At 66.4% G+C, this 56,975-nt stretch carries 53 protein-coding genes and 3 tRNA genes (1 of these 56 cut by a window edge); 33 read left to right on the forward strand and 23 right to left on the reverse strand.

Annotated features, from left to right (window positions below; genetic code table 11):
* Positions 1-591 carry the 3' portion of a class I SAM-dependent rRNA methyltransferase gene (locus VF168_08385; protein ID HEX7004192.1) on the forward strand. It extends 552 nt beyond the left edge of the window, so 591 of the gene's 1,143 nt are visible here — the last part of the coding sequence; the start codon falls outside the window, past its left edge; the stop codon is at positions 589-591.
* Positions 592-639: 48 nt separating this feature from the next.
* On the opposite strand, the gene VF168_08390 is transcribed toward VF168_08385, so the two are convergent.
* From VF168_08390 to purB, 4 genes are all read right to left on the reverse strand, one after another.
* Positions 640-1,482, reverse strand: coding sequence for an alpha/beta hydrolase (locus VF168_08390; GenBank protein HEX7004193.1), 843 nt, complete (start codon positions 1,480-1,482; stop codon positions 640-642).
* A complete protein-coding gene (purS, locus tag VF168_08395; protein ID HEX7004194.1) occupies positions 1,479-1,739 on the reverse strand; it encodes a phosphoribosylformylglycinamidine synthase subunit PurS in 261 nt (86 codons plus the stop codon). The genes VF168_08390 and purS overlap by 4 nt, the downstream gene beginning before the upstream one ends.
* Entirely contained in the window at positions 1,732-2,478 is a 747-nt protein-coding gene (gene purC, locus VF168_08400; protein ID HEX7004195.1) for a phosphoribosylaminoimidazolesuccinocarboxamide synthase, read from the reverse strand. Before purC ends, purS begins: the two co-directional genes overlap by 8 nt.
* 71 nt (positions 2,479-2,549) lie before the next feature.
* Positions 2,550-3,854, reverse strand: coding sequence for an adenylosuccinate lyase (purB, locus tag VF168_08405; GenBank protein ID HEX7004196.1), 1,305 nt, complete (start codon positions 3,852-3,854; stop codon positions 2,550-2,552).
* Between the two features lie 79 nt (positions 3,855-3,933).
* Between purB and VF168_08410 the strand changes: the two genes are divergently transcribed.
* On the forward strand, positions 3,934-5,112 hold the full coding sequence (locus VF168_08410; protein HEX7004197.1) for a hypothetical protein: 1,179 nt from the start codon (positions 3,934-3,936) through the stop codon (positions 5,110-5,112).
* Between the two features lie 76 nt (positions 5,113-5,188).
* On the opposite strand, the gene VF168_08415 is transcribed toward VF168_08410, so the two are convergent.
* Positions 5,189-5,665, reverse strand: coding sequence for a YbaK/EbsC family protein (locus VF168_08415; GenBank protein HEX7004198.1), 477 nt, complete (start codon positions 5,663-5,665; stop codon positions 5,189-5,191).
* A 319-nt stretch (positions 5,666-5,984) separates the two neighbouring features.
* Here VF168_08415 and gyrA point away from each other — a divergent pair, with 319 nt between their 5' ends.
* The 6 genes from gyrA (at position 5,985) to VF168_08445 (ending at position 12,789) form a co-directional block, all read left to right on the forward strand.
* Positions 5,985-8,465: a DNA gyrase subunit A gene (gene gyrA / locus VF168_08420; GenBank protein ID HEX7004199.1), complete on the forward strand. Its 2,481-nt coding sequence runs from the start codon at positions 5,985-5,987 to the stop codon at positions 8,463-8,465.
* Positions 8,466-8,584: 119 nt separating this feature from the next.
* Positions 8,585-9,505, forward strand: a complete 921-nt coding sequence (locus VF168_08425) for a nucleoside hydrolase (protein HEX7004200.1) — start codon at positions 8,585-8,587, stop codon at positions 9,503-9,505.
* Positions 9,506-9,557: 52 nt separating this feature from the next.
* On the forward strand, positions 9,558-10,238 hold the full coding sequence (gene ftsE / locus VF168_08430; GenBank protein HEX7004201.1) for a cell division ATP-binding protein FtsE: 681 nt from the start codon (positions 9,558-9,560) through the stop codon (positions 10,236-10,238).
* Positions 10,207-10,341, forward strand: a complete 135-nt coding sequence (locus VF168_08435; GenBank protein HEX7004202.1) for a hypothetical protein — start codon at positions 10,207-10,209, stop codon at positions 10,339-10,341. Before ftsE ends, VF168_08435 begins: the two co-directional genes overlap by 32 nt.
* A 121-nt stretch (positions 10,342-10,462) precedes the next feature.
* Positions 10,463-11,242: an ABC transporter ATP-binding protein gene (locus VF168_08440; protein HEX7004203.1), complete on the forward strand. Its 780-nt coding sequence runs from the start codon at positions 10,463-10,465 to the stop codon at positions 11,240-11,242.
* Positions 11,239-12,789, forward strand: a complete 1,551-nt coding sequence (locus VF168_08445; GenBank protein HEX7004204.1) for a hypothetical protein — start codon at positions 11,239-11,241, stop codon at positions 12,787-12,789. The genes VF168_08440 and VF168_08445 overlap by 4 nt, the downstream gene beginning before the upstream one ends.
* A 72-nt stretch (positions 12,790-12,861) precedes the next feature.
* Here VF168_08445 and VF168_08450 read toward each other — a convergent pair whose 3' ends face one another.
* Positions 12,862-13,611, reverse strand: a complete 750-nt coding sequence (locus tag VF168_08450; protein ID HEX7004205.1) for a metallophosphoesterase — start codon at positions 13,609-13,611, stop codon at positions 12,862-12,864.
* Positions 13,612-13,639: 28 nt separating this feature from the next.
* Positions 13,640-14,290 (reverse strand): hypothetical protein, encoded by a 651-nt coding sequence (locus VF168_08455; protein ID HEX7004206.1) that lies wholly within the window; start codon positions 14,288-14,290, stop codon positions 13,640-13,642.
* Positions 14,291-14,398: 108 nt separating this feature from the next.
* On the opposite strand from VF168_08455, the gene VF168_08460 reads away from it, so the two are divergent.
* The 11 genes from VF168_08460 to VF168_08510 all read left to right on the forward strand — a co-directional run bounded on the left by VF168_08460 (position 14,399) and on the right by VF168_08510 (position 25,269).
* Positions 14,399-16,993 carry a hypothetical protein gene (locus VF168_08460; GenBank protein ID HEX7004207.1) on the forward strand — a complete coding sequence of 865 codons (2,595 nt, stop codon included), beginning with the start codon at positions 14,399-14,401 and terminating at the stop codon, positions 16,991-16,993.
* Between the two features lie 10 nt (positions 16,994-17,003).
* Positions 17,004-17,954 (forward strand): EamA family transporter, encoded by a 951-nt coding sequence (locus VF168_08465; protein HEX7004208.1) that lies wholly within the window; start codon positions 17,004-17,006, stop codon positions 17,952-17,954.
* A 178-nt stretch (positions 17,955-18,132) separates the two neighbouring features.
* On the forward strand, positions 18,133-19,365 hold the full coding sequence (locus tag VF168_08470; GenBank protein ID HEX7004209.1) for an argininosuccinate synthase: 1,233 nt from the start codon (positions 18,133-18,135) through the stop codon (positions 19,363-19,365).
* Entirely contained in the window at positions 19,362-19,847 is a 486-nt protein-coding gene (locus VF168_08475; protein HEX7004210.1) for a GNAT family N-acetyltransferase, read from the forward strand. The genes VF168_08470 and VF168_08475 overlap by 4 nt, the downstream gene beginning before the upstream one ends.
* On the forward strand, positions 19,844-21,262 hold the full coding sequence (argH, locus tag VF168_08480; protein ID HEX7004211.1) for an argininosuccinate lyase: 1,419 nt from the start codon (positions 19,844-19,846) through the stop codon (positions 21,260-21,262). Before VF168_08475 ends, argH begins: the two co-directional genes overlap by 4 nt.
* On the forward strand, positions 21,259-21,840 hold the full coding sequence (locus VF168_08485) for an N-acetyltransferase (protein HEX7004212.1): 582 nt from the start codon (positions 21,259-21,261) through the stop codon (positions 21,838-21,840). Before argH ends, VF168_08485 begins: the two co-directional genes overlap by 4 nt.
* Before the next feature lie 63 nt (positions 21,841-21,903).
* Positions 21,904-22,953 (forward strand): asparaginase, encoded by a 1,050-nt coding sequence (ansA, locus tag VF168_08490; GenBank protein ID HEX7004213.1) that lies wholly within the window; start codon positions 21,904-21,906, stop codon positions 22,951-22,953.
* A 119-nt stretch (positions 22,954-23,072) separates the two neighbouring features.
* Positions 23,073-23,495 carry a methylmalonyl-CoA epimerase gene (gene mce / locus VF168_08495; GenBank protein HEX7004214.1) on the forward strand — a complete coding sequence of 141 codons (423 nt, stop codon included), beginning with the start codon at positions 23,073-23,075 and terminating at the stop codon, positions 23,493-23,495.
* Complete coding sequence (locus tag VF168_08500) at positions 23,488-23,853, forward strand: VanZ family protein (GenBank protein HEX7004215.1); 366 nt, start codon at positions 23,488-23,490, stop codon at positions 23,851-23,853. Before mce ends, VF168_08500 begins: the two co-directional genes overlap by 8 nt.
* A gap of 58 nt (positions 23,854-23,911) precedes the next feature.
* Positions 23,912-24,697: a pyrroline-5-carboxylate reductase gene (proC, locus tag VF168_08505; GenBank protein HEX7004216.1), complete on the forward strand. Its 786-nt coding sequence runs from the start codon at positions 23,912-23,914 to the stop codon at positions 24,695-24,697.
* The gene (locus VF168_08510; protein ID HEX7004217.1) at positions 24,694-25,269 is read left to right on the forward strand and encodes a hypothetical protein; all 576 of its coding nucleotides are present in this window, start codon (positions 24,694-24,696) and stop codon (positions 25,267-25,269) included. The genes proC and VF168_08510 overlap by 4 nt, the downstream gene beginning before the upstream one ends.
* Before the next feature lie 22 nt (positions 25,270-25,291).
* On the opposite strand, the gene VF168_08515 is transcribed toward VF168_08510, so the two are convergent.
* On the reverse strand, positions 25,292-25,510 hold the full coding sequence (locus VF168_08515; protein ID HEX7004218.1) for a hypothetical protein: 219 nt from the start codon (positions 25,508-25,510) through the stop codon (positions 25,292-25,294).
* Positions 25,507-26,811, reverse strand: coding sequence for a tRNA guanosine(34) transglycosylase Tgt (gene tgt / locus VF168_08520; GenBank protein ID HEX7004219.1), 1,305 nt, complete (start codon positions 26,809-26,811; stop codon positions 25,507-25,509). Before tgt ends, VF168_08515 begins: the two co-directional genes overlap by 4 nt.
* Before the next feature lie 159 nt (positions 26,812-26,970).
* Between tgt and VF168_08525 the strand changes: the two genes are divergently transcribed.
* From VF168_08525 to VF168_08550, 6 genes are all read left to right on the forward strand, one after another.
* Positions 26,971-27,585, forward strand: coding sequence for a hypothetical protein (locus VF168_08525; protein ID HEX7004220.1), 615 nt, complete (start codon positions 26,971-26,973; stop codon positions 27,583-27,585).
* Positions 27,586-27,615: 30 nt separating this feature from the next.
* Positions 27,616-28,797, forward strand: a complete 1,182-nt coding sequence (locus tag VF168_08530) for an FtsX-like permease family protein (GenBank protein ID HEX7004221.1) — start codon at positions 27,616-27,618, stop codon at positions 28,795-28,797.
* Positions 28,794-29,417 carry a regulatory protein RecX gene (locus VF168_08535; protein HEX7004222.1) on the forward strand — a complete coding sequence of 208 codons (624 nt, stop codon included), beginning with the start codon at positions 28,794-28,796 and terminating at the stop codon, positions 29,415-29,417. Before VF168_08530 ends, VF168_08535 begins: the two co-directional genes overlap by 4 nt.
* A gap of 50 nt (positions 29,418-29,467) precedes the next feature.
* A tRNA-Pro gene (locus VF168_08540) sits at positions 29,468-29,544 on the forward strand.
* Positions 29,545-29,675: 131 nt separating this feature from the next.
* Entirely contained in the window at positions 29,676-30,581 is a 906-nt protein-coding gene (locus tag VF168_08545; protein ID HEX7004223.1) for a VUT family protein, read from the forward strand.
* Positions 30,582-30,594: 13 nt separating this feature from the next.
* Positions 30,595-31,050 (forward strand): DinB family protein, encoded by a 456-nt coding sequence (locus tag VF168_08550; protein ID HEX7004224.1) that lies wholly within the window; start codon positions 30,595-30,597, stop codon positions 31,048-31,050.
* 86 nt (positions 31,051-31,136) lie between these two features.
* Here the strand turns inward: VF168_08550 and VF168_08555 are convergent, their stop codons facing one another.
* Positions 31,137-32,468: an amidase family protein gene (locus tag VF168_08555; protein ID HEX7004225.1), complete on the reverse strand. Its 1,332-nt coding sequence runs from the start codon at positions 32,466-32,468 to the stop codon at positions 31,137-31,139.
* Between the two features lie 72 nt (positions 32,469-32,540).
* Between VF168_08555 and VF168_08560 the strand changes: the two genes are divergently transcribed.
* Positions 32,541-32,819 (forward strand): hypothetical protein, encoded by a 279-nt coding sequence (locus tag VF168_08560; protein ID HEX7004226.1) that lies wholly within the window; start codon positions 32,541-32,543, stop codon positions 32,817-32,819.
* Positions 32,820-32,859: 40 nt separating this feature from the next.
* Here VF168_08560 and VF168_08565 read toward each other — a convergent pair.
* Both VF168_08565 and VF168_08570 read right to left on the reverse strand, forming a co-directional pair.
* Positions 32,860-32,934 (reverse strand) — tRNA-Asn (locus VF168_08565).
* 86 nt (positions 32,935-33,020) lie between these two features.
* Entirely contained in the window at positions 33,021-35,333 is a 2,313-nt protein-coding gene (locus tag VF168_08570; protein ID HEX7004227.1) for an ATP-binding protein, read from the reverse strand.
* 218 nt (positions 35,334-35,551) lie between these two features.
* On the opposite strand from VF168_08570, the gene VF168_08575 reads away from it, so the two are divergent.
* Positions 35,552-36,220 (forward strand): DsbA family oxidoreductase, encoded by a 669-nt coding sequence (locus tag VF168_08575; protein ID HEX7004228.1) that lies wholly within the window; start codon positions 35,552-35,554, stop codon positions 36,218-36,220.
* On the opposite strand, the gene VF168_08580 is transcribed toward VF168_08575, so the two are convergent.
* The 5 genes from VF168_08580 to VF168_08600 all read right to left on the reverse strand — a co-directional run bounded on the left by VF168_08580 (position 36,217) and on the right by VF168_08600 (position 47,042).
* Entirely contained in the window at positions 36,217-37,227 is a 1,011-nt protein-coding gene (locus tag VF168_08580; protein ID HEX7004229.1) for a hypothetical protein, read from the reverse strand. The genes VF168_08575 and VF168_08580 overlap by 4 nt on opposite strands.
* Positions 37,228-37,409: 182 nt before the next feature.
* Positions 37,410-37,760: a DUF2200 domain-containing protein gene (locus VF168_08585; GenBank protein ID HEX7004230.1), complete on the reverse strand. Its 351-nt coding sequence runs from the start codon at positions 37,758-37,760 to the stop codon at positions 37,410-37,412.
* Positions 37,761-37,940: 180 nt separating this feature from the next.
* Positions 37,941-43,157, reverse strand: a complete 5,217-nt coding sequence (locus VF168_08590) for an LAGLIDADG family homing endonuclease (GenBank protein HEX7004231.1) — start codon at positions 43,155-43,157, stop codon at positions 37,941-37,943.
* A gap of 298 nt (positions 43,158-43,455) precedes the next feature.
* The gene (purH, locus tag VF168_08595; GenBank protein HEX7004232.1) at positions 43,456-44,976 is read right to left on the reverse strand and encodes a bifunctional phosphoribosylaminoimidazolecarboxamide formyltransferase/IMP cyclohydrolase; all 1,521 of its coding nucleotides are present in this window, start codon (positions 44,974-44,976) and stop codon (positions 43,456-43,458) included.
* Positions 44,977-45,041: 65 nt separating this feature from the next.
* The gene (locus tag VF168_08600) at positions 45,042-47,042 is read right to left on the reverse strand and encodes a peptidyl-prolyl cis-trans isomerase (GenBank protein HEX7004233.1); all 2,001 of its coding nucleotides are present in this window, start codon (positions 47,040-47,042) and stop codon (positions 45,042-45,044) included.
* Between the two features lie 347 nt (positions 47,043-47,389).
* On the opposite strand from VF168_08600, the gene VF168_08605 reads away from it, so the two are divergent.
* Positions 47,390-47,466: transfer RNA gene (locus VF168_08605), tRNA-Arg, on the forward strand.
* Between the two features lie 44 nt (positions 47,467-47,510).
* On the opposite strand, the gene VF168_08610 is transcribed toward VF168_08605, so the two are convergent.
* From VF168_08610 to VF168_08630, 5 genes are all read right to left on the reverse strand, one after another.
* A complete protein-coding gene (locus VF168_08610) occupies positions 47,511-48,650 on the reverse strand; it encodes an alanine racemase (protein ID HEX7004234.1) in 1,140 nt (379 codons plus the stop codon).
* A gap of 78 nt (positions 48,651-48,728) precedes the next feature.
* Positions 48,729-50,051 (reverse strand): S41 family peptidase, encoded by a 1,323-nt coding sequence (locus tag VF168_08615; GenBank protein HEX7004235.1) that lies wholly within the window; start codon positions 50,049-50,051, stop codon positions 48,729-48,731.
* A 61-nt stretch (positions 50,052-50,112) separates the two neighbouring features.
* A complete protein-coding gene (locus VF168_08620) occupies positions 50,113-50,640 on the reverse strand; it encodes a GerMN domain-containing protein (GenBank protein ID HEX7004236.1) in 528 nt (175 codons plus the stop codon).
* 19 nt (positions 50,641-50,659) lie between these two features.
* Positions 50,660-52,072, reverse strand: a complete 1,413-nt coding sequence (locus VF168_08625) for a tetratricopeptide repeat protein (GenBank protein ID HEX7004237.1) — start codon at positions 52,070-52,072, stop codon at positions 50,660-50,662.
* 94 nt (positions 52,073-52,166) lie between these two features.
* Positions 52,167-52,826 (reverse strand): hypothetical protein, encoded by a 660-nt coding sequence (locus VF168_08630; protein HEX7004238.1) that lies wholly within the window; start codon positions 52,824-52,826, stop codon positions 52,167-52,169.
* A 176-nt stretch (positions 52,827-53,002) separates the two neighbouring features.
* Between VF168_08630 and ffh the strand changes: the two genes are divergently transcribed.
* The 5 genes from ffh (at position 53,003) to trmD (ending at position 56,384) form a co-directional block, all read left to right on the forward strand.
* The gene (gene ffh, locus VF168_08635) at positions 53,003-54,319 is read left to right on the forward strand and encodes a signal recognition particle protein (protein ID HEX7004239.1); all 1,317 of its coding nucleotides are present in this window, start codon (positions 53,003-53,005) and stop codon (positions 54,317-54,319) included.
* Between the two features lie 220 nt (positions 54,320-54,539).
* Positions 54,540-54,842, forward strand: a complete 303-nt coding sequence (gene rpsP / locus VF168_08640; GenBank protein HEX7004240.1) for a 30S ribosomal protein S16 — start codon at positions 54,540-54,542, stop codon at positions 54,840-54,842.
* Positions 54,843-54,851: 9 nt separating this feature from the next.
* Positions 54,852-55,085 carry a KH domain-containing protein gene (locus tag VF168_08645; GenBank protein HEX7004241.1) on the forward strand — a complete coding sequence of 78 codons (234 nt, stop codon included), beginning with the start codon at positions 54,852-54,854 and terminating at the stop codon, positions 55,083-55,085.
* Between the two features lie 22 nt (positions 55,086-55,107).
* The gene (gene rimM / locus VF168_08650) at positions 55,108-55,650 is read left to right on the forward strand and encodes a ribosome maturation factor RimM (GenBank protein HEX7004242.1); all 543 of its coding nucleotides are present in this window, start codon (positions 55,108-55,110) and stop codon (positions 55,648-55,650) included.
* The gene (gene trmD / locus VF168_08655; GenBank protein ID HEX7004243.1) at positions 55,647-56,384 is read left to right on the forward strand and encodes a tRNA (guanosine(37)-N1)-methyltransferase TrmD; all 738 of its coding nucleotides are present in this window, start codon (positions 55,647-55,649) and stop codon (positions 56,382-56,384) included. Before rimM ends, trmD begins: the two co-directional genes overlap by 4 nt.
* A gap of 49 nt (positions 56,385-56,433) precedes the next feature.
* On the opposite strand, the gene VF168_08660 is transcribed toward trmD, so the two are convergent.
* Positions 56,434-56,943, reverse strand: coding sequence for an OmpH family outer membrane protein (locus VF168_08660; GenBank protein ID HEX7004244.1), 510 nt, complete (start codon positions 56,941-56,943; stop codon positions 56,434-56,436).
* Positions 56,944-56,975 lie beyond the last annotated feature (32 nt).

Here is a 56,975-nt window from a genome sequence, read left to right on the forward strand (position 1 = left end):
ACGGGACTCTTCCTCGACCAGCGCGACAACAGGGCTACTGTCCGAGGTTTCGCGGGAGGACGAAGCGTCCTGAACCTCTTCTCCTACAACGGTGGCTTCAGCGTCTCGGCCCTCGCCGGAGGCGCCACCTCCGTCGTCTCGGTCGACATGTCCGAACCGGCGCTCGAGGACGCCAGACGGACGGTGCGACTGAACGGCTTCGACCAAGCCCGCCACGAGACGGTCACGGCCGACGTCTTCGAGTACCTGGCGAGCGGCTCGACCGACCGGTACGGGTTGGTTGTGTGCGACCCTCCTTCTCTGGCGCACGCGAAGCGAAGCCGGCATGCCGCCTTGCGCGCCTACCGCAAGCTGAATCGGGGTGCGTTCTCCAGGGTCGAGCCGGGAGGACTCCTGGCGACCTCGTCGTGCACCGCTCAGGTTTCCCCCGAGGAGTTCCGACGGGTAGTCGCCGAGGCTGCTGCCGAAGCGGGTCTGAGGGCTCAGATCGTCCACGAGGCGGGACAACCTCTCGACCATCCGGTGCCAGCACACTTCCCCGAGGGTCGCTACCTCAAGTTCCTGGTGTTGCGCGTGCTCGAACCTGCCTGAGCCCGGCTACTTCCGGGCGGGCCTCCCGCGATCGGCGCGTCCGCCGGTTCAATCCTCGAGCAGCCGCGCTTCCAACCAGTCCCCGATCCGCTCGCGGATGCGCTCCTGCTCCAGGTCGTTGAGGAGTTCGTGCATGCCGCCGGCGACGAGTTCGAAGGTCACGTCGGTGGAGCCTGCCCGCCTCGCCAGTTCACCGCTCGCCGCAGGGTCCGCGATCCGGTCCTCGCTGCCGTGGAGCAGCAGCAACGGCACCTCCAGCCGGGCAGCATGTTCGATGGCGGCGGAGCCCCGGAAGAGCTCGAGCACGGTGCCTGCCGACGCCTTGCCGTGGAAGACCAGCGGATCGTTGCGGTAAGCCTCGATCTCGGTGGGCAGCCGCGATAGCTTGCTGGCATCTACCCTGTCAACTCCCAGGCGGGGGAAGTACCGCGCGAGCGCACGGACGATCCTCAACCGACCCGGCGAAACGGGTTCGCCGTGACGGAGGTAGGGCGCGCTCAACACGAGTGCGTCTGTCAGCCGTGGTCGACGCTCCAGCAACAGGGCCGACACCGCTCCCCCAACGCTGTGTCCCACCAGCCCACAACGCAACTCCGGCAGCTCCTTCCGAACGCTCTCGACGTACGAGCCCAGATCATCGACCAGCAGGCCCAGATCGCCGACTTCCCCTTTCCTTCCACCGCTCTTGCCGTGGCCGGCGAAATCGAGCGCTCGTACCGCCATCCCGCGGCCGCTCAGCTCGATGGCCAGCTCATCGTAGCGACCCGCGTGCTCGCCGTAGCCGTGAGCTACGACGACGAGCGCTCGAGGCGCGCCTTCCGGGTTCCAGCTGAGGGTATGGAGGGTGGTGCCGCCCGTCCCCTTGAACGAGCCGCTCCTGCGCCGGTTCACTGGCTGTCGAGCTCGATCAGTTCGAAGGTTACGTCCTCGAGCACCGGATTGGCCAGCGTCTTGCGCGCCACCTCGTCGAGCTGCTTCTCGAGTGCCTCACGTTCGCCGCTCAGCTTCATCTCGATGCGCTTCCCCACTCGCAGGTCGCTGATGTTGTCGTGGCCCAGCCGCTTGAGGGTCGTCTCGACGGTACGTCCTTGGGGGTCGAGGATCGACCGCTTGAGCATCACTTCGACGACGGCACGGTACTCAGGCATCGATCTCCTCGTGCGCCCCGCCCCCTTCGACCCGGCGCAGCACTTCCTCGTAGGCTTCTTCGACACGCCCGAGGTCACGTCGGAAGCGGTCCTTGTCCAACTTCTCGCCCGTCCGAGCGTCCCAGAGACGACAGGTGTCGGGGCTTATCTCGTCGGCCAACACCAGCTCTCCGTCGGGTGTGCGGCCGAACTCCATCTTGAAATCGACCAGGTCGAGGTCCCGGTCCATCAAGAAGTGGCCGAGCGCCTCGTTCACTTCGATCGCCAGTTCGAACATGCGCGTAAGGTCGTCCTCACTGGCGAAACCTAGGGCGACGGCGGTTGCGTCGTTCATCGGTGGGTCGCCCAGTTCGTCCGATTTGTAGCACCACTCGATAACCGTCGGATCGAGTTCTAGCCCCTCGTCGACCCCGTAGCGCTTCGCGAACGAGCCGGCGGTGCGGTTCCTGACGATCACTTCGACCGGGACTATCTCGACCGCCCGCACCAGCTGCTCCCGTTCGCTCAGCTTGCCGACGAGGTGAGTCGGCACGCCGTGCTGGGCCAACATCGCGAACAAGCGGCACGAGATGGCGTTGTTGATGATCCCTTTGCGTGCGATCGTGCCACGTTTCTGAGCATTGAAGGCGGTGGCGTCATCCTTGTACTCGACGATGAAGAGTTCCGGGTCGGCCGTCTCCCAGACCTTCTTCGCCTTGCCCTCGTACTTGAGGCGCGTCCGATCGGGTGGCTTCTCCACGAGCGGACTATAGCAAGGCGGGCAGAGGACCTGTCGCGGGCCTCCGGGCGGCGCCGGTCCCGGCTTCTCGGCTAGAGGCCGAACCGACCGTAGATATCGTCTACGTGCCGTAGATACCAGGCCGGATCGAAGGCGGCGGCGAGCTCCTGGGCGCTGAGCGGGTTGTCGGGGTCTCGGGCCAACAGCTCGCGGAGGTGGGTCCCCTCCTCCCAGCTGCGCAGGCTGTTCCTCTGGACGATCTCGTACGCCTGCTCGCGCATCATCCCGTGTTCCACCAGCATGTGAAGCACCCGTTGGGAGTAGACGAGTCCGTTGAGCGCCTCGAGGTTGCGCCGCATCGCCTCGGGGTAGACGACCAGGTCCGTCACGACCCGAGTCGTCCGGCGAGCAGCGTAGCTGGCCAGGGTGGTCGAATCCGGAAGGATCACCCGTTCTACCGAGGAGTGGGAGATGTCCCGCTCGTGCCACAGGACGACGTTCTCGAGGGCCGCCTGCAGGTTGGAGCGCAGAAGTCGGGCGATCCCGCTGATGTTCTCCGTTGCGATCGGGTTCTTCTTGTGCGGCATGCTCGACGAGCCGGTCTGGCCCCGCGCGAACCCCTCCTGAGCCTCACGCACTTCGGTTCGCTGCAGGTGGCGGATCTCCACGGCGATGCGTTCCAGCGTGGTGCCCAGGATGGCGAGTGATGACATCAGCTGCGCGTGCCGGTCCCGGGCCACGGTCTGGTTGGTGATGGCGTCGGATTGTAGGCCGAGGCCCTTCGACACATGCGCTTCGATGCTGGGGGGTACGTGCGCGTAGGTGCCCACCGACCCCGATACCATCGCCACCGAGACCCCGTCGCGTGCCGCTTCCAGCCGTAGCAGGTCGCGACCGAGGGCGGCGTAGAAGTTGAGGAATTTGAGACCGAACGTCATCGGTTCGGCGTGGATGCCGTGGGTCCGGCCGATGACGGGGGTGTGCCTGTGTTCGACGGCTCGCTCGCGCACGACCTCGCGGAGTGCTTCGACATCGGCGATTACCAGGCTCATGGCATCGCGCAGCAGCAAGTTCTGGGCGGTGTCCACGACGTCGGTAGAGGTGAGGCCCAGGTGGATGAAGCGCGCCTCTTCCCCAGCCCTCTCGGTGAGTGCGCGGGTGAAGGCGACGATGTCGTGCCGGGTAGTCTTCTCGATCTCGGCGACGCGCCTGGCGAACTCCTCGTCCAGGGGGTGGTCCTCCAGCCTCTGCCTGATCCGCTCGGCGGTTCCGGCGGGCACCTCCCCCAACTCCTCCCACGCCTCGGTGGCCGCCAGTTCGACCGCCAACCAGGTTCGGTAACGATTCGCCTCGCTCCAGAGGCTGGTCATCTCGGGGGTGGCGTAGCGTTCGATCACGCGTGGACGCTATCACGGCTCGCGGCACTAGAATCGAGGAACGACAGCCGATCGCGCATCCGTTCACCGGGAGACGACCATGGCGCCTGACCGCCTACTGACTTCCCTACTGGCCTTCGCAGCTCTCCTGGCCGCGCTGGCCGTCTATGCCCTCGATCGACCCGAGACGGTGCTGATCGGCGCCTTGACGATGATCGTGCCGACGCTGCCGACGCTGGAGCTGCCTCTATCAGGTGTCCTTCCCTCTGCCCTCCATGCCTTCGGATTGGCGCTCCTGGCCCGGCTGCTACGTCCCGGACTCGCGCCCTATGCCGCGGCACTCTCCGCAACAGTGGTCGCACTCTTGCTGGAGTCGGCTCAGCTGCTCGGCCCTCCAGGACTCGCACCCGGCCGAACTCCGCTCAGCGGCACTTTCGATCCCGCCGACCTGCTGATGTGCCTCGTGGGCGGAAGCGCCGCCTTCGTGGCCCTCTACCTCACGAGCTGGCGATCGCCTTCCGAGCGGCACCGGCGAACGGCGATGGAACCAGTCCGGTGGTTGCCTCTCATCGTCGCAGCGACCGCCAGCAGTGTCGCCACCACTCCGACGGGACTTCCGCCCGGCTGGCTGTCGGCCGATCTCACCCGACTCTGCCCGGGAAGTCCGACCCTCCTCTCCTGGAGCACCTCGGCCCAGCACGAGCTCTTCCTCGTAGCCTCGGACCCGGCGGCGATCACACCTGGTTTCGAACGTCTCCCCGTGGAACCGAGCGGAGAGCTGCAGGTCGCGATCCATGGCGATGTCGAATTCCAGCTCCAGGGGCCGCACGGACTGCCTCCCGGGGGCGAGTCGGAGCATTCGTACGCGTTCACCGCTAGCGTCCGGTCGATACCGACAGGAGGTGAAGACCTTGTTCTCTACGCAGAAGCAGGGTGTGCCGGCGGACGTATCACGTGGGATCCGGTTCTGGTTTCGGCCCTGGAACATGACGACCACACGGTGGTCTCCGGTGTCAGCAGCATGGATCCCGGGTTCGGCGAGCCCGTCCCTGGGGATCTGGTCGTCGGGCACGCACTCATCGAACAGCGACTGGCGCCTTCCTCCTCCACGGCTGTATTCGACGGGACTCCACTGGTCGGGGCATGGAGCATAGTTCCCTCCCAACCGCTGGGCGACGGCTACTGCCCTCTGGAAAGCGCCTCGCAGATGCCGGTCGCAGCGATCCGAGTCCATTACGTTTGCCCTGGTGGCACAGGCGCTCAACAGTTGCGGCAGTAATCCTCTTCCCAACGAGTGCATCCCGACGAGGACGAACCCGTATACCTTCGAGCGCTGTCTACCACCAGTGGAGCCCCTACCTCACGTCGATCACCTGGGCACGGGTCACGCGCAGCAGCTCCTGAGGCGCGACCGCGAATACGGCGTCGGGTCTTCCGGCGGCAGCCCAGATCAGTTCGAATCCGAGCAGGTCGCGGTCGAGGTAGATCTTCAGCGAGTCGTCGTGCCCCAGTGGTGGCACTCCGCCCACGGCGAAGCCGGTCCGTTCGCGTACCGACTTCGCATCAGCCATCTCGAGTCGCTCACCCAGTTGCTCGCCAACCTTTCCGAGGTCGACTCTGTTGGCGCCGCTGACCACGATCAACAGCTGTTCTAGGCTGCCAGCAGAGCGGAACACGAGCGACTTGGCGATCTGCGCCACTTCGCAACCCACCGCTCTGGCGGCGTCCTCGGCCGTCCGCGTGGAGTCGGGGAAGCTCTGCAGCTCGACTTCCAGGCCGTGTTCTTCGAGCGCGTTCTGCACTCGATCCAGGCTCCGGCTCGGCTTGGCCATCCGCACCTCCGAATGGCACACGGTAACACTCGACGCTACAGCTCCGGCAGCAACCACCGCTCTCCCGTACGAGGAGGGTTTCTCTCGTCCTGGACAAGCAAAGTTAGTTCACCATGCGTTGCGGCGGGTGGGCCGCGGATGGTACACTTCCACGTTGGTCGACGGGACGCTGGTGCGGCCCGCCCGCGGCAACACCGGCAGTTGGTGACGGCGTGAACCTCACCCTCACTCTGCCGCCAGGTTGTCTGACGACGACAGCTCGGAGGCCCCCAGAGGCAGACCCGGGTGCGTCGCCGCCAGCCTCCGGGGAGGAACGCTTTTGAACGAGGGTCAAGTCGTCCCGGTCCAGATCACGGACGAGATCAAGACGAGCTTCATCAACTACGCCATGTCGGTCATCGTCGACCGGGCGCTTCCTGATGTTCGCGACGGCCTCAAGCCGGTGCAGCGGCGCATCCTCTACGCCATGCAGCAGGAGGGTCTCGCCTCCAATCGCAAGCACTCGAAGAGCGCCGGCGTCGTGGGTGAGGTCATCAAGAAGTACCACCCGCACGGTGACAGTGCGATCTACGACGCCATGGTGCGCATGGCCCAGAGCTGGAACGTGCGCTACCCGCTCGTGGACGGCCAGGGGAACTTCGGATCGATCGACGGGGACCCAGCCGCTGCCTACAGGTATACGGAAGCCCGCATGACGCCGGTAGCCGAAGCGATGCTGGCCGATATCGAGAAGGAGACCGTCGACTTCAAGGACAACTTCGACGGCACCACCGTCGAACCGGAGATCCTCCCGGCTGCCGTGCCCAACATGCTCGTCAACGGCGCCTCGGGCATCGCCGTGGGCATGGCTACGAACATGCCGCCACACAATCTGAACGAAGTGGTCGACGCGCTCCTGGCGATGATCGACGACCGGGACATAGGCGTCGACGGCTTGATGAAGCACATCAGCGGGCCGGACTTCCCGACCGGCGGCGTGATCAGCCGCGAGGGGATCCGCCAGGCGTACGAAACCGGTCGCGGTTCGATCAGGGTTCGCGGACGAGTACGCATCGAGGAGCGCAACAACCGCACCTCGATCGTCGTGACCGAGATCCCCTATCAGGTCAACAAGACCTCGCTCATCCAGACTACGGCCAGCCTGGTGCGCAGCAAGAAGATCGAGGACATCTCCGCGCTGCGGGACGAGTCGGACCGCCAGGGCATGCGGATCGTCTTCGAACTCAAACGCGGCTCGATCCCGGAACTCGTCCTCAACCAGCTCTACAAGTACACCCAGCTGCAATCGTCGTTCGCGGTCAACAACGTCTGCATCGTGGGACGCTCGCCCCGGCTGCTCTCCCTTCGCGAGACCCTCTCCTACTATCTCGACCACCGTGCCGACGTGGTACGGCGCCGTACCGAGTTCGAACTGCGGAAGGCTCTCGAGCGCGCCCACATCCTCGAGGGTTACCTCATCGCGCTCGACCGGCTCGATGAAGTCATCGCCCTGATCCGCGCCTCGGCCGACGGCCCCACCGCCAGGACCGGTCTCATGAGCGAGTTCGGGTTGAGCGAGGCCCAGGCGCAGGCGGTCCTCGACATGCGCCTCCAGCGCCTCACCGGTCTCGAGCGTGAGAAGCTCCAGCAGGAATACCGCGAACTGCAGGAGGAGATCGCCCGGCTGCGCACCATCCTCGGTGACGAAGCTGAGCTCTGGAAGGTCATCAAGGGTGAGCTGAAGGACGTCAAGAAGCAGTTCGGCGACGAGCGTCGTACCCAGATCGTCGAGCTGACCGACGACATAGGCAAGGAAGACCTGATCGCCGAGGAGCAGATGGTCGTCACCTTGACGCGCGGCGGCTACATCAAGCGAACAGCTCTCTCCGCGTACCGGGCCCAGGCGCGTGGGGGCCGCGGGGCCACCGCACAGAAGGCCAAGGACGACGACATCAACTCGATGCTCCTGGTGGGCAGCACCCACGACTACCTGCTCTTCTTCACCGATCGCGGCCGCGTCTATCGGGAGAAGATCTACGATCTGCCCGAGGCCGACCGCGCGGCGCGGGGATCGCACGTGCGCAACCTGCTGCCGCTCGAGAACGACGAAGCGGTTCAGACGGTGCTCTCTCTGCGTGACATGGACGCCGACGGCTACTTCGTGTTCGCGACTCGTCGTGGCCTGATCAAGCGCACCGCCATCCGCGACTACTCGAACATCAACTCCGCCGGCCTCATCGCCATCAACCTTCTCGACGGGGACGAACTCGTCGCCGTTCGCATCACCGACGGCAACGCCGACATAGTCCTCGCGACCGAGGGTGGCCAGGCGATCCGCTTCGAGGAGTCGCAGGTACGCGACACCGGCCGCGCCACTCAGGGCGTCAACGGTGTGCGCCTCAAGGGCGACGACATCGTCGTCAGCCTCGCCGTTATCGGCGAGGAGCACAAGGAATCGGCGGAGCTTCTCGCGGTGTCAGAGCGGGGCTTCGGCAAGCGCACCCTGCTCTCCGAATACCCGGTACAAGGCCGGGGCGGGCAAGGCGTGATCACCCTCAAGGTGACCCCCCGGACCGGCACGCTGGTTGGCCTAAACTGCGTGCTGGGCGACGAGGATCTCCTGCTCCTCTCCGAACGCGGCGTCCTCATCCGCACCAAGGTCGAGCAGGTGAGCTCCTACGGCCGCTCCTCGCAGGGGGTGACCATCATGCGGTTGGACGATGGCGACAGGGTGGTCTCGGCTATGGTCATGGTCGCTGAAGAGAACCTCGAGAAGGTCGCGGAAGAGAAGGAAGCGGCCGAACGGAAAGACCTGAACTAGACATCAGACATACCGAGTTCCGAGGGCCGCCCTCCCAGCGGGGGCGGCCCTCTCGATTCCGGATCGAGTCGGCCCCTGGAACCGGCGACCGGCGAGGGGGTCCGTGCGATAGTTACGTCGTGAGTCGCCCAGCGGTTATCCTCGACTGCGACCCGGGACACGACGACGCCATCGCCATCATGGCCGCAGCCCGCTACTGCGAACTGCTCGGCATTACGACGGTCAACGGCAACGTCGACCTGGAGCGCACCACCCGCAACGCCCTCATCACCTGCCAGGTTGCCGGGATCGACGTACCGGTGCACGCCGGAGCCGCCAGACCCCTGGTTGCCGAACCGCACCACGCCCAGTTCATACATGGCGACAGCGGGCTCGACGGACCGGTGCTCCCGCAACTGGAGCGCTCGAGCGCCAGCGGCGACGCAGTTCGCTTCATCATCGATACCGTTCGAGCGCGCGACGACGTCTGGCTGGTGGCCGTCGGTCCGCTCACCAACGTCGCGCTGGCGCTGCGGCAGGCACCGGACATCGCCGAACGGCTGGCGGGCATTTCGATCATGGGCGGGGGGATAAGCTTCGGGAACGTCACGCCGACAGCTGAATTCAACATCTTCGCCGATCCGGAAGCCGCGGCCGCACTCTTCGGCGCGCCGCTGCGGCGGATCATGGCGCCACTGGACCTCACCCACCAGCTGCTGGTCGACGAGGCGATCATCGATCGATTCCGCCGGACCGCCACCCCCGCTGGGACCTTCGCCGCCGACATGCTCGACTTCTACACGCACGCCTACGCGAGAGCGTTCACCGGGAGCAAGGAGGGGGCGCTTCACGATCCCTGCGCGCTCCTGGCGGTCAGCCACCCGGAGCTGTTCGAACGCCAGGAGATGTACGTGACCGTCGAGACGCGGGGCGAGCATACCCGGGGGATGACCGTCGCCGACAGGCGCGGAGTGCGAAGCGACCTGCAACCGAATACGGAAGTCCTGACCCGTATCGACCCCGCGGTTGCGCTCGACCTGCTCGTCGAGAGCGTGAGCTGAACGGCCGGGGGCCAAGAGAACTCACGTCGCCGCCTCGCGGTAGAGTCTAGAGGTGGTTCAGTTCCACCATGTAACCAAGACCTATCCGCGGACGCACACCCACGCCCTGCGGGATCTGGACTTCCGCATCAGGAAGGGCGAGTTCGTCTACATCACCGGCCACTCCGGTGCAGGCAAGTCGACGCTCCTGTCGCTGATCCTCAGGCGCATTCTGCCCACCGAGGGCAGCGTCTACCTGCTGGGTCAGGACCTCGCCAAGCTGCGTGAATCGAAGCTTCCGTTCCTCCGCCGCAGGATGGGCATGGTCTTCCAGGACCACCGGCTTTTATCGAACCTGAGCGCCCTCGACAACCTCGTCTTCACGCTCAGGGCGACCGGCGAGCGGGGCAATCTCGAGCAGCGGGCTCTGCTCGCCCTTCGTCAGGTGTCGCTGGCTCACAAACGCAAGGCGTTCCCGATCGAGCTGTCGCTGGGCGAGCAACAGCGCGTGGCCATCGCTCGCGCCCTGGTCACGAATCCGCCCCTGCTCCTGTGCGACGAGCCTACGGGAAACCTCGACCCGGACACCTCCTGGGAGATCCTCGAGCTCTTGAACGACGTCAACATCAAGGGCACCACCGTCGTCGTCGCCACGCACTCACGCGACCTGGTCGAGAGGCTCCGCCGACGCACCATCGTCCTGCGCAACGGCGAGCTGGTTCGTGACGATGAAACCGGCGGTTACTCGCTCTAGACCGAACTACGTCGTCTGCCCCGAGTGGTTCCACCTGCAGGTGGAACGCCGCATCACCCACTCCTACCTCTCGAACGGCGGCGGCTCCGGTGGTGCGGCCTGAATCGCGGCTGGTCGCATGCGATTTCTCATCGAACCGGCGACGCCTCTCCGCTAACATCGACCGACTCCACAGCTTCACGCCCCCCGGCGCCAACGCGCCACCTTCAAGCAGAGGAATCCCGATGATCGAACTCCCCGACTCCGACGTAAAGACCAGCCGGGCAGCCGCACCACCGGCGTTGCGCCTCGAATCTCTGGCGAAGTCGTTCGGCAGTAACCGGGCGGTCCGCGGCCTCGACCTCGAGGTTCGCCAGGGCGAGTTCTACGCCCTGCTCGGACCCAATGGAGCAGGCAAGACGACTACCCTGCGGATGGTGGCGGGCCTGGTCGAGCCCGACGGCGGCGAAGCTTTCGTCCTCGGTCACAGCGTGCAGCGTGAGCCGGCGCGGGCCAAGTCGCTGTTGGCGTTCCTGCCCGATGAACCGCTGCTCTACGGTAAGTTGCGGCCGTTGGAGTATCTGGAGTTCGTTGCTGGCCTCTGGCGTGTGCCTGCCGAGGAGGCGGCTCCCCGAGCGAAGGAACTGCTCGAGTGGCTCGACCTGTGGAAGAACCGCTACGACCTGACGGAGACCTTCTCGCGTGGCATGAAGCAGAAGCTCGGCCTCGCAGGGGGACTGATCCACCGGCCCAGGCTGATGATTCTGGACGAACCGCTCACCGGGCTCGATGCGGCCGCGGCGAGGGACGTGAAAAACCTCCTGAGCGAATACGTTGCCGACGGGAACACTGTCATCCTGACCACTCACATCATGGAGATCGCAGAACGCCTGGCCCAGCGGATAGGGATCATCAGCCGCGGGCAACTGGTCGCAGAGGGTAGCCTCGATGACCTCCGCCGGGCGAGTGGCGACGACGACGGAACGCTGGAGAACGTCTTCCTGGAGCTCGTGGAGAGCAGGTGAAGCCGGGAAGCCTGCCCTGGCTGCTGCGCCATGAACTGAGGCTCACCTGGAGGGAGCTCACCTCCCGCGCCGAACCAGGTCTCCTCGTCTTCCTCTGTCTGGGCCTACTGGCACTCGTTCACGCCGGAATCTGGTACGTGCTCGGTGGATTCCTTGCATCCTTGGGAGGACCGGTGCGAGATGGAGCGGTCCAGGTAGGCGGACTGCTGTTGCTGGCTGCCATTCCCATAGCGCTCGCGGTCGCGATCAACAGGAGCGTAAGCGGGGTCTTCGAACGCGCAGACCTCGATCTGCTCGCCGCTTCCCCACTCTCGTCACGGGTGATCTTCTCGTCACGTGTTCTCGCTGTCGCCCTCCAGGTCTTCCTGCTGTTCGGGGTCGTGCTCATCCCGGTCGCCAACATCGCGGCGCTCGTCGGTGCTCCCAGACTCCTGGGACTCTACCCCACGCTGCTGGGCCTGTCGCTCGCCGGAGCGAGCCTGGGGATGCTCATCACTCTCGCCCTCGTCAGGAGCATCGGCGCCAGGCGCGCCCGAACCGTTTCACAACTGGTGGGAAGCTTCCTGGCGGCCGGTCTGTTCCTGCTCACCCAGGTACCCACGCTATTCGGCAACGACTTCGACTCCGCTCTGGCCGGTTCGGTCCAGAGGTTCGCGGGCCTCATGTCCGAGGGCGGCGCTCTAGGGCCGAACAGTCTGATCTGGTTGCCGGCCCGCGCGATCTTCTTCGACCCGCTGGCGGTGATCGTCGTGGTTTCGACCGGCATCCTCCTCATCGTCGCCAGCAGCTTCCTCCTGCACAGATCGTTCGCACACGGAGCCAGTGAGCCTACGACTTCGAGCCGACGCGTGAGGAATGGGGCCGCGTCGGTCCGTTTCAGTAACCGCACGTTCACCACGCTGCTGTTCAAGGAGTGGCGTCTCATCCTCCGTGATCCCTACCTCATCTCGCAGACCCTCGTGCAGCTCCTCTACCTCGTACCGCTGGTCTTCCTGATGTTCTCTCCCGAGGAGGCCCCTTCGATCTTCGCGAACCTGTGGCCGGCGCTGGCGGCGGGGCTTGTGGTCCTCACCGGCACCCTCGCCAGCAACCTGGTGCGCATCTGCGTTTACGGGGAGGAGGCCGACGACCTCATCGCCGCTTCTCCTACAGGCCGAGCACGGGTCGAGAGGATGAAGGTGCTCGCGGGCCTCCTGCCGGTCTGGTTCCTGGCGCTTCCCGGTGTGCTGGCTATCGCGTTCGAATCGGTGCCGCTGGCCCTGCTCACGGCACCCGTAGTCGGCGTGATGACGCTATCGGTGGCAGTGACCCGGTTGTGGAACCGGGTGGAGATCAAGCGGGCCGATCTGTTCCGGCGGAACCGGAACCAGGGCGATAAGATCGTGGCCTTCCTGGAAGGACTCATGCCGGTCGCTTGGGCGGCCGCGGTTCTCGGTCTGGGCAGCGCACAACTGTGGGGTCTCATCCCTCTCGCCATCGCCGTAGGCCTACTCGGGATCGCCTATCTGAGGGTGCGGCCACGCGCCGGTCGCTCGGCCGTCAGCTAGGCTCCTTCGCTACCGGCGCCCAGGCTGAAGAGGACATCGGTGGTCGCCAGGTAGCCTCTGTCCCGGCGCGGTCTAGAGTTGGAGCAGCGTGTAGTCCAGCCGATCCTCGGAGACGATCATCTCCAGGAACTGCAGGTTCGACAGGGCATCGATCATCGCGAAACCGTTCTCCTTGTCGATGTGGATGCCATCCTTCATCACGGTGTGGCCGTATACGCCGAAGCGGTGGCCCGCCTGACGCACGAGTTCCGGCTTGGCGTACCACCACTGCTTGGTGTCGCTGTCGTGATAGAAGAAGTCGTCGAACTGCTGCATGCCTGGAAGCGGACCCGCGTGAGCGAAGTGAACGCCATGGAAGGTCTTCTCCCGGGCGAAGCCGCGGAACCACTCCTTGAGGTCCTCGGGCAGTTCGACTCCACCCTTGGCCGGGTTGAACTCGTCATGCCGCAGCCCTCCCCTCGTCGAAAGGTCGTAACCGTGATCGAGCGCCACCTCGTCGTGGTTTCCCAGGATCACAGTCACGTTGCCGCACGAGTGGTCGACGTAGTTCTTGAACCGGTACAGCTCGCGGATCTGCGCCTTGGCCGCCCGCCTCAGATGATCTGGGTTGTCGGCGTCGAAAGGCTCCTCGCCCACCGCCTGCGCGTAGGCGCGGTCATCCTTGTAGTGCACCAGGTCGCCGATGCAGACCACCTGATACCGGCCCTCCTTGACCATCGCGGTGGGCTCGAACTGGTTGTCGCAAGCCGACGCCGCCTTCAATACTCGCCAGAGTTCGGGCCACTGCCCATGCACGTCGCCAACGGCGATGATCTTGATCACTTGGTGCTCCTGAACGCCGAAAACGCGCTCATGTGGGGGTCTCGGCCCGCCGGGTCAGCAACCCCCGGAGCCGGCCGTAGAGTTCGCGGGCCGCTTGCGGATCGGAGCCGTAGCCACCATACTCCACGAGCAGGCGGGCGGCCTCCAGGCCCTGTCCTTCGAGCTTGAGACGTTCGACCAGTCGATCGATCGCCTGTTGACCCTCCGGTTTGACCGCTTCGGTCGGGGTCGTGTCGGAGGGCTGTACTGGCTCGGAAGAGTCGGCCGCGGCGGTCCCTTGCTCCGGCAGCAACGCCAGCCCCTCCTCGGGGTCGTAGTCGGTCCAGTGACTCTCCTCGTCGCTAACGGGTGGACGGAGTCCGAAGAGTTCGGCCGCACGAGCGAACGCCGCCATGGCGCACTCCTCTGGCCCCTCGCCATCCCGAACCGGCTCGACTATCGCCGAGCGGGCGACGCCGCCGATCTCCAGCTCACAACCCACTCCTGGACCGAAACTCCGGTAGCGGAACGACCAGCCGGACACACCGACGACCTCGTCGAGTCGCTCCTTGATCGCCTCCTGCAGCAGAAGCGGTTCGAGGCGGGCGCCGCGACGGTCGGGGGCCAGTTCCTGTACCCGCCAGGTCATCTGTTGGGGGAGGAAGGGGGCCGAGAGGCGGTCCCAGGCGGTGCCGTCCATCGCGCAAGTATATCAGTGCGCGTAGATCCTCCAACACGTAAAATCCCTCCTCTACGACGTGAAGCAATCCGCGCAGAGCGCGAGAAGCTATACGGTAAGGTCTTGGGCATGGCGCAGCCCCGATCGGTCAAGCAGCGCGCGGCGGGACTTCTCCTGCTGCCCCTCCTCCTCTTCACTGCCGCGATCTCGCAACCGTTGCCGAGCCTCGAACTGGACTCGACGAGTTATGAGGTCGGCGACGAGGTGACCCTCGAAGCCAGCTCGTTGACCCCGGACGAGGAGTTCCAGCTGACCATCGTCGAGCCGGACGGAGAAGCCGTCGAGGAGACGCTCACAGCCGACTCGGAGGGACGCCTGGCCTACACCTTCCAGGTAAGAGAAGCGGGCGAGTGGAGCTTGCGACTCCAGGGCACCGACCTGAACGCCTCGATCAGCGTTGAAGTGGTTGGTGAGGGGACCGCTGAAGGCGAGGAGCGAGCCGATGCCCAGGAGAACCGGGTGGACGCGCAGGCCGAGGAGCGTCCCGGCGGCGATGAGGCACAGGCCGGAGGGCAGGCCGCCGGCCGCTCCACGGACGAGGCGTTGCGTTCGGACGCCGAAGCCGAAGCGCAAGCCGCTGGACAGGACGCCGGCGACGATGGGCGGTCCCAGCCGGGTGAACAGGTCGAACCCGAAGGGGAGGCGCAGGCCCCCGCAAGCGAACTTCAGGAAGAACTGAAGGTCGCGGTCGACGGCGACGCGGTCGTGGCAACGCGAGGAGACGAGCGAGTCTGGCGCTTCGACTTCCCCGATGGGAGCGGGGGCACCGGAGCCGTTCTCGAGGCGGGCCAAGGCGTCTGGGTCGGCCACGGCAACAGCCTCATACTTCTCGATCGGGAGACGGGAATAGCGCAGCTTCGCTACCCCATGCCCGGTCGCGTGATCCGGATCGAGCCGATCGGAGGCGCGATCTCGGTAGTGAGCGACGTGGGCGGCAGCCTCCGCCAGCGGATCGAGGTGGACGGCCAGGGACCGCGCTCGACCGTTCGCTTCGGCGTCGACCTCGATACCTTCGACTGGCTGAGGAACGAAGCGGACGTGCCCGACCCCGAAGCCCGGTTGCAGGTCGACCCCACCAATCCCTGGCTGCTCCTGCAGGTCGGGATCGAGACGGACGACAGGCAACTCCTGCGCGAGGCCGTCGAGCGCGGCCGCACCTTCTACGACCTCGCCGGCCTGGCCCGCGAACTGTACGAGACCGGCGAGGTCGAACTGGCCAGTGAAGCCATGGACCGCGCACTCGAGGACTTCGCCGACCGAGGTTACGATCCTGAGCTGCTCACCGACGCCGACCTCCACTATGCCTACGACTTCCCGCTGGCGCCCATGGAGGAAGCGCTCGACAGCGGCGATCTCGAGGCCGCCAGGTTCTGGGCGCCCTGGCTCAACCTGGTCAGCAGCGAGAACGCGCCCCGGACGACATCCGCTCTGCAGGCGTACGCTCGGCAACTCGCCGCCGTGGGCCAACGGGACGCGGCCTCGCTCTGGCGCGAGCGGGCCACGCCCGCCGGGAGCGCCTCGCCGGCAGCCAGCCTCGACCGTTTCTTCCTGGGGCTCGCCCGCTCCGGTTGGTACGGAGTGGCAGCCCTCCTCGCCGCGATAGTGGCGCTTCACCTCACCCTCACCGCGAAGTACTGGGCGCCCCAGTCGCTCGCGATCCGACGGTCGCGTGAAACCGCTGGGCGCAAGCGGCCCTGGACACGGCTGTTCGCCATCCGCTACTACTCCTTCACCGAGAAGCTGGTGCTCGTGCTGCTCTTCGCCGCCTGCATCACACTGCTCGGGCTCACCCGCTGGTACGAGTCGGCCGGCGAGCGGCCGGTCGCCCTCGCTTCCGGCACCCTGGCGAGCCCGCTGGCACGCGAAGTGGTCAGCAGCAGTCCACTCGAGGGGCCGCGCGCCGACTTCATCGAGGGCTACGCTGCGCACGTCGTAGGCGAGGAAGCGAGCGCTCGCGAGAAGTACTCCTCGGCAGGCGACTACCCGCCCGCGCTGAACAACCTCGCTGCACTGAGCGGAAACGACGCGCTCTATCAGCGGGCGCTCGAGTTGGCGCCGGGCATGCCCGAGGCGGCTTTCAACCTGGGCCGGGCGCCCGATCCCTCACCGTTCCATGCGAACTACAGAGCCGACGAGCCACTCCTTGCGGTACCCGGTACGGCTGATTTCCGGACCGCGATATCGGGTAGCTGGCAGAGCGCGGTGGCCGCGACCTTCTCGAACCCCTGGCTCGCTCTGAGCGGGATGGAGTTCTTCTCGGTACCGCAACTCGTCTGGCAGTTGATCCTCGCACTCTTCCTCGTCTGGGTGCTCGTCACACTCGTGTGGCTCGTCATCCCGCGGCCGTCGCTGGCCCGCAACGCGCCGCGGACCGGCGTCTACCACCTTCTTGCCCTCCTGATCCCCGGCAGCGGACTGGCGGACGAGGCCTGGGGCGTGCTGCTCATGGTGCCCTGGGCGCTGCTGGGCGTGGACGCGCTCGCTCAGTGGCTGGGTTGGCAGCGCTCGCTGGGGCTGCCGCTGGAGACCGAACTGTGGGCGCTCGCAGCCATCTATGTGGTCAACCTGATCGCCTTCGTAGTGGAGTACCTCTCCTACCGACGAAGGATGAGGGAGTTGCGGCGGCGCCACCCTGAGGCGGTAGAGGCGTACGGCCTCGCCTGAGGAGAAGAGGTTGAGCAGCAACCAGCCGGGCGCAGCAGCGTCCGGCTATCTGTTGGTCATCGTCGCCGCAGTTCTCTGGGGACTCATCGGCCTGATCTCGACGGGCATCCTGGCCGAGGGCGTCTCGGCGATCGAGGTGGCCTTCTGGCGGGCCCTCCTCGGCGGCGCCCTGTTCCTGGTCCATGCGGCCGTTACGGGAGACCTGGCACTGCGGCGGCGGACCGACGCCATGCCGATGGTCGCCTTCGCACTCGTGGGTGTCTCACTCTTCTACGCTTCGCTGGTCCTCGCCATCGATGAAGGCGGCATCAGCCTCGCCTTCATCCTCCTCTACACGGCGCCGCTCTTCGTCATCTTCGGCGCCTGGCTCCTGCTTGGTGAAGCCCTGACGGCCCGCAAGCTCGTCCTCGCCCCGCTGGCGGTCCTCGGCATCGCCCTGGTCTCGTGGGGCGGCGGGACGGGGATAACAATCAGCGCGGCCTCGATCGTATGGGGCCTGGTATCGGGCCTCAGCTACGCCTCCTACTACATCTTCGGCAAGCTCTACCTGAACCGCTACCGCCCCGCCACGATCTACGCCTGGGTGATGCCGCTCGGCGCGGTCTTCCTCCTCCCGCTGGTGGAGTTCGCCCCCAAGAGCGCGAGCGCCTGGCTGCTCCTCGGCCTCCTTGCCCTCCTCTCCACCTACGTCGCCTACCTCGTCTACTACACCGGCCTTGCCCGGGTGGAGGCATCGAAGGCGGTCCTCGTGGCAACGATCGAACCGGTCGTGGCAGTAGTACTGGCCGCGCTGTTCCTCGGCGAACGTTTCGGTCCGTTGGGCTTCGCCGGCGCTTCGATGATCCTCGCGACGGCCGTGCTGGCCGCCCTCCCTTCGCTACGGCGGTCCCGGACAGAGAGGAGCCGGCCGGCGGACGACGGCTCGGACAGCCACGGCCTTGACCCCTCCGGGCGCCCATGATAGATTTGCGTCGTTTTCGCGGTCGATGAAAGAAATTTCAGAAGCCGCCTCCCAATATGCATAATCGGACAGCAACCCAGACCCGCGCCCGACGCCGTTAACCGCTCGCACGAGCGGCAGGTTCCCGTCGTCGCCCTGGCCGGCGAAGTCTGGGTCTTTTTCGTTTCCGGAGGACAAGATGGCCGACAGATTCAACAAAGTGGTACTCGCCTATTCAGGCGGCCTCGACACCTCGGTGATACTCCACTGGATCAGGGAGCGTTACGGCGCCGAGGTGATCGCCTTCACCGCCGACATCGGCCAGGGCGAGGAGGTCGAAGAGGCGCGAGCCAAGGCTCTCAGGACCGGCGCCTCGAAAGCTTACGCCGACGACCTCACGGACGAGTTCGTGAGCGACTTCGTCTTCCCGGTACTCCGTTCCGGCGCCATCTACGAGAGCTACTACCTGCTGGGCACCTCGTTCGCTCGCCCCCTCATCGCCCGCAGGATGATCGAGATCGCTCGTCAGGAAGGAGCGGACGCCGTCGCTCACGGGGCAACCGGCAAGGGAAACGACCAGGTTCGCTTCGAGCTCTCGGCCTACGCCCTCGACCCCGACATCAAGGTGATCGCTCCCTGGCGGGAGTGGGACCTGCGCGGCCGTGAGGACTGCATCGCCTACGCCCGGCAGCACGACATCGCCGTGCCGGTGACCAAGGAGAAGCCCTACTCGACCGACGCCAACCTCTTCCACATCTCCTACGAAGGCGGGGTGCTGGAGGATCCCTGGACGGCGCCGCCCCAAGGGATGTGGAAGCTGACCGTGGACCCGGAGGCGGCTCCCGACGAGGCGCAGACGGTCGAGGTCGAGTTCGAGGCCGGAAACGCGGTCGCGATCGACGGGGAGCGGCTATCACCGGCTCAGCTCCTCCGCAAGGCGAACGAGGTCGCCGGGAGGCACGGGGTAGGACGGGTCGACATCGTCGAGAACCGCTTCGTGGGCATGAAGTCGCGCGGCTGTTACGAAACACCAGGCGGAACCCTCCTCTACCACGCTCACAAGGCCGTGGAGTCGCTCACCCTCGACCGTCAGGTACTCCAATTGCGGGACGATCTGGTGCCTCGCTACGCGGCCACCGTCTACAACGGTTTCTGGTTCTCACCGGAGCGCGCTGCGATGCAGCGGTTGATGGACGACATCCAGAAGCCGGTGACCGGAACCGCCGGGCTGAAACTTTTCAAGGGCTCCGTCACGGTGCTCGGCCGCAAGTCGCCCAACAGCCTCTACCGTCAGGATGTAGTCACCTTCGAGGAGGACGACGTCTACCGGCAGGGTGACGCCGACGGGTTCATCAAACTCAACGCCTTGAGACTGCGCATCGCCCGCCAGTCGAGCGGGAGCACTGCGGGCCTGGAGGAGCAGTCGGAGTGAACGGCTCCCCGGCCACCCCCCACGTTGCCGGCGGCAGGGCGAAGGGCGGCGCCAAGCTCCGCTGGGCGACGATGGACGACGGCGCACGACTGGGCGCGCTCTTCCGCACTTCTCGACCCGAGGAACCGGAGACCGAGGCCGGGGTTCGCGAGTGGCTCGAGAGCGGCGGTGCCGCGCTGCTCGAGGAAGAGGGAGGCAGGGTCCTCTGCGCCGTGCGCTGGCGCGAGAACGGCAACGGCTGGCTGCTCGACCGGGTCTGCACCTTGCCCGAGGCGCGCAGCCTTGGCTTCGGTCGCTGGCTCATGACCAAGGTCGAAGCGCTGGCGATCCGCTACAACATCCCCGAACTGACCGTGGAACTGCCCGATGACCAGATGGCCGGCTACTACCGGCGGCTCGGCTACCGGGTTGAGGAGGCGGCCACCGGCAATCTCGCCCGCAAGCGCGTCGGCGGCACCTGGCAGCTGAAGGACCTCGCGTGAAAGGGGCCGGGGATGAGCAGAAACGCATGTGGGGCGGCCGCTTCGAAGAGGCGACCGACGAGCTGGTGCAGCGCTTCAACGCCTCGGTCGATGTCGACCGCGAACTGGCGCTCGAGGACATCGAGGGCTCGGTAGCTCACGCCACCATGATGGCCGAGCAGGGGATCGTCAGCGAGGCCGAGGCTCGGCAGTTGATCGCCGGCCTGCGAACAGTGAAGGCAGAGATCGAGGCGGGCGGGTTCGACTGGCGAAGCGAGCTCGAAGACGTTCACATGAACATCGAACGGGCGCTCACCGAGCGGGTAGGACCGGTCGGAGGCAAGCTCCATACGGCCCGCAGCCGCAACGACCAGGTGGCGACCGACTTCCGGCTCTGGCTCAAGCGCCGCAATCTCGAACTGCAGCGCCTCCTCACCGATCTGCGTGAGGTCCTGACGGACCTGGCCGAGGAGTACGTGGATGTCATCATGCCTGGCTACACGCACCTCCAGGTAGCTCAACCGATCCGCTTCTCGCACCACCTTCTCGCCTACTTCGAGATGTTCGGGCGCGACCGTGAACGGCTCGCCGACGGCCTCCGCCGCATCGACGTCTCACCGCTCGGAGCCGGCGCCCTGGCCGGCACCGGCTTTCCCATCGACCGCCAGCGCACCGCGAGCCTGCTGGGCCTCGCCGGCGTCGCTCCGAACTCGCTCGACGCCGTTTCGGACCGCGACTTCGCCCTCGAGTTCCTTTCGGCGGCAGCGATCGCCATGATGCATCTCTCGCGCCTGAGCGAGGAGCTGATCATCTGGTCGAGCCAGGAGTTCGGCTTCGTCACCCTGCCCGACTCGCACACCACCGGCTCGTCGATCATGCCGCAGAAGAAGAACCCCGACGTCAGCGAGCTGATCCGCGGCAAGACCGGGCGGGTGTACGGCTCGCTGTTGGGGCTGCTCACCACCATGAAAGGGCTGCCGCTCGCCTACAACAAGGACATGCAGGAGGACAAGGAAGGCGTCCTGGACGCCGTCCTCACCCTCCGAACCTGCCTCCGGCTCAGCGTGACGATGCTGCCCCGGATGAAGGTGAACGCCCAGCGGATGCGCCAGGCGGCCGGCGCCGGGTTCTCCAACGCCACCGACCTGGCCGACTACCTGGCCCGAAAGGGCCTGCCGTTCAGGGAGGCGCACGAGGTCGTGGGCCGGCTCGTGGCCCGGGCGCTCGAGCAGGGCACGACGCTCGAAGAGCTGCCGCTCGAAACGATGAAGGGGGCGAGTCAGGCGATCGATGAGGACGTCTACGAGGCGCTCGAGCTGGAGCGGGTCGTGGACGCCAGGAACAGCTACGGCGGCACCGCTCGCGAACGCGTTGTGGAGCAGATCGCACGCGCCAGGTCGGAACTGGCGAAGGAACGGGCAGAGGTTTCGCCATGATAGACGAACTCGTGAGGAGCGATACGGGTGCCGTTGCCGCGAGCCTGCGGGTACGGCCGGCGAGGGCAGAGGACGTGCCCGACATCTTCGACAACATCGGCAACTGGGCGCGGGAGGGGCGGATGCTCGTCCGACCCATGCAGAACATCTTCGAGAACCTCCGCGACTTCTTCGTCTGCGAAGAGGTGACGGCGGAGGGGCCCAGGTTCGCCGGCAACGCCGCGCTCCATATCCTCTGGGGCGACATCGCCGAAGTCCGAGGGTTGGCGGTGGCCAAGGGCGCCCAGGCGCGCGGCGTGGGTCGAGCGCTGGTGGCAGCCTGCGAAGAGGAGGCGCGACGGGTGGGTATACCGGTGATGTTCGCCTGGACCTACGAGGTGGCCTTCTTCGAGAAGTGCGGCTTCAGATTGATAGACAAGACCAGGGAGCTCCATCCGCGGGTCTGGTCGGAGTGCCTCCGCTGCCCCTTCTTCGTAGGTTGCAACGAGAACGGCGTGGTCAAGCGGCTCGAGGGAGTGCCGGTGCCACGCAATCTGCCGGAGCCACCCCCGGCCCAGGTGCCGCCGGGGATCCGTTGAGCACGACCTCCTGTCGCCGGTTGCCGCCGTTCGTCCCGAGGAGACGCACGATAGAGTAGCGCCATGCCCTCAGGCAGCTCGGCCAGACCGCTCTCCGACAAGCGCGTCTACATCGCCTACACGGGCGGCACGATCGGCATGCGACGGGGCGAGCGCGGTTACGAGCCGGCGCCCGGCTACCTCGCAGCACGTCTGGAGGGGATGCCGGAACTCTCCCACCCGGACTTGCCGCGCTACGTCCTGCACGAATACTCCCCCCTGCTCGACTCCTCGGATCTGGGTCCAGCGGAATGGGAGGAGATCGCGCGCGACATCGCCGCGAACTACGACCAGTTCGACGGCTTCGTCGTGCTGCACGGCACCGACACGATGGCATACAGCGCCTCGGCCCTCTCCTTCATGCTCGAGGGGCTGGCCAAGCCGGTGCTGCTCACCGGCTCCCAGGTCCCCATCGCCGAGGTTCGCAGCGATGCCCGGGAGAACCTGATCACCTCGATGATGCTGGCGGCCGGGGGCAGGCTCAGCGAGGTCTGCCTGTTCATGAACGGCCGACTGCTCCGCGGCAACCGCGCCACGAAGATCTCCGTGGGTGGTTTCGACGCCTTCGAATCTCCCAACCTACCGCTGCTCGGGGAGGTGGGGGTGGGCATCGAGTTGCGCGAGGAGCTGCTGCTGCCGCCCGGCGAGCGTTTGCAGGTCCGGCCTCTGGCCGGAGCCGAGGTCGCCGCCGTCCGCCTCTTCCCCGGCATCTCTGCCCCCCTTCTCGAGCGGATCCTCGACGGTGAACTGCGCGGCGTGGTGCTGGAGACGTTCGGCGCGGGCAACGCTCCGTCGCGTGACGCCCGGCTCCTCTCGGCCCTGCGTCGCGCGAGCGACCGTGGAGTGGTGCTGGTCAACTGCACGCAGTGCCTGCGCGGCTCGGTAAACATGAGCGGTTACGCGACCGGGCGGGCATTGAGTCTGGCCGGAGTCGTGAGCGGCGGCGACATGACGGTCGAGGCGGCCCTGGCCAAACTGAGTCACCTGCTGTCACTCGACCTGCCCGTCGAACGGGTCCGGGAGCTGATGCCGTCGAGTCTGCGCGGCGAGGTGTCGGAGGTCCAGCTCGACTGAACCCTCCCCGCCGAACCGGAAGGGCGATGACAGCAGCACTTTGGCCCGGTCCGAGCGGGGGCTATGCTGGGCGCCATGTCAGACGCCTGCAAGCGCTCACGAACGCTCGAGGGGCCCGGATGAACGAACTGCCGGAAGCGGTCCGCGGCCTCCCCCTCGACCATGTGGCCATAGCGGTCGAAGACCTGGATTCCGGAGCGGCCCCCTATGTGCAGCTGGGTCTCGAAGTCGTCTCCGAGGAGGCTCTGCCGGAGCAGGGGGTGCGGCTGCGGATGCTGCAGGCAGGCAGCAGTCGGCTGGAGCTTATCGAGCCGCTCGATGCCCATTCGCCTCTGGCCTCCTTCCTCAGCAAGCGCGGTCAGGGTTTGCACCACCTGGCACTGCGGGTCGAAGACATCGACGAGAAGGTCTCGAGGCTGAGGAGCAGTGGCGCGCTCTTCACCACGGACGAACCACGGGCCGGGCACGGCGGCAGCCGGGTTATCTTCCTGCACCCGAGCTGGACCGGCGGTGTACTGCTCGAACTGGTAGAGCATGGATAGGATCTTCGCCCGCCGCTCGCTCCTCTGGCGCCTGGCGCCGCTCGCCTGGATGGCGCTGGTGTTCATCCTCTCCAACCAGCCCGACATCGCCGAACCGTTCGAGATTCCCGACTGGCTGCCGGCCGACAAGCTCGTGCATGCGGGCCTGTACGCCGTGCTCGCCGCCCTGCTCTACCTCGCGGGCCTAGGTCCCGTCGCATCGGTGGTGGTCACCGCCCTCTACGGCGTTACGGACGAGATCCACCAGATGTTCGTACCCGGTCGGAACCCTGAACTGCTCGACCTGCTCGCCGACCTGGTCGGGGCCGTGGCAGGGGTGTGGTTGGTACAGAGGTGGAGCGGCGAGGGGGAACGCTAGGGCTAGAATGAGACGTGGCTCACCAGACGGCTCACCGAGTGAACACCGAGGCGGCCAGATGAGGCTTGCCCTGGTCGGCGCGGGCAAGATGGGCTCTGCCGTTCTCACCGGAGCGTTGCGCGCCGGAGTGTTGAGCGCCGACGAGGTGGGCATCTACCATCCCGACCAGGCTCGCCGAAAGGAACTGAGCGACCGGTACGGTGTCGACTGCCTCGATGACGACGGCGTGCACCGTGCCGAGCGGGTGTTGATAGCGGTGAAGCCGCAGTCGTTCCCAGAGGTCGCCCCGCTCATCGCCAGGCGAACCGCCTCCTACATCAGTCTGATGGCGGGCGTTCCCGCTGAAACCGTGGCCCGGCGCGTGGGCAGCCGCCGGGTGGTCCGCACAATGCCCAATCTGGGCGCCCGGGTGGGTCTCAGCTCCACCGCTCTCGCCTACCTGAGCGAAGCCGATGAAGCCGACGTCGAGTTCGCGGAGAAGCTCTTCTCTGCCGTTGGAACGGTCCATCACCTGCCGGAGCGCCTGTTCGACGCGTTCACCGGACTCGCCGGCTCCGGCCCGGCCTTCGCAGCGGTCGTCGCCGAAGCGCTGGCCGACGGTGGAGTGCGCGTGGGCTTCCCCCGCAGCGTGGCTCGCGTTCTCACCCGCGAGGTACTGCTGGCAACCGCCCACCTACTCGGCGAGCAGGAGCCTTCCCGCCTCAAGGATGAGGTTTCTTCGGCAGGCGGCACGGCGATCGCCGGCGTTCGTGCCCTCGAACTCCATGGTCTCCGCTTCGCCCTGATGGAGGCCGTGGAACAGGCGGCCAAGCGCGCGAGTGAACTACGCGACGAGGAGAAATGACCTACTATCTGCTGCGGATCCTGTTCCTCACCCTGCTTCTCGCCGCACCGGCAGCCCTGGCCCAGATCGAGGGCTACTACCCTTCCACGCCGGGAACCAGCTGGACCTACTCGAGCGGCGAGACCCAGACGCTCTCCGGACCGCGTGAGTTCGAAGGCGTTCAGGTCACGGTTCTGACACACTACTTCGATGGCCTCCCCGTCTCGGAGGACTACCTGGTGTTCGGCGCCGACGGGGTGGTGAGCCTCGGCACCGCCAGCGGTGGCGACATCGTCTCCTACATCCCGCCGCTCCAGGTCTACGGTCCCGCGCCGCTCGAGGTGGGTGACCGTTGGCAGAGTACAACCCGCGTCTCGGGTTTCGAGATCCAGCTGTCCGCCGAGGTCCTGGGCCTGAGCGGCGTGAGCACGCCGGCTGGACGCTACAACGCGCTGCAGATCCGGCAGGTCACCACCACCAGCTCAGGTGCGAGCACCCAGCTCGATCTCTACTTCGTGCCGAGCGTGGGGGTAGTGCGCTTCGTGACGAACGACGGGACCGCCATCGATCTGATCGACACGGCAACGCCTTAGCTGCGGCGGTGGCCGGGAGGGCCTAGAGGATCCCGCCCCCCAGCATGAGGCGGATGATCGCCAGCACCAGGACGACGATGTTGATGTTGCGGCCGCTGTTCTCCTTGGCGAGGAGGCCGAACACCAGGCCCACGACCGCTAGGGGGATGACACCCCAGTTGAGCCAGCCCAGGAGCGGGATGAAGCCAACCAGGGCGCCGAGCAGCGCGAGGATGCCGATGACGATCGAGATGAGGTTCACGTATCCTCCCTTTCAGGAGCCAGGCGCTGAGCCAGCCACTGTGCCTTGAGCTCCGCGAAGCGTCCCTCTTCGAGACTACGACGTATCTCCTCGAAGAGTCTGGACATGAAGCGCAGGTTGTGGATGGTGGCCAGCTGGGGTCCCAGCGACTCACCAGCCTTGAACAGGTGACGCAGGTAGGCCCGGGAGAAGTTCGTGCAGGCCAGGCAGTCGCATCCCTCTTCGATGGGCCGCAGGTCGTTGGCGAAGCGGGCGTTGCGCAGGTTGAGGCGGAAGTTGGGAACGGGACGTCCCTCGTCGGAGCGCACGAGCAGGCCCGCATTGCGGGCGTTGCGGGTGGGGCTCACGCAATCGAAGGTGTCGCAGCCCCGCTCGACCGCCTCGAATACCGCCGGTACGTCACCGATGCCCAGCAGGTGCCGGGGACGCCCGGGCGGCAGGTAGGGAACGGTCCACTCGATCACCGAGTACATCTCCTGGTGGGTCTTCCCCAGGTTGCCGCCGATGGCGTAGCCGTCGAACCCGTGTTCGCCGATGAACCGGGCGCTACGCTCGCGGAGGTCGCGGAACGCTCCGCCCTGGACTATCCCGAAGAGCGCCTGGCTGTAATCGTGCACCTGCGGCCCCTCCTGGAACTCATGCAGGCTGCGCACGGCCCAGCGGTGGGTGCGCTCCATGCTCTCCTCGGTGTAGGTACGGTCGTGCAGGGGGCTGGTGCACTCGTCGAAGGCGAGGATCATGTCGGCACCGAGGGCACGCTGGATGCGGATCGAGATCTCGGGGGTGAGCAGTTGAGGGCTTCCGTCTATATGGCTGCGGAAGCGCACGCCCTCCTCGGTCACCTTCACCAGGGACTCGGAAGGGCCGCCGCGGCGACCCTCGGCGCGTTCAGGCTCCTCGCCAGGGAAGATGTTCGCTACCTTGCCCACGCCATGCTCGATGCCGGCGCCCAGCGAGAACACCTGGAAGCCGCCCGAGTCCGTCATGACCGGCCGCTTCCACCCCATGAAACGGTGGAGGCCGCCATGTTCCCGGACGATCTCCTCGCCGGGACGAAGGTAGAGGTGATAGGTGTTGCCGAAGAGAAGTTGAGTTCCGGTCTGCGCCACCGCCTGCGGCGTGAGCCCCTTGACCGTGGCTTGGGTGCCGACCGCTACGAAGGCGGGCGTCTCGACGGTGCCGTGCGGGGTGTGGAGCCGCCCGCGCCTGGCCGCGCCCACCGTCTCGAGCAGTTCGAGGCCGAAGGTGGCCTGGCGGGGACCCGTCTCCTCCTTGCCCTTCTCGCGCGAGGTCACCGGCATTCCGGCGATTATACCGACGGCAACGTCTCGTCCCGGTACCGCCACGACCGGAGGAACCCGGTGCGAACGTTCATCTGCACCTAATGAAGGTAGGCAGTTGTTGCGCATTCACCGGCCGTTAATGGCCCTGATGCTAAGATTCTTCCGCTGGGAGGTTGCATGGCGTTCCACATCAGCGGCAAGCTCTGCGTCTTGGGCGTGGTTCTGGCCGCTCTCATCACTGCCTTCAGCGTGCCAACCCCCGAAGGCATTCCGTTGCAGGTGACTCCACAGGTGACCCTGCTGGAGACGCCCAGAGAGCTCGTAGGCAAAGTCTCACCGGTCCCCCTGGGGCCGGTGGCCAACCCGCGCTTCGTCCTGCGGGCGACGGCTTACAACTCGCTCGCGAATCAGACGGACAGCACACCCCATATCACCGCCACCGGCGCACAGACCCGCTTCGGGATCGTGGCCGTGAGCCGGGACGTGCTGGCCGAAGACATCCCCTACGGCTCGCTGATCCGCATCCGCGACCTGGGCAACTACTACACGGGACGAGGCGCCGGCAGATACCAGAACCTGCTCGACGAACAGGGTCTCTTCATCGTCGAAGACACCATGCACCCGCGCAAGCGGGACCAGGTCGACGTCTGGTTCCCCGCCTACAGGGCGGCCAAGGACTGGGGCGTCAGACGGGTCGAGGTGGAGGTTATCCGGTACGGGCGTCACGGCCCGGTCCTCACGAGCAGTTGGAGCGACTTCGAGGCTACCCCTCGCCTGCTGGCCTCGCGCTGAGCGAACCGACGGGCTGCGGTAGAGTTCTGCGTGCGCCGTTTCGTCCTCTTCCTGGCGCTGCGTCACGTGCGCCGGCGCCCGCTACAGAGCGGGCTCACCGTCGCCGGGGTGGCCGTCGGTGTGATGGTGCTGATCACCGCACTGTCGCTCACCAACGGTTTCATAGACGAGCTCATCCGCTCCACTCTGCAAGCGACGCCGCACGTCACCCTGCAGAGCTACGACGGCAGCCCCTTACCCCAAGACCCTTCCGAACTCGCCGCTATCGCCGGGCACCCCCAGGTAGAAGCCGTTGCGCCCTATCTGGCCGGCCAGGCGCTCATCGCCAGGCGCGCGAACACGAGGCTCGGCATCAGCGGCAGGCACGGCTACACGCAACTGTTGGGTATCGACGTGGAGCGCGAACGGGAGGTGCTCGACCTGGAAGCGCTGGCTCAGGCGGCACCGGCGATAGAGGCGGGCGAGGGGATCGTGCTCGGAGCGTCGCTGGCGGTGCGCCAGTTGGGCGTCTATCCTGGCGACGAGGTATTCGTTCGCGACATCAGCGGCGAGAGCGCCAGCTTCGAGGTGGCCGAGACCTTCAGGGTCGGCAACGAACTCATCGACAGCGTCGTATCGTTCCTGTCGCTGACCGCGCTCCAGGAGTTCCTGGACGCCGATGAGCAGATAAGCGGCTACCATGTGCGGCTCCACGATCCGGAGCGGGCGGGCGTCATCGGTGCCGAGCTCGGCCGCGAGTTCGGGCTCCTGGCCATCTCCTGGGAGCGGCTGTTCCAGACGCTCCTCGAACAGTTGCGGCTGCAGAAGGCGATAATCAGCGTGGTCGTGTTCCTCATCGTCCTGGTAGCGGCCATGGGGATCGCCAACATCCTCATCCTCACCGTGGCCGAGAAGACCGAGGAGATCGCCATCCTCCGCGCCCTCGGAGCCTCGGAGAAGCAGGTGCTCTCGGTATTCACTGTGGAGGGCCTCATGCTCGGGGGTACGGGCACACTGCTGGGCGCGCTGCTGGGTCTCGGCGTGAGCCTCTACTTCCGCTACCAGCCCTACCCGCTTCCCGGTGACCTCTACTTCATAACTCGCCTGCCCGTCGAACTTCGGGCGTTCGACGTCGCCTGGGTGTGCGGGCTGTCGCTGCTCACCTCGGTGGTTGCCGCGCTGCTGCCTGCCAGGCGAGCGGCGAACCTGCGGCCCACGAACATCCTGCGATGAGTCGCGTGCGGTCCGTGCGGAGCGGCGCCGAGAGCCGGCCGTTGCCGCCCGAGAAGGCGTGGAACTACGCCCTCACGCTCCTCACTCGTCGCGCCCATACGGAAGCCGAGCTGACCGAGAAACTGACCCGCAGGAGGGCGTCGCCTGAGGTGGTGGCGGAGGTCCTCGGCAGGTTGCGACGTTACCGGCTGGTCGACGACGAGGCGTTCGCCGAGGCGTTCGTGCGTACGCACGCGCAGCGCAAGGGAACGCTGGCGCTGCGCCGCGAACTGCTCCGCAAGGGCGTACCCGAGGAGGTTGCCGAAGAGTCGCTCGTCGAGCTCGACGACGCTGCCCAGAGCGCGACGGCGGCGAAGCTGCTCGAGCGGAACGCCTGGCGTTTCCGGGGATCGGATCCGCGTCGCAACCGCGCGCGCGCCTTCGCCTTCCTCGCCCGCCGAGGCTTCCCGTCCACGGTCGTGATGGAGGCGCTCGAGGGGTGCGAGTGGCTGACCTCAGGAGGCGACGACGATGCAGAAGGCGATGATGGAGGCGACGATGACGCAGGCGGCGACGATCGAGGCGACGACGATTCAAGCGACGACGATGCAGAAGGCGACGATGACGCAGGCGGCGGCTAAGCGCTAGCTTGACCGGCCAGGAGCCGCAGCGGTAAATTGGTCATTCGCGTCGGGGCGTAGCGCAGCCTGGTAGCGCACATCGTTCGGGACGATGGGGTCGGAGGTTCGAATCCTCTCGCCCCGACCAGATCGAAGGCCCCTGAGTCAGGGGCCTTCTTCCTTGAGACGAGAGCCGCGTTCCCGCGCCACCCGTGGGGATATATACTGGCGCCGCCGGCGGGAGGTGACATACCGCCTCTGCACGACATGGAGGCCTATGTGACCGCACTCCGCACCCCGTCAGCTGGCATCGTCTTCTTCGCCCTCATCGCGTTGCTGACCCAGGCCGGCTGCTCTCTGCTCCTCTACCTCTCCTCCTTCGGCCAGGACCCGTTCACTCGGCTACCGCTGCCCGTGATCGTGATGTTCGGTGCGCTCGCGGCGGCGCCTCTGCACTCGTTGGCGAGGCGCTTGCCGCCGCCGGACCTGCTCACGGCTCTGGCGTTGGCGCTGACCCTGAACGCCGCCTTGCTCCTACTACCCGTCCTGCCGGGAGAGACCCGCTACCTGGCCGCGCCGGCCACCGCCCTGCTGTTGGGCCTCCTGTTCCGGAACCTGCCTCGGCACGCGGGAGCGATGCTGGCCGCCATGAGCGTCTACGTGGTCGCGACGGTGCTCGCCAACTACACCTTCGACTCGTTCCTGCCTATCGGCGGATTCTTCCTGATCAACGTAGGGACTCTCTTCTTCGGAGTGACCTTCACTCAGCGTGACCGGGTCCACCGCTTCGGGCGCCGCTGGGTCTACCTGATGATACTGATGGCCGCGGTCGCCAACGTCCTCATGTCGCTCCACCTCGGTACTCCCATGAGGTACGTCGTCGTAGGGTTCCTCGCGATTCTCCTCTCGGAGTCGGCTGACACGGAGATCTACGCCCGACTGCTCGACCGCCCCTGGTTCACCCGCGTTGCCTCCTCCAACGCCGTGAGCGCACCGCTGGACACGACCATCTTCACGGTCCTCGCGTTCGCCGGCGCGGAGTTCGCCACCATCGGCTGGATGCTCAGGGTTATCGTCACCGACGTGCTGGTGAAGTACGGCAGCGGGCTCCTGGCGGCGCTCCAGCTGGACGCCTGGGCCCCTGCTCTCGTCAAGCCCGAACTGCCGCCACGTACCCGGACGTAGTAGGGTTCGAACCATGTGGGAGCACCTTTTCCTTACCGGCGAGTTCGTAGGACGTGAGAGGTTACTGTCGGGCCTGACGCTGGCACAGGTCACGAGCAAACCGGACGGCCTGCCCCACTCGATATACGACGAGTTGTGGCACCTGACCACATGGCAGCGGATAGTCGTGGAGCGCGACGAGGCCGGCGGCGAGGAGTGGGCTCAGGACGGCCCACTCTTCCCCGAGGAGCCGCCCGCGAGCGAAGCGCAGTGGCACAGTGTGGTGGGTGAGTTCCTCGAAGGCGCGACTTCGGCACTCGAACTCGCCGGCTCGCCCGAGAGGCTCGCGGTCGAGGTCGAGCCGGGCGTGACGATGGCCCACGCTCTCCACAGCGTGGCGGTACACAACGCCTACCACTTCGGCAAGATCGTGGCGCTGAGGCAGGCGATAGGGGCGTGGCCGCCGGCCCGACACAGCCGGCCTGACTAAACCGGCGTGACTGGGCTGCCGTGACCCCGCTGGCGGGACTCGACCGGCGTGACACCGCCGGCCTGACTCGAACGGCGTGACTCGGCCTAGTCTCCGCCTACCGTCTCGAACAGCCGACCGATGGCCAACAGGAGGCCCTCGTTCGAAGGGGGACCGGAGATCATCAAGCCGACGGGCGACTGGGCCTCCACGGGAACGCTCAGCGACGCTCCGCCCAGATAATTGAAAATCGTGGTGTTTCGGAGGCAGAGGCGGTTGGCTTCGTAGTAGCTGGCGTCCTCCGCCAGGTCGCTCACTCGCGGCGGCAGGATCGCTACCGTAGGCGCTACCACGGCGTCGAACTCCTGCATCTGGGCCCAGAATCGTCGCTGCCAGCCGCGCCGGCTTAGCAGGAGCCTGAGGTAGTCGCTGCTGGGACGCCCTCTGACGGCCAGGATCCGCCGGCTCACCCGGGGGTCCATCAGGTCACCTCGCTCCTCGATCAGCTCCTCATACATGGCGAACGCCTCGTGAGAGGCGAGGCTCCCGTAACGGCCGATCGCTTCCTCGATCTCGCCGAGGATGGGCGACTCGAGGCGTACTACCTCATGCCCCAGCCGCTCGAGGCGCTCGAGTCCTGCTGCGAACCCCGCCTCTACCCGAGGGTCGAGGGAGTCGTGCAGGACGGTCGTGGGCGCAGCGAGGCGCAGTCGCACCGGCGGCTGCGGCAAAGGCGCCGGCGGGAGCGCGGCCAGCGCCCGGTAGAGCAGCCAGGCGTCGCCGATGTCCCTGGTGATCGGGCCGAGCGTGTCGAGCGTCACCGAGAGGGGCGTGCAGCCGTCGGTAGGGATGGCCCCCTCGCTGGTCTTGAGTCCGACGAGGCCGTTGAAAGCTGCCGGGATGCGAACCGAACCGCCGGTATCGGATCCCACAGCGGCGCAGGCGAGACCGTATGCGACCGCGGCCGCTGAACCCGAGGAGGAGCCACCCGGGACCCGCTCCGGATCGAACCGGTTGGCGGGAGTGCCGTAGTGCGGATTGATGCCTATCCCCGAGAAGGCGAGCTCCGTCATGTTGGTCTTGCCCAGGAACACCGCTCCAGCGGCGTCGAGCCGGGCGAGTGCGGGGGCGTCCGCGGCAGCCGGTTCACCCAGCGCGAGCGCCGGCGAGCCGGCTACGGTCACCGTCCCTTCCACGTCGATCAGGTCCTTGACGGCGACAGGGATGCCTTGCAGCGGGCCGACGTCGACGCCGCTCTCGAACTGCCGTTCGGCACGCTCGGCCTGCGCCAGTGCGCGGTCGCTCAGCAGCTCCCGGTAGATCGGGCCAGGCGCCGCCTTGTTCAGATAGGCTGCCGTGACGGCGGTCGGGCGGAGCGCGCCCTGCCTGTAGGCCCTCGCCAGTTCGACGGCGCTCAGAGTGGTGGGATCGGCGGACATGGCCAAGGATAACCGCTACGGCCGCGGCGTCGGCTGCGCCTCTGCGGTAGAGTGAGCGTGCAGGAGGGCTGAATGCAGCGTACCCGGGCCGAACTCGAAGCGATGAGCCACGACGACCTGGTGAACCGGGTGCTCGAGCTGCAGGACATGCTGCGCGAGGGCCTCGCGGTAAGGGCCTCACTCCACGCGGTACTGAACCAGGTTCTCAAGGCGAAGGACGAAGAGGTGACCCGCTTCGCCGAGGTCGACGAGAACTCCCTCTCGGCCGAGGAGGTGGAGTTGAAGCATGCATGGGAGGCCGCTCGTCACGCCGTCTCGCACCCTCTCGGACTGGCGCGCAAGCTGGAGTAGTTGAGGGAAACAGAAGAGCCCCGTCGTGGACGGGGCTTCTTGGCTCGGCGGGTAGGATTCGAACCTACGACCAATCGGTTAACAGCCGATCGCTCTACCACTGAGCTACCGCCGACCGAGCGCTGCGATCGCCTGGCGTTCGCGAGCGAAAGGTAGTCTAACAGAGGCCTCCGGCCTTGGCAACACAACGACGACACCCTCTCAGGCAGTGCGTCGTACCGCGTCGGCAGACGACGGGAGGGTGAAGTAGAAGGTAGCACCCTTCCCCTCCTCCCCTTCGCCCCACAGCTTTCCTCCGAGCCGTTCGAGTATGCGACGGCTGGTGGCTAGTCCTATGCCGGTGCCGCCGAAGCTATCGGCGGGGTGCAGCCGCTGGAACGGTACGAACAGCTTGTTCGCGTACCTCATGTCGAATCCGGCGCCGTTGTCCCTCACGAAGAAGATGCCATCTTCGTTGCGTCCTACCTCGATGAGGGCCCGCTCCTTCTCCCGGGTGAACTTCCAGGCGTTGCCGATGAGGTTCTCCAGGGCGATGAGCAGCAGCCTGGCGTCGGCGCAAGCTGTGAGCCCCTCCTCCACCCGGACCTCCACGTTTCGCTCGGGCTCGGCGAGGCGCTGAGCCTCGATTGCAGTATGCGCGAGGGCCGTCAGGTCGACCGTCTCGAGGATGAAGTCGATCCGCGAAATGCGCGAGAGGGCCAGCAGGTCGTCGATCAGCTCACCCATGCGTACTGCGCCGGCGTGGATGCGCTGGAGGTACTCGCGGGCCGTCCCGTCGAGTTCATCGGCGTAATCTTCGATCAGCGCCTGGCTGAAGCCGTTTATCCCCCTGAGCGGTGCCCGGAGGTCGTGGCTGGCGCTGTAGGTGAACGACTCCAGTTCGGTGATCGCCGACTGCAGCTCCTCGGTGCGCGCCTCGACTCGCTCCTCCAGTTCGGCGTTGAGGTCACGGGCTTGGGCGTAGAGGCGGGCGTTGTCGACCGCGATGCCGGCACGTTCGGCTACCTGCATCGCCAGGTCGAGGTCATCCTTGTCGTAGTGCCGCCCCGACTCGGCCTGAACGAGGGTGAGGACGCCCAGGGTCCGACCGCGGCTCGTCAGGGGAGCGGCGATCGCCGAGCTGAAGCCCATCTCCCGCAACATCTGCAAGTGCGCCTCGTCGCGAGCGAACGTCGTGAGGAACTCGTCAGGGACGTGTTCCAACAGGATGGGTTCGCCACTTCGCACTACCCGGTATGGCCCGGAACCGGAATCGGCCTGCGGCGGGTATCGGCGCCGCAGGTTCTCGGCGAACTCGATCTTCTCCCGGTCGCTGTGCACCAGCGCAACCCGCTCGAGTCGGTCCCCCTCCTCGACCACGTCGATGGCGCACCAGTCGGCCATCCGGGGCACGACCAGGTGGGCGAGACGGTCGAGGGTCTCCTCGTAGCTCAGGGTCTCCGAGAGGATCCGACCTGCTTCGGCCAGGAACTTCAGTCGATCGGCATACCCCTCCGCGCTGCGCCTGGCGGCCTGTTCGAGGTCGAGGAGCCTCTGCCGCTCGGCTTCCGCCTCCACCAGGGGCGTCACCTCGTACGCGGCCCCGAGCGCCATCCGCTTGCCGTTCGGAAGCGTCATGCTCTTACCGGAGCCAACGAGCCAGCGCAGAGTTCCGTCGGGCAGTATCACGCGATACGGTTGCCCGCTGTAGTTCTCGAGTTCGTCCCAGCCCAGCGACACCCTCTCTCGATCTTCGGGGTGAACCACTTCCAGGAAGGTATTGGCGGTCATCTCGGCGTCGGGCGGCAGGCCGAAGAGTCTCTTCATCTGCGGCGACCAGTCGACCTCACCGCTATCCGGATCCCAACTCCAGAGGCCGATCTTGGCGGCGTCCGTAGCGAGCTGCAGTCTCGACTCGAGCCGCTGCCTCTCGGCAACCTCGTTCCGCAACTCCCGCTCCCGGGCCGAGCTGCGCTCGAGGGCGTCCTGCAGCGTGATGGCGAAGCGGTCGAGGAAGAGGACGAGGAGCCCCACGATGAGGCCGAAGAGGACTACCGCGCCGATGGGCCCTATCTCCTGTAGGCCGGCTGTGGGGACCGGAACCCCCGACCGGTAGAGCGCCACCACCGCAGCCGGCAGGGCGATGCAGATAGCGGAGACGATGTAGAGCGGGATCCTCCCCAGGATCAAGCCGGTGAGCGCGATCGGCGCGATGAGGATCAGCAGAGCGGCTTCGTTCTCGGCGATCCCGTAGCGGAGCCGGTTGGCCGCGGTGATTATGAGGATGAGGGAGCAGAGCCACACGACCGAAGCGAGGTGGCCGCGGTTGAGGAGCCAGAGGCCGAGGATCAGCGACACGGCGATCACCAGGTCGGGGAGTACGCCGTACAGGGAGAGGGCCGATCGCCCCTCGAGGATGATGCTCGCCACTGTGGCGACGGCGACGATGCCCAGCAGGCCGATCAGCAGCGACCGCAAGAGGCCGGCCCGACCGATGCGGACCTCGGATACTTCCGTTGGCGCTTCTCGACTCAACGACCGCTCCTCGATCACCCGCTGGAGAATGCAACAGCGGCATTGGCAAGAGATGAGAATGCCGACCCTGCCGCCAAGGATAACCCGGCCGCGAGCCGCGCTCCGTTGGCTTCTCGGCCGACAGGCTGGACGGTCGCCGGCCGATAGAGTCGGTCGTGGCCCCTTCCCGGTAGATAGTCGCTTCGAGGGGTCGAGAGGATCGGAGTCAGAGGTTTTCGATGAGAGTAGAGATCTGGACCGACATCATCTGTCCGTGGTGTTACCTGGGCAAGCGGCGCATGGAGACGGCCCTGTCGCGCTTCCCCCATGCCGAGCAGGTCGAGTTGATGGGCCGGAGTTTCGAGCTCGACCCCGGCGCCCCGCGGCGGTACGAAGTGAGCCTCGACGAGATGTTGGCTGGGAAGTACGGCGTGGGCCTCGAGAGGGCTCGGGCGATGAACGAGCAGGTCACCGAGCTGGCGAAGGGCGAGGGCCTCGAGTACAGGCTCGACGTGGCCCGACCCGGCAACACCTTCGACGCGCATCGCCTGCTCCATCTTGCCGAAGGGCTGGGACGCCGGTCGGAACTGGAGGAGCGTTTCATGCGCGGTTACTTCAGCGAAGGCAAGGCGATCGGCGACCACGAGGTACTGGCCGGCATGGCCAAGGAGGTTGGCCTGGACGAGTCGGCGGTGCGTGAGGTACTCGCAGGCGAGGCCTTCGCGAACGCGGTTCGTGCCGACGAGTCCCGGGCGCGGCGGCTGGGTGCGAACGGGGTGCCGTTCTTCGTGGTCGACGGACGGTACGGCGTCTCCGGGGCGCAGCCCAGCGACCTGCTCCTCGAACTGCTTCAGAAGGCATGGGCCACGCGAGACATGCAGACCGCGCGGTCGGCGGGGGCGGATTAGTCGATCGAGTTCCCCTCGAGGGTGGCGGCGATCCGCCGGAGCAGCTGTCGCAAGGTGGAGAGCTGATCGGCGCCCAGTTCAGCGACGGCGCCCGGCTCGTAGACGCCCACGTTGGTCGTGGCGATCCTGGTGACTAGCTCGAGGCACGATCGGGCGCTCCACCGGCGGTAAACGACGTCGCTAGCGGCCTTGTTCATCGCCGCCTCGGAGGTTTCGAAAACGAGGTACTCGTCCTCTCCGAGGCTCTCCCGCCGGACGTTCTCCACGACAGCGTAGTTGCCCGCCACCGACTCACACCGCTGTTCCGGCAGGTCTAGCCACCTCACAGCCACACCGGCGCTGATCAAGTTCGTCTCCCGGTAGTCGTCGCCGGCGTAGTAGACACAGAGGGCGAAACCGTGGGCACAGGGTGGGACGGAGGAGGGCGGCAGTCCCGAACTGCTTACGGAGACGTCGAAAGCAGCCGGGTAGTGAACAGTCGACCGGTCCGTCGTGACCGCCTTCCACGGTTCGGTGACCCCCTCGGTCGTGTCGCCGCCTGTGGCAGCCCGGAACTCCGTGATCTGCCACGGTCCCTGCTCGCGTTCGACCCGGATGAGCACCGGCAGGGTAGTCGCGGCCTTGCCTTCACCGGCCGTCAGCTCAACGCTGGTGACGAACTCGATCTGGCCGTGGACGAGGAACTCCTCCTCATCCTCCAGAGTCACCTCGAGCACTTCGATACCTACGGGCCAGGGGCTGGAGGTAATGCGTCCCGGCGCCTCCCTGGGATCGGCGGTCCAGGCCGCGAGGAGCCGGTCGCTTACGTAGGGTCCGTAAAACTCCATCAGCTGACGCTCCACGACATCCGTGGGGGCCAGCAGTGATACGTGCTCGAGTTGATCTCCGAAAACCGTTATCAGTTCTGTCGCCTGCCGGATCTGCAGCCGCAGGGTCGCCGGATCGACCTGCCCCGGGTTCTGCAAGCGAGTGGACAGGATGAGTGCGAGCAGGAGTATCGTCTTCATGTCCGCAGAGTAGTGCTGACGCCGGGACGTCCGATGGGAGGACGCTTAACCGGAAGTTGACGACTCGCCGCGCGTCACCGTCCGGGCCCGGTCGCTCATCGAAGGCCCCCGCAGCTTCCCGTAGCGGTGCCGTCACTCCGCTCCCGTTCTGACCGGGGACTCTACCGGTCCGGCTCGGTCCGCTACTGCCGCAGGATCTTCTCCATCTTCTTGCCCTTGGCCAGCTCGTCGATGAGCTTGTCGAGGTAACGGATCTCCCGCATCGTAGGCTCTTCGATCTCTTCGACCCGCACGCCGCAGACTACGCCCTTGATCAGTTCCCGCGCCGGGTTCATGCGGGGAGCCTGGGCGTAGAACGTCTCGAAATCCGTCCCCTTCTCCAGCTGCCCTTCGAACTCGTCTCGACTGTAGCCGGTGAGCCAGCAGATGATCTCGTCGACCTCCTCCTTGGAGCGGCCCTTCCTCTCGGCCTTGGCGACGTAATGGGGGTAGACGCTCGCGACGCTCGTCGTGTAGATCCTATGTTTGGTCATGGCACTCCTTCCGCCCAGGCTCGGGAGCCTCCGGCCGCATCATCGAGATTAGCGCGACTGCGAGGTGACGACCACTTCGACGCGGCAGGGAGCGCATGGATGGAGCATCCCGGGCGAGGGGCCCGGGATGCTTGGTCATGGGAAGTCGTTTCGGTGCGGCTCGTGATCGTCAGCGGTCGCTCAACCGCATTTGCTGTAGCCGCAGCTCTCGCACTTGGCGCAGCCCTCTTCGAAGCGTAGCGGCGCGCCGCAGTCGGGGCAACCCTTGCCCTTCTGGAGCGTGTTCTCGACGCCGGCGGTCTCGAGGGCGACGGCGATGAGGTCGGCCTTGGAGGCAACCATCCGGCCCTGGTAGGAGCCGTACATCCCGCCGTTTATGCCGCGCAGAGTGTGGACGATCGCCTCGGCCGGGACCCCGTACTGCAGGGCGATGGAGACCATACGGCCGAGCGCCTCGGAGTCGGCGTTCGATTCGTCACCCGCCTTGCCGCTCACGATGAACACCTCGGTGGGCAGGTCGTCCTGCTTGTTCACGGTGACGTAGAAGCCCCGCTTGTCGCCGTTGGGAAGAGTGAGCTTGACCTTGTCGGTGAAGCCGCTGACGCGCACCGGCCGGTCGAACAGCGGCTCACCGGGGAGTCTCGGTGCGGGATCCGGCACGGCGTTCGAAGGGACCTGCGCTCGAGGGGTCGGGGCCGGCTCGGCGACCGCCTGCATACTCTTCTCCACGTCTGCCTCCGCCTTCTTCTCGTCCTTCTTGGCGCTCGTCGAAAGCACCTGGAACTCGCGTGATCCGTCGCGGTAGACGGTGATCCCCTTGCAACCGGTGTCGAATGCCAGCGTGTAGGCATCGTAGACGTCCTGCACCGTCGCCTGTTGCGGCAGGTTGATGGTCTTGGAGATGCTGTTCGCCACCCGCTGCTCGCCGCCGTCGAAGCTCCTCTGCACGACCCCCTGCATCCTCACGTGGTCGGCGGGGGCGATGTCGTGGGCGCACACCAGAACGGTACGAACGTCGTCGGGGATGAAGCCGAGACCCTGGACGCTGCCGTGGTTCGCCTGCACCGCCTCGACCACCTTCTCCCAGTCCCAGCCGTCGTCCTTGCGGTAGTCGGGGTGCGGTTCGTGGCGCTCGAGCAGTTCCTTGAAGAGTGGGGCGATGAGCGCGGCGTAAGAGTCACCGATCTTGCGGTAGATGAACGGCGCGAAGATCGGCTCGACGCCGGAGGAAACGCCCATGAGCATGGAGGTGGTTCCGGTTGGGGCAACCGTCAGGAGGGCAACGTTGCGGCGCGCCTTGCCAAGGTCGCTCTGCGGGAAGGCCGGAAAGACTCCGCGTTCTTCGGCCAGCTCTTCGCTGGCTCTGGTCGCGGCCTCCCGCAGTTCCTCGATCATCCGAGTAACAGCGTCACGGCCTTCATCGTCGTCGTAGCGGTAACCCATCAGGATCAGGGCATCGGCGAGGCCCATGATCCCCAATCCGAGGCGCCGCAGGTAGTGACTCATCTCGCGGTTGTCCTGGAGGGCGAAGCGGTTCACCTCGAGGACGTTGTCGAGGAAGCGGATGCAGGTCTTCACGTCGTTGCGGAAAGTGCCGATGTCGAAGCCATCCATGCCCATCCCGCCACGTTTCACGTAGGCGGCGAGGTTGATGGCGCCCAGATCGCACGGTTCGCCGGGAAACAGGGGGATCTCGCCGCATTGATGTACTACCAGACCGTTGGCGACAATCGAGTGCGCAACGGGCTCGGTGGTGTCGTACACCGCTTCCAGGCCGTCGACGACGATCTCTTCGACCTTCGTTACGAAATGCTCGCTGTTGCTCGTTCGGCTCTTGGAGGCGATGAAGTCGAGAACCTTCTGCTGCTTCTTTTCGGTCAGGAAGCCGATCTTCTGCACGAACGTATCGCGATTCGCCTTGTCGATGATCAATTCGTATTGATCAGTAAAGGGGTAGTCGCGGCTGCCACCCTTGCCGTCCGGCATCGCCTTCACACCTCCGGAACGACGGAGGTGGATGCTGCTAACGATCCCGAAATTGGAGAGCAGCAGCTGAACGTCGCCTAGCAGGCCACGGGAGGCGCTGGCGAGCCTGATGCTGCAGCTCTTCTTGTTCGCAGTGTGGTTCACCGTACCGTCGGCTGTGAAAAGGGCCTGAAGGAACCCGATGACGGCCTCCCGTGGCGCTCGGAAGATCGCTTGCGGAACGCGCTTCGAGGCGGCCTTGGCCGAATCAAGGCCGAGAGACGCGAGGTAACCGATGAGGACCCGGCCGAACTTCAGCTGCACGGAGCTCTCGTGGTGCTGCTCGCTACCGTTGAACCACTCATGGTACTGAGTAATGAAGTCGGTCAGCTCAACGTAATCCTCGTTCGCGAAGCTGATCCCGCACTTGTCGGCACTGACGAAGCCATCTCCTACCATGAAGCCCAGGAAGGTGCCGAGTTCCCTGCTCCACCTCGTCGGCATCCCGGCGAAGCGCTCTCTTATGTCCCTACGACCGGTCCTCGACTCGGCACCACCTCGGTTGTTACTGCCTGCCGTGGCGACCAGTTCGGCGTGCGCCTCGACCACCTCGAGGTCGAACTCGTACTGATCGCTCCACATCCCTTCGCCGCTCTGAACGTAGAGGGTGTCGCCCGACTTCAAATGACGCAACTCGGTCCAGCCAGAGGGAGTGAGGAACTGATGGTTCGCGGTGGCTCGCACCTCGTACCCATGCTTGGTAACTAGCCGGTAGACCGGTTCCGAGTCCGAGGTCTTGAACACCGGCACGGCACCTCGCGGCGAGACCCCCAGCTCGTCATGCAGTACTCGCCGGTCCGACGCCACGATCAGCTCGGCTTGCGACTCGTAAAGCTCGCCCAGAGTGAGAAGACCGCGGTGAGTAGCGATACGCACGTCGGCCGGGAAGCAGGGATTCGTCGCCCTTATCTCCCCCAGCGCCTCGCGCATCGGGTTGTACTGGTTGATCCTGTCAATGTATATGAGGCCAGGCTCGCCGGTTTGCCAGGCGTGCTCGGCGATCTCCTTGAGCACACCCTGATGGCCCTCTGCGCGGGAGCGCTCCATGAACTCGTCGCTCACGAGAACCGAGATGTTGAAGGTGCTGATGTCACCCTCGAGCCGCTCACGCTCGAGATCCTTGGCTGTGATGAAGTCGTGGATGTCGGGGTGTGTAATCGACATCGTCGCCATCCCAGCCCCACGACGGGTGTTGTGACTCACGAACCCGTTCGCCAGGTACGTCTTGTTTTCGTCTACCGACAGGTCGAGGGTGAGGCTGCGACCCGCTTCGGAGACGTCGACTACAGGCACGTAATACTCGTCGTAGGCGAACTCGGGCAAGCGCTCGGCGATCTGAGGGTCTGTTCGCAGACGGGTATAGGCGGTTGCCGTCAGGTTACGCTCGCCACGGATGTAACGGGACAGGGTCTTGCGCGCCTTAGTGTATTCCGACGGCCTACCCTTCACGCCCGCAGGCATGCTGGTGAGGATCTCGCCCAGCAGGGCCTCCGGATGAGGAAAGATCCACGACTTCTCGCGTGCTTCGTCGGGGATGTGCTCGCCGGCCGCTTCCAGTCTCGAACCGGGCAGAGCACCGATTCTCTCCATGAAGCGTTCGAGTCCCTTGGCGCTTACGACTCTGACCATATGGATGGAGTGCTTCGAGTACCGGTGCCGGTGAGGCGAGCCGCTCGTGGTTCGCCGCTTGCTGGGGATGCCGAGGCCGGCGAGCATGGTGGCCACATCCTCGGCCAATCCAGCCGATGCAGTCGAAAGGCTAGGCATTCCGTGGGCAAGCGTGCCGTCGGCTTCGAACAGGCCACGCAGGAAAGCTCCCACGACGGGACGAGGAGCCATCCTGATCGCCTTCGGCATCTGTAGCGTCCGGGCCTTACCCTTGTTCAGTCCGTTGGCTTCGAGCCAGGCGATGAGGTGGGCCGCCTTGGTCACGAATACCAGGCTCGCGTCGTTTTCCTTCTGCTCCAGCGACACGGTGAGGCCGAAGAGTTCCTCGAAGAGGCGCGGCGTCGCCTCCACCATCGGTGAGCCGTGCGAGACCGCGAAGCCAACGCGACCGTCACTCACGAAGCCGTCGCCCCAGAGGTAGCCGAGGAAGAAGGCCAGCCGCTCTCCCAGGATCTCGGGCATCCTGATGGGCGTGGCGTTGTGATGAGGGACGTCAACGGGTCTCAGCAAGACAGGAGCTCCGGTGTGCTGGTCGAGCACCTGGACTACGTGGTCGCCCGTCTGCAGATCCTCGAGCCGTACCCACTCCCTAGTCCCGTCCTCACGCACTACCTTGAGACGGTGGCGAGCGGTTCCGCGGATCGTCTGGCCATTCGCGAGCGTCACTCGGAGCGTAGGAGCGTTCCCGTTGTTGAACCCCTTCGGGCTTTCCTTCCACCCCTCGTCTGTCGCCACCTTCAGGTGGTGGTCCTGCCAGCCGTACTGGTGACCGTCGACCAGCTCGGATAGCCGAAGGGTGCCACGGCTCGTATTGACCAAGGTATCTGGATGAAGGCATCCCCCCTGCCTGATCGCCCTGAGCGTGGGAGCGAAGACATAACGCAGCGTCGCGATCGGTCCGGCGTAGTCCGCCCCGCCCAGGCTCGCCCAGTAGCCGAAGTTGTCGAAGACCTCGACGGCGAACGACGACGGTCCGCTCGAGGTACCGCCCGAACCGTTGACCGGCGTGCCTTCAGGTCGTAACGCGCTCAGGTCGACGAGAACGTCTTCACCGGCGAGGAGGCTCTGGGCCGTCTCGCCCGCCTGGCCCCAGATGCTCTCCACCGAGTCACCCACCTGGGCGACCTTCACCCCGGCCGGCACCGCGTCGTAGTCGACGAAGGCGAGGTAACGGTAGCCGCGGGTCACGTACTTGCCGTGCACCAGGTCCATGAAGGTGCCGTCACGGACCTTCTCGTAGTCCGGGTGCTTGCCGGAGATGGTCAGGTAGAGCCGGCCCACCTTGCCGTCGAACGGCCTCTTGGGCGCGATCGGATCGAGACAGAGCCCGTTCCCCCCGCCCACCTTGGTCACGAGGGCGAGCTTGGTGGCGAGGCGCAGCACCCAGGGAGTCGAACCCTCCTCCTCCGGGCGGCCGTCCTGCACGAAGCAGTTGAGGACGTTACCGTGCTGGGTGGCGGCGCCGGCGAGGACGCGACCTCCGGGGCAGAAGCGCTTCGAAGCCATCAGATCGAAGAAGGCCAGCCGGTACGCTTCCCTGTCCGGCTCGCTCTCCGGCTGGGCGACCCAGCTGGCCACCCTGTCGAACATCCCCGCCAGATCTTCGTCGCCCGGCTGAAAGTATTGCCGCTTGGCGATCGCGACCGCGTGGTCGTCGAACTTCGCAAGCAACTCGAGGTCGGTAGACGGCGATGACTTCCCCACGATGTTCCCTCCCGAACCGTCAGGAGCACGCAAAGGGCCGCTGGGGCCGGAACGTGCGTCTTGACCAATTGGTTAGTGAAGAGTACCAGGAAGCTCACGGGGATACAAGATGTTGTGCCCTATCCGCGCAACCGCTACAACCGCTTGTATCTTGGGATGAATACTCGCATGATACGTGCAGGACGCGCAGCGTGCCGCTCCCGGCCAGACAGCGGGGACAGGGAGTCAAGAAGGTCACTCGAAGCTCGCGTGGATTCGTTCGTCGTTCTCTAGTTCACCCGCCGCCGAGCAAGGCGGTTCAGTGCCTGAAGTGGCGCCTGCCGGTCATCACCATGGCTATCCCGTGTTCGTTCGCGGCGGCTATCACCTCGTCGTCACGAACCGAGCCGCCAGGCTGGATCACGGCAGCCACGCCGGCCTCCACAGCGGCGTCGAGACCATCCCTGAAGGGGTAGAAGGCGTCGCTGGCGCAAGCTCCGCCCACAGCCCGGCCGGCCGCCTTAGCGGCAGCGATCTGGGCGGCGTCGACGCGGCTCTGCTGTCCCGCGCCAATGCCCACGGCCACCTCGTCCCGGACCAGCACGATGGCGTTGGAGGTGGTGCGGGCGCAGACGATCCAGGCGAACTCCAGGTCGCGCCACTGCTCCTCGCTGGGCTGAGCTTCGGTGACCACCCTCCAGGCTGCGCGGTCGATCTCCACTACGTCAGGCTCTTGAACCAGGAAGCCTCCCCCCACCCGGCGCAACTCCCGCTCCCTCTCCCCGGGAGCGGGTGCGGAGAGTACCCTCATCGCCTTCCGTTTCGACTTGAGCAGCGCCATAGCGCTCTCGTCGTACCCCGGCGCGATCAGCACGTCGGCCTTCGGATTGGCCATCACCTGCGCCGCGGTGGTCTCGTCGACCGGCCTGTTCACGGCTACGACTCCTCCGAAGGCGCTCTTGGGATCGGCAGCGAACGCCCTGGAGTAGGCTTCGCCCACCTCCCCCGCCACCGCCGCTCCGCAAGGATTGGCGTGTTTGACGATCACGCAGGCCGGTCGACGGAACTCGAACACCAGGCGCCACGCCGCCTCGGCATCGAAGACGTTCAGATAGCTGAGCCCGGCGCCCTTGTGCTGCACGACGCCGTCCCACCAGCCGAGCTTACCGGCCTCGCGGTAGCGAGCCCCCTGTTGGTGCGGATTCTCGCCGTAGCGGAGCAGTTCGGCGCGCTCGAGCCGCACCGTGAGCCGCTCGGGAAGCGCCTCCCCCGTCCCCTCCAGATAACCGGCTATCGCGCCGTCGTAAGAGGCCGTATGCGCGAACGCCTTGCGAGCGAAGGCGCGCCTGGCCTCCGCGCCACCCCCGGGACGGTCCAGCTCCTCGAGCAGTCGCGGATAGTCGGCAGGATCGACGACCACCCAGACCCGCTCATGGTTCTTGGCGGCCGCCCTGAGCATCGCCGGGCCCCCGATGTCTATCTGCTCGACCGCTTCGGCGAAGTCGACGCCGGGTCGCGAGATCGTATCGACGAACGGGTAGAGGTTGACGACGACGACGTCTATCGGCTCGATCCCCCTTTCCTCGAGCTGACTGCGGTGCTCGGGAAGCTCGCGTGCCAGGAGCCCGGCGTGGATGGCCGGATGGAGGGTCTTGACCCGGCCGTCCAAGATCTCCGGGAAGCCGGTAACGTCGGAGACAGCCTTCACGTCGAGTCCCGCCTCGCGCAGCGTCCGGTAGGTGCCACCGGTCGAGATCAACGTGAAGCCGGCCTCGCGCAAGCCCTTGGCCAGGGGCACGAGGCCGGTCTTGTCCGACACGCTCAGCAGTGCTACGGGCATCGCGACCGATAGTAGCAAAGGCTGGAGCCGTCCAGTGCAGCGCGGAGCGGGCGGTGGTCAGGGAGCTACTGTCCCTCGGTCGCCTCGGTTGCCTCGCCCTCCTGTGCCGGCTCCGTGTCGGCTTCGGCCGGAGCCTCCTCGGCAGCATCCTGCTCGCTGCTCTCGTTGGCTGCGGCCGCCTCCTCACGCGCCTGGGCCAGCAGGTTCTCCACCTCGATCTCCTCGCGGAGGCCGTCCAGCCACTCGCTCTCGATCTGAGCCCGCTCCTGGGCCAGCACCGCCTGCTCGACCTGTTCACGGACCTCGGCCAGCGGACGCACCCGTTCGGGCGTGCGTTCGGCAACCAGCACTACGAACGTCTCCTCGGTCTGCGGCTCTTCGGCAGCCGCTTCCTCACCCTCCTCGCCGGCGGCGTCGCCCGGCTCCTCTGCTGTCTCCTCCGTTGTCTCCTCTGCGGTCTCCTCCGTGGACTCCTTTGCAGGTACCTCGGTCTCGAGAACGAGGACGTCGGACACCTCGAGTTCGCTCCCGGGCAGCGGTTCGAAGGCATCGGTGGCGAATAGGGCCCGGTCGAGCGCCTCCTCCAGCTGACCCTCGCGTACCGTACCCAGGTCAGTGATACTACCGCCCTGCTCCTCGGCCGCGGCCTCGACTTCCGTTCCTTCCAGTACCGACGCGCGGAACGACTCGGCCGTTTCCTGCGACTCGAACTCCACACGGGTGACGTCGGCCTGAGCCGGAACGACGTAGCGACCGGTGTTCGCCTCGTAGAACTCCTGAACACGCTCCTCTTCGACGGTTGCGTCGCGGCTCACGTAGTCGCGGGCCTGTTGCGCGACCAGGGCCTCGCTGCCCACGAAGTCGGCATCCAACTGCTGGGCGCCCAGATAGGCGAGCTTCTGCTCGATGAGGTTCTCCAAGATCGTCGGCTTGAAGAACTCGACGATGAGCGGCGCAAGCTGAGGGTTGAGATTCTGCTGGATCTGCTGACTGCTGTAGGTTGCGAGGGCTAGCTCCGAGGCCATGATCTCCTCGTCCCCCACTCGAGCCACAGGATAATCCTCGTACTCGAGCTCGCTGCCCTCTGGGATGGTGATCTGCGCTTCCTGCCGAAGCTCCTCGATGTGCTGCTGCACGACTCCCGCCTGCTTGGCGGCAAGAGCGTCCTCACGAACCTGATCGGCGACCTCTTCGAACGGACGCGGGCTCTCGGGGACGAACTCCTCCACCTGCACGAGGTAGAAACGACCGCCGCTCTCGATGACGTCGGTGAGCCCTGGTCCTCGCAGGGAGAACGCTGCGGAGGAGACGGCCTGCGGCAAGGCTGCCCGGCCGACCGGCTCGGGCTCGCTCGAGCCCTGCGGCGCGCCGAGGGCGCCACCCCTGTCGGCCCACTCCTCGGAGTATTCGCCGGCGAGTTCGGCGAAGCTCTCCCCTGCCCGGACGCGTTGGCGCAGCTCCTCCGCGAGCTCGGCGTCGTCCACTACGATCGCTCGCGCGACGATACGCTCCTCGCTCTGGTAGAGATCCCGGTTCGCCAGGTAGAAGGTCTCCACCTCGGCGTCCGTGACCTCGACGTCTTCGATCAGGTTCTCTTCGTACTTCTGCCTGCGGAGCTGCTCCTCGATGTAGTCGCGGAACTGCTGATCGGTGAAGCCGGCCTGGCCGATGAGCTGCTTGTACGCCTGATCGTTGCGGCGCCCGGCGACACCTTGAGACTCGCGGAACTCATCGACCCGCTGGCGTACCTCGCGGCCCGACACTCGGGTCCGAGCGGCCGCCTGGTCTAACAGTTCCTGACGGATCAGCTGGTTGACGAGGAGCAGTTCGAGGTCCTCCCCCACCTGCCCCTCCGTGACCGAGCTGAACAGCGGGTTCTGCCGCACCCGAGCCACCTCGATGTCGGATATCGTCTCGCCGTTGACGATCAGGGCGGGCTGGCCACCATCTGCGAGGCCGCTGCCCAGGTTGCCGAGGCTGGGGGTGAAGGTGATGACCATGCCGACCAGCAACCCGATCGAGATGACCCAGAGAATGATGGTGTTGGTCCGCCTGCTGAGCTTCATGCCTTACTCTTCCTCCTCGGCGCCGCAGGCACCCTTCCGTTTGGGGGCTTCGCGACGGTCGGTGCAGATAACTGGTCGTGACCGGGTCCAGCCAACATGCGAGCGCGCACAGCGACCCGAGAGTTGCCGAGTGGTACCGGCTTTCTGCCGCTGGCTGGGGTTACGACTGCCGGTCTTCGCCGGCTCGATTCACGCGCAGCAATGTATCACAGGGCGCCGGTGAGAACGCTTAGGCGGGGCGATCGGGGCGGACCCCGGCGGTCGCTCCAGATGCGACTCCACTGCTCACCCGTGTTATACTTGCGGCCGCCTTCCGGACGGCCCGGCAGCACCGCCGGCCACTTCGCGCGCCCGTAGCTCAGTCGGATAGAGCGTTCGCCTCCGGAGCGAAAGGCCGCAGGTTCGAATCCTGCCGGGCGCACCACCCGAAATCAGTGAACGATCGAGCCCGCGGTTCGTTCGGGCTCTTCACCAGCCCCGGAAGCGAGGCCAGTATCCGAGTTCGCCCGAACGGTGGGCCGGCAGGACCTGGTAGCCGTCGAACTGGGCGGCGGTCGCGCAGGCATGGTTCGGGAGGATGCGCAGGAGCGTCCCCACGGGCAGCTCCGGCAAGCGAGATTCGATGCCCTCCCGTGCTGCGACGATGCCGTGCTCCTGGCTGGTGCTCACGACGATGAGGTCTCCCAGCACCGCACCCTCCAGGTCGCAGACGACGCCGTACCCCTGGTCGACCAGCTGGTCGGCAGTTCCTCGATCACGAGAGAGAGCCATCCAGCCCGCGTCCACGACCGTCCAGCCGCGCTCGCGCTGATGGCCGATGACGGTCGTGAGCACGGAGATGGCGATGTCATCGAGGGCGCAGACGCCGATGCCGGCCATCACCAGATCGAAGAAGGCGTAGACACCGGCGCGGACCTCGGTAACGCCGGTGAGGTCACGGGCGAAATGGGCGGTAGGAGTGGAGCCCACGCTCACGACGGGAGCCTGGTGGCCCGCCGCCCTTAGTCGCTCGGCGGCGGTGACGGCGGCCCGGCGTTCGCGTTCGGCGAACGCTGCCAGGGCTTCGGCACCGACTGCATGGTAGCTCTCCCCGGCATGGGTGACGACCCCGCGCAGTTCCGCACCCCCGTCCGAGACGACGTTAGCCAGCTCGACGACTTCGGGATCGGCCGGCCGCAAGCCCGATCGGTGACCGTCGCTGTCGATCTCGATGAACACGGGGATAGGGTCATCGGACTCACGCGCGGCGCGCGCAACAGCTTGGGCCTGCTCGCGAGAATCCAGCACCACGCTCAGATCGCAGCCTTCCCGGCGCAGCTTGAGCACCCGAGTCAGTTTCGAGGGTGCTATGCCCACCGCGTAGAGGATGTCGCGCACCCCGGCCCTGGCGAAGACCTCGGCTTCCTTCAGGGTCGAGACCGTCGCTTTCCCGTCGGTAACGATGCGTTGGGCTGCGTCCACAGACTTCACGGTCTTGAGATGGGGCCGCGAGACGACGCCCAGGCCGGCGAGGCGTTGGCGAAGCCGCTCGACGTTCCGCAGCATCCGCCCCTCATCGAGGATCAGAGAGGGTGTCGGCAGCGACCGGAGGCTCTCGCTAGGTTCCACGCTGGCGCGAAGGATAACCCGCGTGGCGCGTCGAGCTGGCGTCGGGCGGTTCCACTCACTCGAATCTGGAAGGCGGGCTCATCTCGCCGCCACTCCACCGAAGTAGCGGTTCGGGGTGAACGGCAGGCCCCGCAACAGGCGGACGGCCTGCGCCAGCGGCGCGTCGTAGCCGCGCGCCAGTTCCTCGAGGTCGTTCTTGGCCTGCACGTCCGGGGTGACGCCCTCCGAGAAGTCGACGCCGCTCGCGCTCACCAGGTTCGCCACGGCCACCATCACGATGCTGCCATCGGGAAGATCGAAGCTCTGCACCGCCTCGACGTTCCCTCCCGTGGGCTCGCCCACCACGCGCGCGACACCCTGCTCCTGGAGGACCAGGGCGGCCAGCTCGCCGGCGCTGCTGTTGCTGCTGTCCACCAGGACCGCGACCGGCCCGTCGAAGTGCGCCGGCTCACGCACGAAGCGCCTGAGCAGGACCCGGCCGTGCGGGTCTTCGAGCCACACAGCGCCGATGCCGTCCTGTACCGCGTAACGCCCTTCCCAGACGATCTCGCCTCGACTCGTCGCCCGCGCCCAGTTGCCCTCGACGAAGGCGCCCACGGTGAGACCCAACTCACCTATGCGCCCCCCGGGATTGCCACGCAGGTCGAGGATGAGGCTCGTCATCCCCTCTTCCTTCAGCTGGGCGACCAGCTCGTGTACCCTCTCGCCCACGTCCATCCGATTGAAACTGGGCAGGTAGATGTAGCCGAGATGCTCGGCCAGCATCTCGCCCTGCGGCATGTCGCGGGCCAGTTCGACGGGGAACGGCATCGGAGTCAGCTCCAGTCGCAGGCGCACACCGCCCCGCAGCAGTTCGAACTCGGCGGTCTGCCGCTGGCTGGCCGACGCGAGAAGTCGCCAGACGAGCGGCGTGGGCAACGAGCCACTAAGGTCCCTCCCGTCCAGCGCCACGATCAGGTCGCCCCGGCGGAGGCCCGCCTCGTCGGCGGCGCTGCCCGGGAACACCCTCTCGACCACCAGACCGCTGCCCCTCAGCAACCGCGCCTGGAAGCCGAAGCGCGACTCATCGCCGGCGCCCAGCTCGGCACCCTCCGCGAACGACAGCCTGCCCAGCCATACCGAGTGCTCGTCACCGAGCGAGCGGACCATCTGTGAAAGGACCAGGTCGAACGCCTCACGGCTGCCGGCCGAGAGCGCGCGCTCGCGGTAACGGTCGGCCCACTCGTCCCAGTCCCGATAACCAGGATCCCAGTAGTAGCGACTGAAGACCTCCACCAGCGCCTCGAAGGTCCGGCTCCGTTCGGCCCGCGCGCTCGCCTGCCCCACCTGGGCGGCGGCGAACGGCAGGGCGAGCGCCACGAATGTGGCCAGGAGCGGCAGTAACCGCGACCGAGGTGTCACGAAGCCAGTGTAGTCGCGCCCAGGAGGGCCGAAGGTGACGTGAGGCGAGGTAGCGGCGCCGCTACCACACAGGCAGCGTCTCGTGTTCGGAACGAAGCCAGGGCGATTCAACGATCAACCCCTCGCCGCCGAAGAGTTCCACCTCTTCCCCCTCGATCAGGAGGACCACGCCATCCACGTCGGCGGGCTGAGTGAGCGTGTAGAAGAGCTGGAACAAGCGGCCCTGCATCGCGGCGCTGCCACCCCCCATCTCGAACTCCCGGGAGAGGTCGACGCTCACGATCCCGTCGTCGAACCGTACGTCGTTGACGACGGTAGCCGCGGGCACGACGCTGCTGAGCCCCCGCGCCCGCTCGGCCTCGCTGGGCCCCTGGGCCAGCATCCGCACTGCATCCCGCGCTCTCTCCTCGGGCGCGTCGGACCTGCTCATCCGGCCCACGGGTTCCAGGTGGAAGGAGTTCGGATCGACGGCGACGAAGTAGACAAGGGTGTCGGGCAGTCGGCGCATGGTCTGGATGGTCAGCACCGCAGCCAGGACCAGCAGAAGCAGGACCGCCAGAGCAACGACCCGCAGGACGACGGTCCTCACGATCCCACTCCGCGGCTCTTCAACCGTCGCCGCCAACGGCGCCCTGCTCCTGCGCCAACCGGGCCGCTTCTTCGGCGAAGAAGGCGTAGTCGCCGTTCCCGGGCTCGAGCTCCGAGGCTCGGCCGTACGCCTCGGCCGCCTGCCGGTACTCGCCTCGGGTGAAGTAGAGGCGGCCCAACCAGCCCCAGGCCGTGGCGAACTGAGGGTTCGCCTCCACGGCCCGGCGGAAACCCGACTCGGCCTCCTCGAACTGGGCCATCTGGTAGTGCCTCACAGCGTCGGCGAAGGCGATGCCCGCCTCGCTGCCGAACTCGATCTGCTGCCTTGCCACCTCGAGGAAGTAACTCGCCTCCTCGTCGGCCGGCCTCCGCTCGAGCACCTCTTGCCAGTAGCGAACGGCAGCCTCAGGATCCCCCGACGCCTGGCTGGCGCGCGCCGCCCAGACCCACGCCTCGGTCATCTGCGGGTTGGCCTCGATAGCGCGCTCGAACGCTTGGGCGGCGGCCGCTGCGTCTCCTCGGGCGTAAGCGGTCTGCCCCTCCATGAACGCCCGGCCCGCCTCGACACCCCAGAGGGCCTGCATGTGGGCGACGTCGAGGAAGTATTTCGCTGCCGCGTCACCCGGTCGAAGTTCGAGGACCCGCTCCCAGTAGTCGGCGGCGGTTGCCGGGCGACCGAGTTCGAGGGCGGTGCGGCCGGCCCATGAGGCGGCGTCGACGAAAGTGTCGTTCAGCCGGACAGCCCGGGCGAACGATTCGAAGGCGTCGAGGACGCGCTCCTCCTCGTAGGCCGAGAGGCCCTCACGGTAGGCGCGGCTTGCCGCCTCTCCCACCCGCTCCCGCTCCGAGATCAGGGTCAGGTAGTAGCTGGCCGTGTCGTGCCCGGGATCTATCGCCAACAGCCGCTCGAAGTAGCTGCGCGCCGCCTCCGGCTGATCCAGCTCGAGATTGATGCGCCCCAGCCAGTAAAGCGCTTCGGCGTTCTCCGGTACCTCTCTGATGACCGCCTGGTAGTAACCCAGGGCCGCGGCCAGGTTCCCCGAGCGGTAGCGCGAGTAGCCGAGCTGATTGCCTGCCTCGGCGAACGCCTGGGCCGGCGGCGGACCCTCGTCATCGGGTTGCGGTTCGAGCGTGCCGCCCGCCTGAAGGTACCGGTTCCAGGCTTCGAAGGCGCGCACGTACCAGTTCACTTCGCTGTAGGTCGTCGCCAGCAGCCGCTGTGCTTCGAGGTTGTTCGGCTCGAGCACCAGCGCGCGCCGGGTCAGATCCAGAGCGCGGGCCCAGAAGCGCCGGTCGGGGGTATGGATGTCGTAGGTCGCCCTGGCCTCGCGGGCCGAAGCCCTCGCTTCGGTGAGCAGCTCCTGCACGCTCGACTGCGACCAGGCGATGCCGGCGACGCCGAATAACAGCAGTGCCAGCCACACTCTAGGCATGGTTCGAGTCTAGCACCGGCCCACCAGTGGTCACGGGGCATGCCTGCCGAGCCCTCAGGCGCCGGGTCGGCACCGCGTCGCCATGCCAGCTGGACTACTCGCGGGCGATGCCGAACCTCTCGATCGATCGCCTGAGCACAGGCAGGTCGATGAACTCGTCCAGGCGGAGTGCATCCTCCGAGTCGAAGGCGGTACTGTTACGCGAGCCGAACTTCACCTGCATGGTGAAGTGACTGTCGAGCGCCACAGCCGAATCGACTGCTCCCGGTGCGTTCGATCCTTCTCTCACGAGCCAGGCGTGGAAGAGCAGAGGCATCCACTCATCCAGTTCGGGGGCGCTCCCTTCGATCACTTCCCGCAGGACGCCAGTGATCCTGGTCTTCTCGGGATGAGGCACGCAGACGCGCTGGAGATGCCGACCGCCTCTACCTGCGGCGCTGATTGGGGTAGCTATGACCGTGGCTTGCGCTTCACCGGCGGCACAAGGGTCGACCTCGCCGGGATCGGGCAGGAACGCTACTACCCGCAGGACATTGGGCGGGCCCTGCATCGGATGCTGGTCGAGGAAAGCGCTGATGCCTCCGCGTCCATAGATGAGGTGGAATGTCGTCGCGTCGTCGGGGATCTCGATCTCGACGGCTACGGCCTGATCGAACAGGTCGAGGACGTCCCTGGTCGTTACAGCACTGCGCACTACACCTTCTGCTAACGAGTGCGCCGTCAACAGCAGAGCGAACACCATAATGAGTCGCATCGGTACCTCCGTTTCGGTGCCGGATGCTACCATCCCATCCGGTTCGTAGGCGCGGTATGTTCCGAGTCGAGGACCGACTCGAGCCTCACGAGGACTTGCTCGTCGTCCAACCTGACCTTGCGCCTCCCGGGTCCACTCGGTACGGTAGTGGGCGGCTTCCGAGGGGGCTCAGAGTTATGTTCGAGAGTCTAGGCAACAGACTTCAATCCGTGTTCGACAGCCTCAAGGGTCGGGGCAGACTCACCGAGGCAGAGGTGAAGACGGCGCTCCGCGAGGTGCGGGTGGCGCTGCTCGAGGCCGACGTCAACCTGGAGGTCGCCCGCGACTTCACCAAACGGGTACAGGAGAAGGCGGTGGGCTCCGAGACGCTGATGTCGCTGCGTCCGGACCAGCGGGTCATATCCATCGTCCATGAGGAACTGATCGGGGTGCTGGGCGGCAAGTCGGTGCAGCCCGACGTGCGCAGCGAGGGGAACGTCTGGCTGCTGATGGGCCTCCAGGGCGCCGGCAAGACCACGACGGCCGGCAAGATCGCCTACCGCTACAAGAGCCAGGGCCGCCGGCCGCTGCTCGTGGCCGCCGACACCCAGCGCCCGGCCGCGCGCGACCAGCTGAAGGTGTTGGGCAAGCAGATCGGCGTCCCGGTACTAGAGGTGGAGGACGACGAGCCCGCGGGTCGGACCCGCGAGCGGCTCGACGACTACCTCAAGCGGGACTTCCGCGACCTGGTGATCGTGGACACCGCCGGCCGCCTGCAGATCGACGAGGGGCTGATGGATCAGCTCGCCGAGCTGCGCGAGGCGCTCGAACCGCGCGAGGCGATGCTGGTGGTCGACGCCATGACAGGTCAGCAGTCGCTGCCGGTGGCCAGGAGCTTCGACGAGCGGGTCGGCGTCACCGGCCTCATCCTCACCAAGCTCGATGGCGACGCCCGCGGTGGGGCGGCCCTTTCCGCACGGCACGTGACCGGCAAGCCCATCTACTTCGCGGGGATGAGCGAGAAGATAGACGGTCTCGAGCCGTTCCACCCAGACCGGATCGCTTCACGGATCCTCGGCATGGGCGACGTTCTCACGCTCGTGGAGAAAGCGCGGGCGCTGGAGGCCGATGACGAGGCCGAGGAGGTTCGCAGCCTCACCGACTTCACCCTTCAGGACATGCTCACCCAGATGCGCAAGATCAAGCGTATGGGCTCGTTCACCGACATCCTGAAGATGATCCCCGGTGCCAACAAGATGCTGCCGGCGGGGGCCAACATCGATGAGAAGGAGATCGCCCGGGTCGAAGCGATCATCTCGAGCATGACCGAGAAGGAACGCACGAACCCTCGACTCCTCAACGCCAGTCGCCGCAAGCGGATCGCCGCCGGCTCGGGCACCACCGTTCAGGACGTCAATCGCCTGATGAAGAACTTCGAGCAGATGAAGAAGATGATGAAGCAGATGGGCAGGCGTCCTCCCGGCCGCGGGATGCCGCCTGGCCTGGGTCGCTGACGATCCGAGGTACGGGCCCGGGGGGCGGCGCGGGGATGCCGCCGGGACTAGTTCGCCGACGGCGGGAATGCCCTTGGGCCTGGGCGCCGAGGCCCGATTCGAGGCCGGCGGAGCGGCCGGCCGACGCCACTGGCGGCTGGCACCGGTTAAGGTGTAGCATGCGTAGTTTGAGCCGCCGCCCCCAGTGGACGGCAAGCCCTGTTCGGAGGAAGTGGAAGTTATGGTGAAGATCCGTCTCATGCGCATGGGCGCCAAGAAGAACCCGCACTACCGCGTAGTAGTGGTCGATTCGCGCAAGAAGCGCTCCAGCGACTACATCGAATCGCTGGGTCACTACGATCCCCGCGAGACCACCCCGGAGCCGCTCAAGATCGATACCGAGCGCGCCAACTACTGGCTGGCGCAGGGAGCGCAGCCTACCGAGACGACCGTCCGGCTCCTCGAGAAGGTCGGCGTAGAAGTGCCCTCGGTCCGAGCGAAGCGCACGGAAGGCTACCGCCGGCGCAGCGCCGACCAGGCCTAGCATCCCACCATGGCGCCCCTCGAGCTCGTCACCTACATCGTCCAGAATTTGGTCGCCGAGCCGGAGAGGCTCGCCCTTCACGCCGAGCGCGACGGCCGCGGCATCCGCATCGAGATCCGCTGCGCCCCCGACGATGCCGGAAGGGTCATCGGGCGTGGCGGCCGCATCATCAACAGCCTCCGGACTCTCGCCCGGGCCGCGGCCGACGGCAGCCAGCGGGTAGAAGTCCAACTGATCGACTGAGCCGCAAGATCGACGAGCGACAGTGACCAGCCGTTCCGGTGCAGCAGAGGGCCCGCCGGAAGGCTACGTGCTCCTGGGCCGGCTGGGCAAGACGTTCGGGCTGAAGGGCGCCCTCCACTTCCGCTCACTCGGGTTGCCCGAGAGCGAAGCGCTCTTCGAGCTCGAAGAGGTGTTCGTGACCGGGCTCGGCGTCCTGGCCATCGCTGAGGTGAAACCACACGGTGCCAGCCTGCTCGTGTCGTTCGAAGGGATTCGACGGGTGGAGGAGGCCCGGCCACTGGTGAACGCGCAAGTCTACGCCGAGCCGGCGTCTTTGCCGCCGCCAGCCGAGGGCGGCCAGTACGCCGATGCCCTCAGAGGTCTTCCCGTGCTCGTCGACGGCAGACCGTTCGGAACGGTCGCCGACCTTGCCGGAGTGGCCGGCGCCGAACTGCTCACGGTAGAACGGCCCGAGGGCGGCGAAGCTCTCATCCCGCTGCGCGCGCCCTACGTGCAGGTCGCCCGTCACGAGGTGCTGGTCGAGGACCCTCCGCCCGGGCTGATCGATCCGAACGAGCAGCTGTGAAGTACACCGTCTACACCCTCTTCCCGCAGCTGATCGAGCCGTGGCGGGAGGAGGCCCTGCTGGGCAAGGCGGTGCGCTCGAGCCTGCTCGAACTGGACGTGCGTGATCTGCGCGCATTCGCATTAGACAAGCACAACAAGGTCGACGACACCCCGTACGGCGGCGGAGCCGGCATGGTCATCAGGGTCGACGTCGCCGCCCGGGCTATCGAAGAGGCGAGGTCTCAGGACCCGCCACCCGACGAGGTGATCCTCCTCTCGCCCGCTGGCGAGCCGCTCACCCAAGCCGTCGTTTCGGAACTCGCCGGGAAGGCCCACCTTTGCCTGCTGTGTGGGCGCTACGAGGGCTTCGACGCCCGCGTCGAGACGCTGGTCGACCGCGAGGTCTCGATCGGCGACTTCGTGCTGATGGGCGGAGAACTGGCGGCCCTGGCTCTGGTCGAGGCGACCGCCCGGTTGGTCCCGGGTGTGCTCGGGGACGAGGAGAGCCACCGTCAGGACTCCTTCGCCACCGGGCTGCTCGACTACCCGGAGTTCACGCGTCCGGCGGAGTTCGACGGGATGGCGGTCCCCGAGATCCTCCTCTCCGGGCACCACGGGCTGGTGGCGAAGTGGCGCCGCCGGGAGGCGCTCAGGCGCACCCTCGAACGGCGCCCGGACCTGTTGGAGGCGCTCGTACTCAGCGACGCCGACAGGTCGATCCTGCAGGAGCTGCGGGCCGAGAGGGAATCGTGAGAGAACGGGCGGCCCTCGTGGGACCGCCCGCCGTGTCCAGCTGGTGTGCCTACTGCTGTTGTCCCTGCACCCTCTCGATCACCAGCGGGGTGATATCGAGTCCTTCCTGGGCGTAGACGACCAGATTCGTGCCCTGCGGTCCCGCTACGCCAGCATCGAGCACGATCGAGTAGCCGTTCTCCTGGGCGATAGCCTTGATCGCCTGATCGACGGCCTCGACGGCCGGCTGCGCGGCCTCGGCGATGTCGGCTTCCCAACGCTGCTGAACTGACTGGAGCGTGGTCACCAGCGTCTGGTAGCGCTCCTGCTCTTCGGGGGTGAGCTGCTGGCCCTGCCGGGCCTTGTTGGCGATCTCCTGGATGCTCTGCTGGAGTCCGGCGATCTCCTCCCGGGCCTGGGCTTCGAGGTCGGCGATCTGCTGGCCGGCCGGGTGAGCGGCTATGGCCGCCTGCGAGTTCACGAAGACGATCTTCGTGTCGGTTTCCTGTGCGGTCAGGTTGGTCGACGCCACCCCGAGAATGGCGACAACAGCGAGGATCAGCAGGGTGAGTCGTTTCATAGCGGGCTAAGTGTAACACCGGCATCATGAGA

The organism is Trueperaceae bacterium, assembly GCA_036381595.1.
GTDB lineage: Bacteria > Deinococcota > Deinococci > Deinococcales > Trueperaceae > DASVCN01.

Excerpts from the sequence above, each read along its gene's own strand:
- VF168_08415 (HEX7004198.1), bottom strand. The coding sequence starts at position 5,665 with ATGGCCAAGCCGAGCCGGAGCCTGGATCGAGTGCAGAACGCGCTCGAA.
- VF168_08660 (HEX7004244.1), bottom strand. The coding sequence starts at position 56,943 with ATGAAACGACTCACCCTGCTGATCCTCGCTGTTGTCGCCATTCTCGGG.
- mce (HEX7004214.1), top strand. The coding sequence starts at position 23,073 with ATGAACGAACTGCCGGAAGCGGTCCGCGGCCTCCCCCTCGACCATGTG.
- VF168_08500 (HEX7004215.1), top strand. The coding sequence starts at position 23,488 with ATGGATAGGATCTTCGCCCGCCGCTCGCTCCTCTGGCGCCTGGCGCCG.
- VF168_08600 (HEX7004233.1), bottom strand. The coding sequence starts at position 47,042 with ATGAAGCTCAGCAGGCGGACCAACACCATCATTCTCTGGGTCATCTCG.
- VF168_08560 (HEX7004226.1), top strand. The coding sequence starts at position 32,541 with ATGCAGCGTACCCGGGCCGAACTCGAAGCGATGAGCCACGACGACCTG.
- ffh (HEX7004239.1), top strand. The coding sequence starts at position 53,003 with ATGTTCGAGAGTCTAGGCAACAGACTTCAATCCGTGTTCGACAGCCTC.
- rpsP (HEX7004240.1), top strand. The coding sequence starts at position 54,540 with ATGGTGAAGATCCGTCTCATGCGCATGGGCGCCAAGAAGAACCCGCAC.
- VF168_08510 (HEX7004217.1), top strand. The coding sequence starts at position 24,694 with ATGACCTACTATCTGCTGCGGATCCTGTTCCTCACCCTGCTTCTCGCC.
- VF168_08455 (HEX7004206.1), bottom strand. The coding sequence starts at position 14,290 with ATGGACGGCACCGCCTGGGACCGCCTCTCGGCCCCCTTCCTCCCCCAA.
- VF168_08645 (HEX7004241.1), top strand. The coding sequence starts at position 54,852 with ATGGCGCCCCTCGAGCTCGTCACCTACATCGTCCAGAATTTGGTCGCC.
- VF168_08485 (HEX7004212.1), top strand. The coding sequence starts at position 21,259 with ATGATAGACGAACTCGTGAGGAGCGATACGGGTGCCGTTGCCGCGAGC.
- VF168_08585 (HEX7004230.1), bottom strand. The coding sequence starts at position 37,760 with ATGACCAAACATAGGATCTACACGACGAGCGTCGCGAGCGTCTACCCC.
- VF168_08575 (HEX7004228.1), top strand. The coding sequence starts at position 35,552 with ATGAGAGTAGAGATCTGGACCGACATCATCTGTCCGTGGTGTTACCTG.
- VF168_08410 (HEX7004197.1), top strand. The coding sequence starts at position 3,934 with ATGGCGCCTGACCGCCTACTGACTTCCCTACTGGCCTTCGCAGCTCTC.
- VF168_08460 (HEX7004207.1), top strand. The coding sequence starts at position 14,399 with ATGGCGCAGCCCCGATCGGTCAAGCAGCGCGCGGCGGGACTTCTCCTG.
- purS (HEX7004194.1), bottom strand. The coding sequence starts at position 1,739 with ATGCCTGAGTACCGTGCCGTCGTCGAAGTGATGCTCAAGCGGTCGATC.
- ansA (HEX7004213.1), top strand. The coding sequence starts at position 21,904 with ATGCCCTCAGGCAGCTCGGCCAGACCGCTCTCCGACAAGCGCGTCTAC.
- VF168_08470 (HEX7004209.1), top strand. The coding sequence starts at position 18,133 with ATGGCCGACAGATTCAACAAAGTGGTACTCGCCTATTCAGGCGGCCTC.
- VF168_08555 (HEX7004225.1), bottom strand. The coding sequence starts at position 32,468 with ATGTCCGCCGATCCCACCACTCTGAGCGCCGTCGAACTGGCGAGGGCC.
- VF168_08630 (HEX7004238.1), bottom strand. The coding sequence starts at position 52,826 with ATGCGACTCATTATGGTGTTCGCTCTGCTGTTGACGGCGCACTCGTTA.
- VF168_08525 (HEX7004220.1), top strand. The coding sequence starts at position 26,971 with ATGGCGTTCCACATCAGCGGCAAGCTCTGCGTCTTGGGCGTGGTTCTG.
- VF168_08625 (HEX7004237.1), bottom strand. The coding sequence starts at position 52,072 with ATGCCTAGAGTGTGGCTGGCACTGCTGTTATTCGGCGTCGCCGGCATC.
- proC (HEX7004216.1), top strand. The coding sequence starts at position 23,912 with ATGAGGCTTGCCCTGGTCGGCGCGGGCAAGATGGGCTCTGCCGTTCTC.
- VF168_08580 (HEX7004229.1), bottom strand. The coding sequence starts at position 37,227 with ATGAAGACGATACTCCTGCTCGCACTCATCCTGTCCACTCGCTTGCAG.
- VF168_08440 (HEX7004203.1), top strand. The coding sequence starts at position 10,463 with ATGATCGAACTCCCCGACTCCGACGTAAAGACCAGCCGGGCAGCCGCA.
- VF168_08535 (HEX7004222.1), top strand. The coding sequence starts at position 28,794 with ATGAGTCGCGTGCGGTCCGTGCGGAGCGGCGCCGAGAGCCGGCCGTTG.
- VF168_08550 (HEX7004224.1), top strand. The coding sequence starts at position 30,595 with ATGTGGGAGCACCTTTTCCTTACCGGCGAGTTCGTAGGACGTGAGAGG.
- purH (HEX7004232.1), bottom strand. The coding sequence starts at position 44,976 with ATGCCCGTAGCACTGCTGAGCGTGTCGGACAAGACCGGCCTCGTGCCC.
- tgt (HEX7004219.1), bottom strand. The coding sequence starts at position 26,811 with ATGCCGGTGACCTCGCGCGAGAAGGGCAAGGAGGAGACGGGTCCCCGC.